Raw genomic sequence first — 54,974 nt, forward strand, 5'->3', positions numbered from 1 at the left:
CGAGGTGTCGTCCTTCATCGAGCGGGCCAGGTCCTTGATCTGCTGCTTTCGCTCGAGGATGTCCTCGATCTTCTTCGGGATCGCGGCCAGGTCCGCCAGGATGTCCTTGATCTGGCCGCTGAACAGCTTCTTGTTCAGCTGGGCCAGGTACAGGCCGAGCAGGTAGGCGGCGGTGATCTGCGCCAGGAACGCCTTGGTGGACGCCACGGCGATCTCCGGGCCCGCGTGCGTGTAGAGCACGGCGTCGGACTCGCGCGGGATCGTGGAGCCGTTGGTGTTGCAGATGGCGACCGTGCGGGCGCCCTGCTCCTTGGCGTAGCGGACCGCCATGAGGGTGTCCATGGTCTCGCCGGACTGGGAGATGGAGACGACCAGGGTGGTGGGGTCGATGATCGGGTCACGGTACCGGAACTCGTGGGAGAGCTCGACCTCGACCGGGATGCGGCACCAGTGCTCGATGGCGTACTTGGCGACCATGCCCGCGTAGGCGGAGGTGCCGCACGCCAGGACGATGATCTTGTTGACGGCCATGAGCTCCTCGGGCTCGATGCGCAGCTCGTCCAGGATGAGCTGGCCGGCCGCGTCGGTGCGGCCCAGCAGGGTGTCCGCGACGGCCTGGGGCTGGTCGTGGATCTCCTTCTCCATGAAGGTCTCGAAGCCGCCCTTCTCGGCCGCCGAGGCGTCCCAGTCGACGGTGAACTCCTTGCCCTGCGCCGGGTTGCCCTGGAAGTCGGTGACCTCGACGGCGTCCGCGGTGATGGTCACGACCTGGTCCTGATCGAGCTCGATCGCCTGCTTGGTGAAGTCGATGAAGCCGGAGACGTCCGAGCCGAGGAAGTTCTCGCCCTCGCCCACACCCACCACGAGCGGGGAGTTGCGGCGGGAGGCGACCACCCGGTCCGGGGAGTCCACGTGCACGGCCAGCAGGGTGAAGGCGCCCTCGAAGCGGCGGGAGGCCAGCTGCATGGACGCGGTGAGGTCCCCGGCGCCCTCGTTGCGGTAGATGTCCCCGAGCACGGCGGCGGCCACCTCGGTGTCGGTCTCGGAGAGGAACTCGACGCCCTTGGCGAGCATCTCCTCCTTGAGCTCCGCGTAGTTCTCGATGATGCCGTTGTGGATCAGGGCGAGGCGGCCCTCGTCCGCCAGCTGCGGGTGGGCGTTCTGGTCGCTCGGGCCGCCGTGGGTGGCCCAACGGGTGTGGCCGATGCCCAGGCGGCTGGCCGGCACCGGGTGCTCCTCCAGCTCCTCAGCGAGGTTGGCCAGCTTGCCGGCCTTCTTGCGGTGGTACAGCTCACCGTCGGCGACGAGGGCCACGCCGGCCGAGTCGTAGCCGCGGTATTCCAGGCGACGCAGGCCCTCCATCAGGACGTCGAGAGCCGAGTGCTCACGCTCCGTCGAGGCGCTGCCGATGTATCCGACGATTCCACACATGGTCGGAACTCTACCGTGACTGCACCGTCCGTCACCCCTCCGCCGGGCGCGTCTGCATGCCGGGTGCCCAGGGTCACATGCGGTGCCGCGCACCCCGTCGCGGACGACGGGCCGTGACCGCACCGGCTCCGTGGCAGGATGGACAGGTGGACACCGACAACACCGACGACCATCCGGCGCCGCGCTCGTCGCGCCCGCAGGAGCATCACAGCTCCCCGTTCGTGGAGTTGGAACGTCAGACCTGGGCCCGCCTGGCCTCCGAGATGGCGCAGCCGTTCGACCAGGACGACGTCGAGCGCCTGCGCGGCCTCGGCGACGCCCTCTCCCTGAAGGAGGTCGCGGAGGTCTACCTCCCGCTGTCCCGCCTGCTGAGCATCAGGGTGGAGGCCGCCGCCTCCCTGCGCCGCGCCACGGACGAGTTCCTCGGCGAACACACCCGCCGCACCCCTTTCGTGATCGGTGTGGCCGGCTCGGTGGCCGTCGGCAAGTCCACCACCGCCCGCGTGCTGAAGGAGATGCTGCGCCGGTGGCCGAACACCCCGCGGGTGCAGCTGATCACCACGGACGGGTTCCTCTACCCCAACGCGGTGCTCCAAGAGCGGGGCCTCATGACGCGGAAGGGCTTTCCCGAGTCCTACGACCGCCGGGCACTGCTGCGCTTCGTGTCCGAGGTGAAGTCCGGCACCGAAGAGGTCACCGCGCCGGTGTACTCCCACTTCTCCTATGACATCGTCCCCGATCGCGTGGAGGTCGTCCGTCGGCCGGACGTGCTGATCGTGGAGGGGCTGAACGTCCTGGCGCCGCCGCGGGTGCGCGCCGACGGCACGACCGGCCTGTCCGTGTCCGACTTCTTCGACTTCTCCGTGTACGTGGACGCCCGCTCGGACTGGATCCGTGGCTGGTACCTCTCCCGGTTCCGGGACCTGCGCAAGGGCGCCTTCACGGACCCGCGCAGCTACTTCCACCGCTACGCGCAGATCCCGGAGGAGGAGGCGATGGCCATCGCGGAGAACCTCTGGGACACCATCAACGGCCCGAATCTGCAGCAGAACGTGCTGCCCACGCGCGGCCGCGCCGGGCTGGTGCTGACCAAGAACCGGGACCACCAGGTCTCCCGAGTGCTCCTGAGGAAGGTCTGAGCATGCCGCGGATGAGGACCACGACGGCGGCGCTCGTGCTGGCCGTGCTGCTCGCCGGGTGCTCCGGCCCGGAGGGCGCCCCGGCGCCCTCGTCGCCACCCTCGTCCCGCCCGGCCTCCCCCAGCGCTGCCGGCGACTCCTCGCCGGCCCCGTCCCCCGAGTCGTCCTCGCCCGCGACGACGGCCCCCTCCGCTGCCGCATCGTCGCGCTCCTCCGGGTCGCCGACGCCTGCCCCGTCCTCGTCTGCAGCGCAGCGGTCGGAGCCCTCGGAGCCCTCGAAGCCGAGCCGCGCGGCACGGGACGTGGACAGCGCGGACTCGCCGACCGTCGTCGTGAACAAGGCCCGACCGCTCGATCCCGTGGACTACGCGCCGGGCTCCCTGGAATCCGTGGACGGGGTGCCGCTGCGCCCCGAGGCCGCAGCGGCGCTCGAGGACCTGCGGGCCGAGGCCGCAGCGGCCGGCCATCACCTCACCGTCCTCAGCGGCTACCGCTCCTACGGCAGGCAGCAGCAGGTCTACGCCGGCTGGGTCAGCCACCACGGCAGCGCCGAGGCCGCGGACCGGATCTCCGCGCGCCCGGGTCACTCCGAGCACCAGACCGGCCTCGCCGTGGACCTCGGCGACGCCGCCACACCCGACTGCGATCTCGACGCCTGCTTCGGCACGACGCCCGCAGGCCGCTGGGTCGCCGTCCACGCCCACGAACACGGCTTCGTCGTCCGCTATCCGGAGGGCGCGGAGCAGGTCACCGGCTTCTCCGCCGAACCCTGGCACCTGCGCTGGCTCGGGGCGGAGGCCGCCGCGCAGGTGCACGCCGGCGGCGTCGTGGAGACCGTCTTCGGCCTGCCGGACGCCCCCGGCTACCCCGGGTGACGGCCACGGCCACCGTCCTGATTCGTCCCGGCCGGCCCCGGGGAGATGCCGAACCCCGAGATCGGTGTGACGAACGTCAACACCCCCTGGGGCAACTGTGTCCAGAACCACCTGTTTCCGCCTCCCTGCGAGGTCTAGGGGCGGCCTATGATTCTTCTCATGCTTCAGGGTTTCAAGGACTTCATCATGAAGGGCAACGTCATCGACCTTGCCGTGGCCGTCGTCATGGGCGGTGCCTTCGGCGCCGTCGTGAACGCTCTCGTCGAGGCGGTCCTCATGCCGCTCATCGCCGCGCTCTTCAGCTCCCCGAACTTCGACGACTTCGCCGTTCTCGACATCAACGGTGTGGCCGTCAAGTTCGGTGTGCTGCTCACCGCGATCGTCAACTTCCTGCTCATCGCCGCCGCCATCTACTTCGTCGTCGTCATGCCGATGAACAAGATGATCGAGCGCCGCAACCGCAGGCTGGGCATCGACCCGGAGGTCGAGGAGCTGACCCCGGACCAGGCCCTGCTGACCGAGATCCGCGACCTGCTGTCCACCCAGCGCGGCGGATCCATCAACGGCGAGCCGCGTTCCTGACGCGCATCCTTCCCCCAGACCGCGGGGCCCGGCCGATCCGCACGGATCGGCCGGGCCCCTTTCTTCTCCGCTGTGACGGTGCGGAGCCTCCGACGCGCCGACGGCCGGTCATCTCCACACGGGAGGTGACCGGCCGTCGTCGGGGTCGTCCGACCCTCAGGGACCGTCAGGGCGCCGAGTCCGGGTCCTTGCCGCGCGGCTGGTCGCCGCGGTCCAGGCAGGGCGCCCAGGAGATCCGCGGCGTCTCCCCGCACTGGGGCAGCTTCGTCACGGCGAAGGCCGCGACGAGCAGGGCGGCCACCAGCAGGGTGAGGCTGACCAGCAGAGCCCAGCGGTGCGGCGGCCCGTCCGGGACCACCGGCACCTGATCGTCGCGGAGCTGCTCCGAAGCCACGTCAGTGGTGCAGGGCGAGCTCGCGCTTGACGACCTCGGCCAGCTCCTCCGCCTCGCGGCGCGCGACGTCTTCGTCCGGGGCCTCCACCATCACGCGGACGACCGGCTCGGTGCCGGAGGGACGGAGCAGGACGCGGCCCTCGGAGCCGAGGCGCGCCATGGCGGTGGAGACGGCCGCCTGAACCTCCGGGTCCTCGGCCGTGCGGGACTTGTCCACGCCGGAGACGTTGATGAGCACCTGCGGCAGGTGCTCCATGACCGTGGCGAGCTCGGACAGGCGCTTGCCGGTGCCCGCCACTCGGGCCGCGATCTGCAGGCCGGTCAGGACGCCGTCGCCGGTCGTGGCGTAGTCGGAGAAGATCACGTGGCCGGACTGCTCGCCGCCCAGGGAGTACGCGCCGTGCTTCATGCCCGCCAGCACGTAGCGGTCTCCCACACGGGTCTCCACAACGCGCACGCCGGCCTCACGCATGGCCAGCTTCAGGCCGAGGTTGGACATGACGGTGACCACCAGGGTGTCGTCCTTGAGGGCACCGCGGTCCTTGAGCGCGAGCGCCATCATGCCCATGATCTGGTCGCCGTCGACGACCTCGCCGTTCTCGTCCACGGCCAGGCAGCGGTCTGCGTCGCCGTCGTGGGCGATGCCGAGGTCCGCGCCGTGCTCCTTCACGGCGGCCTGCAGGGATTCCAGGTGGGTGGAGCCGCAGCCGTCGTTGATGTTCACACCGTCCGGGTCTGCGCCGATCACGATCACCTCGGCACCGGCGCCCTTGAAGGCCTCCGGCGAACAGCCCGAGGCGGCACCGTGGGCGCAGTCGAGGACGACCTTCAGGCCCTCGAGGCGGTTCGGCAGCGACGTGAGCAGGTGGAGGACGTAGCGGTCCTCCGCGTCGGAGAAGCGGCGCACGCGGCCGACCTCGGCGCCGGTGGGACGGAGGGGCTCCTCCTGCTCCAGCCGCTGCTGGATGGCGTCCTCCTCCTCGTCCGAGAGCTTCTCGCCGCCACGGGCCAGGAACTTGATGCCGTTGTCCGGGGCGGGGTTGTGGGAGGCGGAGATCATCACGCCGAAGTCCGCGTCCAGGTCCGCCACGAGGAAGGCCGCGGCCGGGGTCGGCAGCACGCCGGCGTCCCAGACGTCCACGCCCGAGGAAGCCAGGCCGGCGACGACGGCGGCGTTGATGAACTCACCGCTGATGCGGGGGTCGCGGGCCACGACGGCGGTGGGGCGCCGCCCGCCCTCGAAGGCGTCGCCGCCGAGCACGGGGGCTGCGGCCTGAGCCAGGCGCATGGACAGTTCCACAGTGAGGGTCTCGTTGGCCAGGCCACGGACGCCGTCGGTTCCGAACAATCTAGTCATGATGCACGTCAGTCTACGTCCCCCGTGCCCGCGCGGAAGGCCTGCGCGGCGCACCAGAACCTCCCGCCGCCCGCCTCCGGACCCGGCACCAGGACGTCGCGCACCTCACGACCCGGGTCCGCCTGGAACCACGGCGCGGCCGGAGCGGACGCGGTACCATGGGCGGTTGAACCATGCCGTCGGCGGCGGTGGGCTTGACCTTCCGTCCGCTTGCGGCCCGTCCCGATCCCCTTTCGGAAGGCACCGACACATGGCGGAGGACCGCGAGAGCACCACCGAGCGCCCCTGGCGACGGAGGACGGTGCTCGGCACCACCGGACTCGCCCTGGCCGGCACACTCGCCGCGTGCACCGACGGCGACACCGGCGGTGAGACCGGTGGCGAGGCACGGCCTGCCGGTGAGTCCGTCATGACGGACCCCACCGAGGAGCGTCGGAAGCTGCCGCAGCCGACCATCATCTCGACGGCGGAGTGGGGCGCCACCCAGCCGCGCTCCCACCTTCAGACCATCAACGAGCACCCCTCGTACCTGGTCATCCACCACACGACCACCCCGAACGTCACCGACGGCTCCCGCGAGGCCGCGATCGACCTCGCCCAACGCGTGCAGAACGGCCACGTGGGCCAGGGGTGGGGCGACTCCGGCCAGCACTTCACGATGTCCCGCGGCGGCCACATCCTCGAGGCCCGCCACGGCTCGAAGAACGCCCTCGAGACCGGCGAGACCTTCATGCTCGGCATCCACGCCCTGGGCTTCAACGCCTATGCGCTCGGCATCGAGTGCGAGGGCATCTACATGGTGAACCCGCCGCCGCAGAGCCTGTACGAGGGCCTCGTCCACCTGTGCGCGTTCATCTGCCAGCAGTACGACCTGCCCCCGAAGCGCATCATCGGTCACCGCGACCTGGTGAAGACCAGCTGCTGCGGCGATGCCTTCTACGCGAAGCTGCCGATCCTGCGCGACGACGTCCGCCGGTCTCTCGAGGCCGGCGAGTACCACGTGTCCGAAGGCTTCGGCGCGGACAATCTCCTGGACGACACCCACGTCGACCAGGACTACCTCGACAGCCTCTGAGCCTGCCCCGGCAGGACGCACGACGACGCCCCTCCCCCGCCGCCGCGGAAGGAGGGGCGCCGTCGTCGCTGCGCAACGCCTCCGGGACGTTCCGCCGGCGTTCAGCTCAGCGCACGCGCGGGAACGCGCCGTGACCGGTGTCCTCGTTCACCTCGGACAGCTCGGTGGCCGAGGCGCAGATCAGCGGATCCGGAGTCCGCACGATCGACTCGTCCTTGTTCGGGTACGGGAGGGTGTTGAGCACGTGGCGGATGGCCTCGAGGCGGGCCCGCTTCTTGTCGTTCGACTTCACGACCGTCCACGGCGCGTCGGCCGTGTGGGTGTAGAAGAACATGGCCTCCTTCGCCATGGTGTAGTCGTCCCACTTGTCCAGGGAGGCCAGGTCGGTCGGGGACAGCTTCCAGCGGCGGACCGGGTCGGTCTCACGGGTGGCGAAGCGGTTCAACTGCTCGTTGCGGGACACGGAGAACCAGAACTTGATGATGTGGATGCCGGAGTTCACCAGCATCCGCTCCAGTTCCGGGGTCTCCCGCATGAACTCCAGGTACTGCTGAGCGGTGCAGTAGCCCATCACCCGCTCCACTCCGGCGCGGTTGTACCAGGAGCGGTCCATCATGACGATCTCGCCGCCTGAGGGCAGGTGCTGGATGTAGCGCTGGAAGTACCACTGCGAGGCCTCCTCCTCCGTGGGCTTCTCCAGCGCCACCGTGCGCGCACCGCGCGGGTTGAGGTGCTCGTTGAAGCGCTTGATGGCACCGCCCTTGCCGGCGGCGTCGCGGCCCTCGAAGATGATCAGGACCTTCTGGCCGGTCTCCTTGACCCACAGCTGCATCTTCAGCAGCTCGATCTGGAGCTGACGCTTGCGCCTCTCATAGGTCTTGCGGTCGAGCTTCTTGTCATAGGGGTAGCCCTCGCGCCACGCGTTCTTGTCCAGCTGCGGCAGGGCGGCGCTCGGGTCGAGCTTGCGCCCGAGCTCGGCGAGCTCGTCGAGCTCGGCGGCGTAGTCCTCGGTGACGGCGAAGGCCTTCCGGTCCTGCCCGGACTCCATCTGGTGGCCGCCGGCGACGACGTCCTTGTTCTCGGCATCGCCCTTCTCGGACGACTTCGGGGTGGGCGTGCTGTTCTCGGCCACGGGCGGCTCCTCGGTGCTCCGGTCGGCAGGGCTCGCGTCGACTCTACGCACTGGCCTGTGCGGACGGCCCGGACGCGCTCATCCCGTCACGGCGCCTCTGCCGCGACGGCCGTCATTTTACTCTTCCTCGCCTGGACATGTGGGGTTTCTGTGTCCTCCACCACCAACCGGCTAGCATGGCACGACCGTCCTCCCCCGTGCCCACGCGGAGGTCGACGGCCATCGCACCCGACATGAGGAGACCCATGGTCACGCACCGTCAACGTCCATCCCCCCGGCGACGTCCTGCCGCGCCCCTCGTCCTGCTCGGCGTCCTCCTCGCCCTGTTCCTCTCGGCCTGCACCGCCGGCGGGGACACCGACTCCGGCGGAGCCGCGGACGGCCCCACCTACACGATCGGCACCGACTCCACTTTCGCACCCTTCGAGTTCCGAGGGCCGGACGGCGAGCTGACCGGCATCGACGTCGACCTCATGGAGGCGATCGCCGAGAAGCAGGGCTTCCAGGTCGAATGGGAGTCCATCGGGTTCAACGCCGCGCTGCAGGCACTGTCCTCCGACCAGGTCGACGGCGTGATCGCCGGCATGGGCATCACCGATGAGCGTGCACAGGTCTACGACTTCTCCGACCCCTACTTCACGTCCGAGCTGCAGCTCGCCGTGCCGGAGGGCAACGACGAGATCACGTCGTGGGAGGACCTCGAAGGCAAGACCGTCGCGGTGAAGACCGGATCCCTCTCCGAGGACGAGGCCAAGAAGAAGCAGGAGGAGATCGACTTCGAGCTCACCTCCCTGGACCAGAGCACCACGATGGTGCAGACCGTGAAGACCGGAAACGCGGACGCCCTCATGGACGACCGTCCCGTGCTGGCGTACGGGGTCACCCAGGGCTCCGGCCTGAAGCTGGTCGCCGAGCCCATCAACACGGGCAACTACGGATTCGCCGTCAACAAGGGGATGAACGAGCAGCTCCTCGCCGACTTCAACGCCGGTCTGGCCGAGCTGAAGGAGTCCGGCGAGTACGACGAGATCGTCGCCGAATATCTCGGCGACGCGGCCGGCGACGGCACCCCTGAGCCGCCGTCGTTCTTCGAGATGCTCACGCAGATCATGCCTGCCCTGCTCAAGGGCCTCCAGAACACCCTGCTGGTCACGGGCATCGCCTTCCTCGCCGCCATGGCCCTCGGCCTGCTCTTCGGCTTCATGAAGGTCTCCGGCAACGTCCTGCTGCGCGGCATCGCCAACATCTTCATCAACGTCTTCCGAGGCACGCCGCTGCTGGTGTGGGCCTTCTTCTTCTACTTCGGGCTCCCCGGCATCATCGGCGTCCCCGTGAACATCTGGGTCGCCGGCGTGCTGACACTCGCACTCAACGGAGCCGCCTACATCGCCGAGATCGTCCGCGGAGGAATCCAGTCCGTGGACGCGGGCCAGGCCGAGGCGGCACGCTCCCTCGGCCTGGGATACGGCAAGACCATGCGCCGCGTGGTCCTCCCCCAGGCGTTCACCATCATGACGCCGTCCCTGATCAACCAGCTGATCATCATGCTGAAGGACTCCTCGCTGCTGCTGGCCATCGGCTTCGCCGAGCTGCTGTACCAGGCCCAGCAGGTGTACGCGTCCAACTTCCGTGTGACCGAGGTGCTGTTCATCGTGGCCGCGATCTACTTCGTGGCCATCTGGCTCCTCACACAGCTGGCGAACTTCGTGGAGAGGAAGATCAACAAGTGAAGGCTCCCGTGAACGACACCCGACCCCGCCCGGAGGCAGAGTCCGCCGCCCCCAAGATCGTGGTGGAGGACCTGCACAAGCACTTCGGCGACAACGAGGTCCTCAAGGGCATCGACGCGACCGTGGCGGAGGGAGAGGTCGTCTGTGTGATCGGCCCCTCGGGCTCCGGCAAGTCGACGTTCCTGCGCTGCCTGAACCGGCTGGAGGACCTCACCTCCGGGCGCGTGCTGATCGGGGACGACGACCTCTCGGACGCCTCCGTGGACATCGACGAGGTCCGTCGACGCATCGGCATGGTGTTCCAGCACTTCAACCTCTTCCCCCACCTCAGCGTCGAGGAGAACATCACGCTGGCCCCCGTCGAGCTCGGGCTGGCGACGAAGCAGGAGGCTCGCGCCACCGCTCAGCGGCTCCTGGAGCGCGTCGGGCTCGGGGACAAGGCCCAGGCACGCCCTCGATCACTCTCGGGCGGGCAGAAGCAGCGCGTCGCGATCGCCCGCGCACTGGCCATGAGCCCGGAGGTCATGCTCTTCGACGAGGCGACCTCCGCCCTCGACCCGGAGATGGTGGGCGAAGTGCTGCAGGTCATCCGTGACCTGGCCGACGAGGGCATGACGATGGTGCTGGTGACGCACGAGATGGGCTTCGCCCGCGAGGTCGCCGATCGCGTCATGTTCATGGCGGACGGACGGATCATGGAGCAGGACGTGCCCGAGCGCATCTTCGATGCGCCGCAGACCCCACGGCTCCAGGAGTTCCTCTCCAAGGTGCTCTGAAGGCACCCTGCGGCGGACGGCGGCGGCCCCCATCGGGGGTCGCCGCCGCAGGCCCCGGACACGGCCGTGGCCGGCCACCCCAGACGGGGTGACCGGCCACGGTCTGCTGTGCCGGCGAAGCGGCCGGTCCGTCGCGGAGAGCCGGACCTGCCCCTCGCGGCGGCGAGGATCAGCGCTTCGAGTACTGCGGGGCCTTGCGGGCCTTCTTCAGGCCGGCCTTCTTGCGCTCGATGATGCGGGCGTCGCGGGTCAGGAAGCCGGCCTTCTTCAGGGCCGGGCGGTTGTGCTCGCGATCGATCTCGTTCAGCGCACGGGAGATGCCCAGGCGCAGCGCACCGGCCTGGCCGGAGGGGCCGCCGCCGTGGATGCGGGCGATGACGTCGTAGGCGCCCTCGAGCTCCAGCAGGGTGAAGGGGTCGTTGACCTCCTGCTGGTGCAGCTTGTTCGGGAAGTAGCTGTCCAGGGTGCGGCCGTTGATGGTCCACTGGCCGGAGCCCGGGACGACGCGGACGCGGGCCACGGCCTCCTTGCGGCGGCCCACGGCGGAGCCGGCGACGGTGAGGGCCGGGCGCTCGGTGGCGGCCGGGGCGTCGGAGGTCTGAGCGGACTCGGAGGTGTAGCTGGTCAGCTCCGCGCCCTCGTTCTCATTGATGGTCATGGGGTCTCCTTGAAGAGGTCTCGAAGGGCGGGCGCCGATTACTGGGCGACCTGGCCGATCTCGAAGGTCTTGGGCTGCTGGGCGGCGTGCGGATGCTCGGCACCGCGGTACACCTTCAGCTTGGACAGCTGCTGGGCGGCCAGGGAGTTCTTGGGGAGCATGCCCTTGACGGCCTTCTCCACGGCGCGCACCGGGTTCTTCTCCAGGAGCTCCTCGTAGGAGACGGACTTGAGGCCGCCCGGGTAGCCGGAGTGGCGGTAGGCGCGCTTCTTCTCGAGCTTGGCGCCGGTCAGGGCCACCTTCTCGGCGTTGATGATGATGACGTGATCGCCCATGTCCATGTGGGGGGCGAACGTCGGCTTGTGCTTGCCGCGCAGCAGGATCGCGGTCTGGGAGGCCAGGCGGCCGAGCACCACATCGGTGGCGTCGATGACGTGCCACTGACGGTCGGCGTCACCGGGCTTGGGAGTGTACGTACGCACGTTGTCTGCCTTCATGGTCGGTAGTTCGGTCACAGCCGTGCCGGGCCGGGCGTGAGTCAGGCCTGACGCGACTGTCAGTTCTCCGCGCGCGCCGGGCGCCAGGTGAGGACTGGCGAGCATCCGGGCCCTGAACATCCGATGGGCGCCGGCGAGATCACGGCCATGCAACTGAGCCTCTCGCGGCGCGCCTGAATCCGGATGCGGACATGCGCAACGACATCACATCATATCGGTTCGTCACCCCGATTGCCACCGGGGACGCTGTCGCCCTCCGCACGCGCCCTCAGGCGTCCCTGTCGATCTGCGCGGCGTCACGCCGGGCCCGGGTGCCCTCCGCCCGGGAGGCGAGGGAGCCGTCGTCGGGGTATTCGACGTGGTCCAGGACCAGGGCATGCGGCGGGGCGAGACGGGACAGGGAGTCGCGGACCTGCGCCTGAAGACGCTCGGCCATCCACCCCGGCTCCTGACGCCCCTCCCCCACGGCCACGGCCGCGGCGACGAGGGCGCGCACCATGTGGTGACAGAAGGCGTCCGCGCGCAGGCGGCACTCGAGCACCCCGTCCGAGCCGCGCTCCACGGTGAAGGCCTGCAGCTCGCGGATGGTGGTCCCCTCCGGCCTCGGCCTGCAGTAGCTCAGGAAGTCGTGGAGCCCGACGACGGAACGCGCCTCCGCCTGCATCCTCGCCTCGTCCAGGGGCTCGCGATGCCAGTAGGTGTCCCTGCGGCGGAGGGGATCGCGGGTGTCCGGCCGGTCGCTGATGCGATAGCGATAGGAGCGCCACAGGGCCGAGAAGCGGGCGTCGAAGCCCTCGGGGGCGCGGACGGCCGAGCGGATGACGAGCGCGTCCGATGCGCGGCGGAGCACGCCGTGCAGGCGCCGGACGAGGGTCTCCCCCGGCTCCAGGCCTGCGCGGCCGCGGACCAGGCCCTCCCACTCGGTCTCGGTGAGGTCGAGGTGGACGACCTGGTGGGCCGCATGGACGCCCGCGTCCGTGCGACCGGCCACGACGGTGCGCACCGGTCGGCGCAGGATGGTCTCCAACGCATCCTCGAGGGTGCCCTGCACGGTGCTCAGACCAGGCTGGGCGGCCCAGCCGCGGAAGTCGGTGCCGTCGTAGGCGAGGTCCAGGCGCACACGGACCAGACGCGGCTCCTCGCCGGTGGCCGACGCGGCGGCGGTGACGGCGGTCATCACACCAGCCCCGAGGTCAGCAGGAAGATCGCGCCGCCGTGGGCGATGGTCGAGCCGAGCACGCCGTGGCGGATCGCGATCGCAGCGCAGACGAGCCCCTCGACGAGGGTGAAGGCCAGGATCGGCCAGCCGACCTCGGTCACGGTGGAGGCTAGGAAGACGTGGCCGGCGGCGAAGAACGCCGCCGAGGCCAGGGCCGCGCGCGCCACGGTGGTGTGGTGCTCCAGCTCGGACTGCAGCAGACCGCGGAACAGGACCTCCACGAGCAGGCCGGCGCAGAAGGCGAACACCAGCAGCGGGACGAGGATGCCGGCCGCCACGGCACCGCCACGGACGTCGAGCGGGACGTCGCCGAGCCCGAGCGCCGCCGAGAGGGCGGGCACCGAGCCGTAGAGGACCGCGAAGGGAAGGACGATCACAGCGGCACCGAGGAGTCCGACCGGGCCGGAGAGCCAGGCGCGGTCCGCCGTCCACCGCATCCCACGGGAGCGCTGCCGGAAGGCCGCCACCAGGCCGGCGACCGCCGCCAGAGCGAGCACGGACAGGCTGATCAGCTGGATCGGGTCCGAGGTGAAGCGCAGCCACAGGACGGGCCGCTCCCCCGCCGTGCCGAACGTGAACAGACCGTGCCCCACCATGGCGTCCCGCAGCAGCACGACGCCGAGGATCGCCACGAGGACACGGGCGGCGACCATGCGCCCGGGCACGAGCGCCAGGGCTGCGACCACCAGCAGCAGGCCCGGGGCCACGTCGATCAGGTAGGCCGCCAGGCTGTCGAGAGAGGGGTCGCCGAACACTCTGGCAGTGTACCGAGCAGAGACGGCGGGACCGGCGACGCACCGAGCGGAGACGGCGGGCACGGCGAAGGGGCCGCCCCCTCCACAGCGGAGGGAACGACCCCTGGCACGGTGCCGGCGTCAGCGCACCGGCGCGAAGATCACTCGGAGACCTTCTGGGCGGCCTCGCCGCCGGCCGGGGCGTAGCCCGCGGCCTTGGCGTCCTCGACGGAGGCGAACCAGACCTCGGCGGTGGTCTGGTCGTACCAGCGAGAGCCGGGCACGTGGTACTTCATGGAGCCCGCATTGCCCTTGATGTCGGCACCCTCCGGCGCCGAGCCGTCCTCGTTGGCCGGGATCGGGCCGTTGCCGGTCGCGGCGGCCTCCTCGGCCGGGGCGGTCTCCTCGGCCGGGGCCTCGGCGGCGGCCTGGGCCTCGTCCACCTGCGGCTCCGCCGGGGCGGCATCCGCCGGGGCGGCGGCGGTGGCCTGCTCGGCCTCCTTCACGACGGCCTGCTTGGCGGACACCGGGTCCATGACCAGCTCGATGACGGCCATCGGGGCGTTGTCGCCGTTGCGGTTGCCGATCTTGGTGATGCGGGTGTAGCCGCCGTCGCGCTCGGCCATGGCCGGGGCGATCACGGTGAACAGCTCGTGCACCACGGTCTTGTTCGTACGGTTCTTCGCGGCGATGATGCCCTGGACCTTGCGACGGGCCGGCAGGTCACCCTTCTTGGCGAAGGTGATGAGGCGCTCGGCGAACGGGCGCAGACGCTTGGCGCGGGTGAGCGTCGTGGTGATCGACTTGTGCTCGAACAGCTGGGCAGACATGTTGGCCAGCATGATGCGCTCGTGGGCCGGGCTGCCGCCCAGGCGCGGACCCTTGGTGGGGGTAGGCATGGTGTTTCTCCTCAGGTGATCCCCGACCCCTCACGGGATCGGCGGACAGGTTTGGTGGTGCGTCGAGCTCAGTACTCGGAGAACGGATCGTCGTCCATCTGCTCGGCGTGGGCCTGCGGGTCGTAGCCGGCGGGCGAGTCCTTGAGGGACAGGCCGAGCTCGTAGAGCTTCTCCTTGACCTCGTCGATGGACTTCGCGCCGAAGTTCCGGATGTCCATCAGGTCGGCCTCGGAGCGGGCCACGAGCTCACCCACGGAGTGGATGCCCTCGCGCTTGAGGCAGTTGTAGGAGCGCACGGTGAGCTCCAGCTCCTCGATCGGCTGTGCCAGGTCCGCGGAGACGGCGGCGTCGGCCGGGGCCTCGCCCAGGTCGATGCCCTCGGCCTCGACGTTGAGCTCGTGGGCCAGGCCGAACAGCTCGACCAGCGTGGAGCCTGCGGAGGCCACGGCGTCACGCGGAAGCATGGACTCCTTGGTCTCCACGTCCAGGATCAGACGGTCGAAGTCCGTGCGCTGCTCCACACGGGTGGCCTCCACCTTGAAGGTGACCTTCAGCACCGGCGAGTAGATCGAGTCGATCGGCATGCGACCGATCTCGGAGTCGGCCAGCTTGTTCTGGGCCGCGGTCACGTAGCCGCGACCGCGCTCGATGGTCAGCTCCATCTCGAACTTGCCCTTCGCGTTCAGCGTCGCGATGTGCAGGTCCGGGTTGTGGATCTCCACGCCGGCCGGCGCGGTGATGTCAGCGGCGGTGACGACGCCCGCACCCTGCTTGCGCAGGTAGGCGACGACCGGCTCGTCGTTCTCCGAGGAGACCGAGAGCTTCTTGATGTTGAGGATGACCTCGGTGACATCCTCCTTGGCACCGCTGATGGTGCTGAACTCGTGCAGCACACCGTCCACGCGGATGCTGGTCACGGCAGCACCGGGGATGGAGGACAGCAGAGTGCGGCGCAGGGAGTTGCCGAGGGTGTAGCCGAAGCCGGGCTCCAGCGGCTCGATGACGAACCGGGAACGACGATCGGAGACAACCTCTTCGGTCAGCGTGGGGCGCTGTGCAATGAGCACGGACATTTCCTTTCGGCGGGCGTCCGCCATATGACGCACGCAGGGGGTGGAAACGAGTTCTATGGGTGGGCAGGTCCGAGGACCTGTCCCCGCGCCCCTCAGGCGAGGGCCACGGGGACTCGACAGGTGTCAGACGCGACGGCGCTTGGCCGGGCGGGCGCCGTTGTGCGCCATCGGGGTGACGTCCTGGATGGAGCCCACCTCGAGGCCTGCGGCCTGCAGGGAGCGGATCGCGGTCTCACGACCGGAGCCCGGTCCCTTCACGAACACATCGACCTTGCGCATGCCGTGCTCCTGCGCACGCTTGGCGGCCTGCTCGGCGGCCATCTGCGCGGCGTAGGGGGTGGACTTGCGGGAGCCCTTGAAGCCGACCTCGCCGGAGGAGGCCCAGGCGATCACGGCGCCGGTGGTGTCGGTGATGGACACGATGGTGTTGTTGAACGTGCTCTTGATGTGGGCCTGGCCCACAGTGATGTTCTTGTTTGCCTTGCGACGCGGCTTGCGAACCGCTGCGCGAGTCTTCGGGGGCATGGATATCTCCTACGGGAAAGCTGGGGTGGATCTACCTGCAGCGCCTCGGCCCGTCCTGTGCGGCGGGGACCGTGGCGCCGGGGATCACTTCTTCTTGCCGGCGACCGTCTTCTTCGGACCCTTGCGGGTACGGGCGTTGGTCTTGGTGCGCTGGCCGCGCACGGGCAGGCCGCGACGGTGACGCAGGCCCTCGTAGGAGCCGATCTCGACCTTGCGGCGGATGTCGGCGGCGACCTCGCGGCGGAGGTCGCCCTCGACCTTGTAGGTGCCCTCGATGTGGTCGCGCAGCTTCACCAGCTGCTCGTCCGAGAGGTCCTTCACGCGGATGTTCGGGTCGACGCCCGTTGCCGCCAGGGTCTCCTCGGCGCGGGTCCTGCCCACACCGTAGATGTACGTGAGTGCGATGATCACGCGCTTCTCGCGCGGGATGTCAACGCCTGCAAGACGAGCCATATGGCCGCCCTCCTGTTCCTTCTGCAGCAGGGGTCTGCACCAGTGACGTCCCGCCCACGTGGCCTGGCGGCCTGCGCGGCCCGGTGCACGGCACCGGGGAAGTGTTCCGGTGTGGGTCCGTGCCGGCGGCCCCGCCGCGAGCGGTCTCCGGCCCCTGCGACCGGAGGTTGCGTCCGTGCCCCGCCCGCAGGCGGTGGACGCTGTCCTGATGTCTCGGCCCTGATGGCCGATGTGAATATGGGTGATGTGCACTCAGGCGGCGCCGCCCCGGACCGGGGCGGACGCTCAGCCCTGGCGCTGCTTGTGGCGCGGGTTCGAGCAGATCACCAGCACGCGGCCCTTACGGCGCACGACCTGGCAGTTGTCGCAAATCCGCTTCACGCTCGGCTGAACCTTCACGGTTCCTCCTCTTGCGCTCGCTTGTCGGACGGTTTACTTGTAGCGGTACACGATGCGACCCCGGTTGAGGTCGTACGGGCTAAGCTCGACCACGACCCGGTCCTCGGGGAGGATGCGGATGTAGTGCTGACGCATCTTGCCGGAGATCGTCGCGAGCACGATGTGCTCGTTCTGCAGGCGGACCCGGAACATTGCATTCGGCAATGCCTCGGTCACCGTGCCCTCGACCTCGATGACACCTTCCTTCTTAGCCATGTCCTCCACAATCGTTGGGCCCCGCCTCGCCAGGGCACAGGCCCTCGCGCGATGGGACAGGAATGGGTTCGACCCACCTCCACCTGGACAGGCAGAGGCACAGTCAGCGCCCCAGCTTACCCCATCTCCGGATTGATTCCAACCGCCGACGGCGTCGCGGAGCAATGCGCAGGTCGCCTCGTGCGCTCCCCGGTGAACCGGTGACGACGGTCGCTCGCCGGCCGAAGGCGCGGGGCCGTCGTCGGGGTCTGGATCAGGACCTCCCCGCAGGCCGAGCGCCGGCCGCGGGCGCCGGGATCACTCCCCCGGCGGCACCGGGGTGACGCCGAAGCGCGCGAGCTCGGAGGCACCACCGTCCGGCGCGGTGAGCACCCACACTCCCCCGCGATGCCGGCAGACGCTGTGCTCCCACTGGCTGGCCCGCCCGCCGTCCGTGGTGACGACCGTCCAGTCGTCCTCCAGAGTGACGGTCTCGATGCCGCCGCGCACGAGCATCGGCTCGATCGCCAAGGCCATGCCCGGCTGCACCTTGGGGCCGCGGTGCCCGGTGCGGTAGTTGAAGACGTCCGGCGGCATGTGCATCTTCGAGCCGATGCCGTGGCCGACGTAGTCCTCGAGGATGCCCAGCGGGGGCCCCGGCTGCCGGGTGACGAAGTCGTCGATCGCGTCGCCGACCTCGCCCACGTTGCTCGCCGTCGCCAGGGCGGCGATGCCCACCCACAGGGCCTCACGGGTGATCTCGGACAGCCGCTCGTCCTCCGGATCCGCCGTGCCGGCCTCCGAGGAGCCGAGGATCACCGTGCGCGCGGAGTCGGCGTGCCAGCCGTCCACGATCGCGCCGCCGTCGATCTTCACCACGTCGCCGGACTGCAGCACGCGCTCGCCCGGGATCCCGTGGACGACCTCCTCGTTCACCGACGTGCAGATCGTCGCCGGGAACCCGTGGTAGCCGAGGAAGTTGGACGTGGCGCCGTGCTCGTCCAGCACGGCACGGAACACCTGGTCCAGCTCTGCGGTGGTCACCCCGGGGGCCGCCGCGCCGACGGCGGCGTCGAGGGCGCGCGAGAGGACCACCCCCGCGCGCTGCATGGTCTGCAGCTCGGAGGTGGTCTTCAGCTCGAGGGAACGACGGGCGAACACCCGATCAGGCCTCCTCGGAGCCCTGGTCCACCACCGGCAGGGTGCCGGTGGCCGCACGCACGGAGTAGACGGCCTGCAGCAGGCGCTCGGTGACGTCGTCCACCTGGCCGGTGCCGTCCACGCGGGTGACGATGCCGCGGTCCTGGTAGCTCTCGATGACCGCCGCGGTCTCCTGGTGGTACAGGTCGAGACGGTGGGTGATGACGTCCTCGGTGTCGTCGGCGCGGCCCTCGATCTCAGCGCGCTTGAGCAGGCGAGCGACGAGCTCCTCGTCCGGGACGGTCAGCTCGACCACGACGGAGAGGGCGTGGCCCGAGTCCTTGAGCATGGAGTCCAGCGCCTCCACCTGCCCGGCGGTGCGCGGGTAGCCGTCCAGCAGGAAGCCGGAGGACGCGTCCGGCTGCGCGATGCGGTCGGCGACCATGCGGTTGGTCACCTCGTCCGGGACGAAGTCGCCGTTGTCGATGTACCGCTTGGCCTCCACGCCGAGCGGGGTCATCTCCTTCACGTTGTGGCGGAAGATGTCACCCGTGGAGATCGCCACGATCCCCAGCTTGTCGGCAATCCGGGCGGCCTGGGTGCCCTTGCCGGAGCCGGGAGGGCCCATGATCAGCATGCGAGTCATTTCTTGTTCCTCACTGTCGGGATCGGTGGAGGGGGTCGTGGGTCCGGTTCAGCGCAGCAGGCCCTCGTAGTGACGCTGCTCCATCTGGGCGTTGATCTGCTTCACGGTCTGCAGGCCGACGCCCACCATGATCAGGATCGAGGTGCCGCCGAACGGGAAGTTCTGGTTGGCGTTGATCAGCACGAAGGCGATCAGCGGGATCATCGCGACCACGCCCAGGTACAGGGCTCCCGGGAAGGTGATGCGGCTGATCACGTACTCAAGGTACCGCTCCGTGGGGCGGCCCGCACGGACGCCCGGGATGAAGCCGCCATAGCGCTTCATGTTGTCCGAGATCTCCTTCGGGTTGAAGGTGATGGACACGTAGAAGTACGTGAAGCCCACGATCATCAGCAGGTACAGGGCCATGTAGACCGGGTGGTCGCCACCGGTGAAGTACTCGGCCAGGAACGTCACCCAGGCCGGCGGGTTCGAGCCGTCCTGCGGGGTGTTGAACTGGACCAGGATGCCTGGGAGCGTCAGCACGGAGGACGCGAAGATCACGGGGATCACTCCGGCCATGTTCACCTTGATCGGGATGAACGTCGAGTGGCCGGAGAGGGTGCGGGAGCCGATCTGCCGCTTGGCGTACTGGACCGGGACGCGACGCTGGGACTCCTCCACGAAGACGACCGCGAGCATGGTCAGCAGACCGATGACCATGACGATCAGGAACGTGCGGACGCCCTGGGTCTGCCACACCTGGCCGATGCCGGACGGGAAGCCGGCGGCGATGGAGGCGAAGATCAGCAGGGACATGCCGTTGCCGACGCCGCGCTCCGTAATCTGCTCGCCCATCCACATCACCAGGACGGTGCCCGTGGTGAGGACCAGCACGACCATGAGGACCGTGACGATGGAGTCGTCCACGAGCAGCGGCAGCTGGCAGCTCAGCAGCGCGCCGGTGCGGGCCAGCGACGCCATGGTGGTCGACTGCAACAGGGCCAGCGCCAGGGTCAGGTAGCGCGTGTACTGGGTCAGCTTCGCCTGGCCCTGCGGGCCTTCCTGGTGGAGCTGCTCGAAGCGCGGGATCACCACGCGCAGCAGCTGCACGATGATCGACGCGGTGATGTAGGGCATGATGCCCAGCGCGAAGATGGAGACCTGCAGCAGCGCGCCGCCGGAGAACATGTTCACGAACGAGTACAGGCCACCGGAGGCGTTGCCCGCTGCCAGACACATCTGCACGTTGCCGTAGTCCACACCCGGCGACGGGATGAAGGCACCCAGTCGGTAGATGGCGATGATGCCGAGCGTGAACCAGATCTTGCGCTGCAGGTCTGGCGTCCGGAAGATCCGGCCGATGGCCTTGAACACGCGTCCTCCTGTGTGCGGTCGGTGTGGTGGTCCCCGCCTCTCGACGCGACGGGCTGTGGCACCGCCCACGCGGACCACCAGGGCAGTCTACACGGCGATGCAAGAGGCCCCCGGCCCCCAGGCGGACCTGGGGATCGGGGGCCTCTGTGCGACCGCGGGGGTCAGAGGGTCTCGGTGGACCCGCCCGCGGCAGCGATCTTCTCCACGGCCGAGGCGGAGAAGGCGTGGGCCTTCACCTGCACGGCGACGGAGATCTCACCGGAGCCGAGCACCTTGACGGGCTGGTTCTTGCGGACCAGACCCTTCTCGACGAGGGCCTCGACCGAGACCTCGCCGCCCTCCGGGAAGGCGGTGTTCAGCTTGTCCAGGTTCACGACCTGGTACTCGGTGCGGAACGGGTTCTTGAAGCCGCGCAGCTTCGGCAGACGCATCTGCAGCGGAAGCTGGCCGCCCTCGAAGCCCGGACGCACCTGGTAACGGGCCTTGGTGCCCTTGGTGCCACGGCCGGCGGTCTTGCCCTTGGAGGCCTCACCGCGGCCCACGCGGGTCTTCGCGGTCTTGGCGCCCGGGGCCGGACGCAGGTCGTGGATCCGGATGGCGTCGTTCTCAGCCATTGCTGACCTCCTCCACGGACACCAGGTGCGGCACGGTGTTCACCATGCCGACGGTCGCCGCGTCGGCCTTGCGGGTGACCTGGTGGCCGATCCGCTTCAGGCCCAGCGAGCGCAGGGTGTCGCGCTGGTTCTGCTTCACGCCCGAGACGCCGCGGGTCTGGGTGATGACCAGGGTGGCGTCCGAGGGCTGGATGTTCTTACGAGTGGGCTCAAACATGGCTCAGGCACCTGCCTTCTCGGTGCTCTTCTGGGCGCGGTCGGCCTCCATGGTGCGCAGCATGGCGTGGGGGGCGATCTCGTCCAGGGCCTTGCCGCGGCGGGCGGCCACGGCCTGGGGCTCCTCGAGCTTCTTGAGGGCGTCCACGGTGCCGCGAACGATGTTGATGACGTTCACGGAGCCCATGGACTTGGACAGCACGTCATGGATGCCGGCGCACTCCAGCACGGCGCGCACCGGGCCGCCGGCGATCACGCCGGTACCCGGGGAGGCCGGACGGAGCAGCACGACGCCGGCGGCGTCCTCACCCTGCACGAGGTGCGGGATGGTGGAGCCGACGCGCGGGACACGGAAGAACGACTTCTTGGCCTCCTCCACGCCCTTCTGGATCGCGGCGGGGACCTCCTTCGCCTTGCCGTAGCCCACACCGACCATGCCGTTGCCGTCGCCGACGACGACCAGGGCGGTGAAGCTGAAGCGACGGCCGCCCTTGACGACCTTCGCCACGCGGTTGATGGCGACGACGCGCTCGAGGAACGCGTCCTTGTCCTCGTCCTGGGCGCCACGACGGTTGCGGTCGTCGCGACGGCCGCCGCGGCGATCGTCACGGCCGCCGCGGCCGTTGTCACGACCACCACGACCGCCGGAACGCTCGGTGGACTGGCTGGCCGAGCCGGCAGCGGTCTCGGCGACAGCGGTCTCGGTGTTCTCGGTCACCTGGGTGTCCTTCTGGTTGTTGGTCTCGGTCACAGCTGCAGCCCACCCTCTCGGGCACCGTCGGCGACGGCGGCCACACGGCCGTGGTACTTGTTGCCACCGCGGTCGAACACGACGGTCTCGATCCCCGCAGCCTTCGCACGCTCGGCGACGAGCTCGCCCACGCGCTTGGCCTTGGCGGTCTTGTCGCCCTCGAATGCACGCAGGTCCGCCTCCATGGTGGAGGCCGAGGCCAGAGTGCGGCTCTGGGTGTCGTCGACGACCTGCACGAACATGTGGCGTGCAGAGCGGTTCACGACCAGGCGCGGACGGGCGGTGGTGCCGGAGATCCGCTTGCGGACACGGAGGTGGCGGCGGGTACGGGCGTTGAACTTGCCCTTGCCCTTCACCTTCAGAGTAGACATCACTTACCTGCCTTTCCGGCCTTGCGGCGGATCTGCTCGCCCGCGTAGCGGACGCCCTTGCCCTTGTACGGGTCCGGGCGGCGCAGCTTGCGGATGTTGGCGGCGGTCTCGCCGACCTTCTGCTTGTCGATACCGGAGACGGTGACCTTGTTGCCCTCGACGGCGAAGGAGATGCCCTCCGGGCACTTCACCGGAACCGGGTGGGAGTAGCCCAGGGCGAACTCCAGGTCCTGGCCCTTGGCCAGCACGCGGTAGCCGGTGCCGATGACCTCGAGCTGCTTGGAGAAGCCCTCCGTCACGCCCAGGATCATGTTGTTGATCAGGGTGCGGGACAGGCCGTGCAGGGAACGGGACTCACGCTCGTCGTCCGGACGGGCCACGGTGACCTGTCCGTCCTCGAGGGTGGCCGTGATCGGGGAGGGCAGGGTGTGCTCCAGCTGGCCCTTCGGGCCCTTCACGGTGACGCGGGCGCCGTCGATGGTCACATCGACGCCGCTGGGAACGGTGATCGGCAGACGTCCGATTCGCGACATGTCAATACAGCCTTTCTTCGGTCTCGTCCGTCACCAGACGTAGGCGACGACTTCGCCGCCGACGCCCTTCTTGGCGGCCTGCCGGTCGGTCAGCAGACCGGAGGAGGTGGACAGGATGGCGATGCCCAGACCACCCAGCACGTGCGGGAGGTTGGTGGACTTCGCGTACACGCGCAGACCCGGCTTGGAGATGCGGCGCAGGCCGGCGATGGCACGCTCGCGCTGCGGTCCGAACTTCAGGTCGATGATCAGCTTCTTGCCGACCTCGGCCTCCTCCTCGCGCCAGTCGGCGATGTAGCCCTCGGCCTTGAGGATGTCGGCCACGCGGGTCTTCAGCTTGGACGACGGCATGGACACGGTGTCGTGGTAGGCCGAGTTCGCATTGCGCAGACGCGTCAGCATGTCTGCGACGGGATCGGTCATGGTCATGTGGGCTTCACGCCCTTTCTCGCCGCGGTTTCCCGCTCCGGTTCACCGGCACGGGACCTGTGGCGTAGAGGTCTTACTTTTCGGTCTTGAACGGGAAGCCCAGCGCCTTCAGCAGCGCGCGGCCCTCGTCGTCGTTCTTGGCAGAGGTCACCACGGTGATGTCCATGCCGCGCACGCGGTCGATCTTGTCCTGATCGATCTCGTGGAACACGGTCTGCTCGGACAGGCCGAAGGTGTAGTTGCCGTTGCCGTCGAACTGGCGGTCGGACAGACCCCGGAAGTCACGGATGCGCGGGAGCGCGAAGGTGACGAGGCGGTCCAGGAACTCCCACATGCGGTCGCCACGGAGGGTGGCGTGCGTGCCGATCGGCATGCCCTCACGCAGCTTGAACTGCGCGATGGACTTGCGGGCCTTGGTGATCATCGGCTTCTGACCGGTGATCAGGGTCAGGTCGGCCACGGCGCCGTCGATGATCTTCGAGTCCTTGGCGGCCTCGCCGACACCCATGTTGACGACGACCTTGACGACGCCCGGCACCTGCATGACGTTGCCGTAGGAGAACTCCTCCTGCAGGGCGGCGCGGATCTGATCGCGGTACTTGGTCTTCAGACGCGGGGTGACCTTGGTGGTCTGCTGAACCTCGGTCATCACAGCTCCTTCCCCGAGGCCTTGGCGAAGCGGACCTTCACGGTCGTGCTCACGCCGTCCTTCTCGACGGTCTCGAAGCGGTAGCCCACGCGGGTCGGCTTCTTGGTCTCCGGGTCCACCACGGCCACGTTCGAGATGTGGATCGGGGCCTCGACGACCTGCAGGCCGCCCTCGGTGGAGCCGTTGTTGTTCTGGCCGGCACGCAGGTGCTTGGTCACGCGGTTGACGCCCTCGACCAGCACGCGGTCGGTGGACGGGAACACGCGCAGGACCTTGCCCTGCATGCCCTTGTCCTTGCCGGCGATGACCTGGACCAGGTCATCCTTCTTGATCTTCGCCATGGGTCAGATCACCTCCGGAGCGAGCGACACGATCTTCATGAAGCGCTTGTCGCGCAGCTCACGGCCCACGGGGCCGAAGATACGAGTGCCGCGCGGCTCGTTCTCGTTCTTGAGGATGACGGCCGCGTTCTCGTCGAAGCGGATGTACGAGCCGTCCGGACGGCGAGACTGCTTGCGAGCCCGCACGACCACAGCCTTGACGACATCGCCCTTCTTGACGTTGCCGCCGGGGATGGCGTCCTTCACGGTGGCGACGATGGTGTCGCCGATGCCTGCGTAGCGGCGTCCCGAGCCACCGAGAACACGGATGGTCAGGATCTCCTTCGCACCGGTGTTGTCGGCGACCTTCAGCCGCGACTCCTGCTGAATCACTTATCTCTCCTAGCGTCGCGCCGGTTCTCACCCCCGGTGGGTGAGCCTTGCGGAACGGTCAAGCGGTGATCCCGGCGTGCTTACCCCTGCCCCTCTCGCGTTCGGGCCCACACCTCTCCCCCACCGCATCTTCAGACAGCGGCGCGGTTCGGGGCAGGCTGCGGAACGCAGGGCAAGGCCGAGGCGGTTCCGGGATCGGCGTGCGACTCCCTCGGCACGCAGGATGGATGGTCCTGCCAACAAAGGGCGCACGAACATAGAAGTCTACAGCAAAGGCCCGCCCCTGCCAACGGCAGCGGACGGGCCTTCGCCTGTCATTCGGCTCACGCCGAACGCGTCACTTGGCGCGCTCGACGATCTCCGCGAGACGGAAATGCTTCGACGCCGACAGCGGTCGGGTCTCAGCGAGGCGAACGCGGTCGCCGACACCGGCGGCGTTCTCCTCATCGTGCGCCTTCACACGCTTGGTGGTGCGCATGACCTTGCCGTACAGCGCGTGCTTCTTGCGGTCCTCGACCTCGACCACGATGGTCTTGTCCATCTTGTCCGAGACGACGATGCCGCGGACGGACTTGCGGTAGCCGCGCTCCTCGGAGGCGGCGGCGGTCTGCTCGCTCACTTGGCAGCCTCCTCGTTCTTCTCGTCAGCCTTGCCCGGCGCGACGACGTCCTCGCGGATGCCGAGCTCGCGCTCACGCAGGATGGTGTAGATGCGGGCGATGTCACGCTTGACGGCCTTCAGTCGGCTGGAGTTGTCCAGCTGACCGGTGGCGGCCTGGAAGCGCAGGTTGAACAGCTCCTCCTTGGAGGACTTCAGGGCCTCCTGGAGACGGCCGTTGTCCATGCCGTCCAGGGACTCGACGTTCAGATCCTTGGTTCCGATGGCCATGGGATCACTCACCACCCTCTCGACGGATGATTCGGGCCTTCAGCGGCAGCTTGTGGATCGCGAGGCGCAGCGCCTCACGGGCGACGTCCTCGGACACACCGGACAGCTCGAACAGCACGCGGCCCGGCTTCACGTTGGCCACCCACCACTCGGGCGAGCCCTTGCCGGAGCCCATACGGGTCTCGGCGGGCTTCTTGGTCAGCGGACGGTCCGGGTAGATGTTGATCCACACCTTGCCGCCACGCTTGATGTAACGGGTCATGGCGATACGCGCGGCCTCGATCTGACGGTTCGTCACATAGGCCGGCGTGAGCGCCTGGATGCCCCACTCACCGAAGGTCACGGCGGTGCCGCCCTTGGCGGTGCCGGTGCGCTTGGGGTGGTGCTGCTTGCGGTGCTTGACGCGACGGGGAATCAGCATCAGGCGTTTCCTCCTTCAGCGGGAGCGGCGGCCGGCGCGGTGTTCTCGCGGCGCGGAGCACGCTCAGCACGATCGTTGCGACGGCGACGCTCGCCACCGCGACGGTCGCCGCGGCCACGGCCGGACGGCTGAGCGGCCTCCTTGGCGGCCAGCTCCTTCGCGGTGAGATCGCCCTTGTAGATCCAGACCTTCACGCCGATGCGACCGAAGGTGGTCCGGGCCTCGAACTTGCCGTAGTCCACGTTCGCCCGGAGGGTGTGCAGCGGCACGCGGCCCTCGCGGTAGAACTCGGAACGGCTCATCTCGGCGCCGCCGAGGCGGCCGGAGCACTGGATCTTGATGCCCTTGGCGCCGGCACGCATGGCCGACTGGATGGCCTTCTTCATCGCGCGGCGGAAGGCCACGCGGGAAGACAGCTGCTCCGCCACGCCCTGGGCGACCAGCTGGGCATCGGTCTCGGGGTTCTTGACCTCGAGGATGTTCAGCTGGATCTGCTTGCCGGTGAGCTTCTCGAGCTCCCCGCGGATGCGGTCGGCCTCAGCGCCGCGACGACCGATCACGATGCCCGGACGAGCGGTGTGGATGTCCACCCGCACGCGGTCACGGGTGCGCTCGATCTCCACCTTGGAGATGCCGGCGCGCTCCATGCCGTTGGTCATCAGCTCGCGGATCTTGACGTCCTCCTTGAGGAAGTCCTTGTAGCGCTGACCGTCCTTGTGGGAGTCAGCGAACCAGTGCGAGACGTGGTCGGTGGTGACGCCGAGACGGAAACCGTTCGGGTTGATCTTGTTGCCCATTTACTCAGTTCCCACCCTTCTCGTCCTTGGTGGCGACCACCACGGTCACGTGGCTGGTGCGCTTGTCGATGCGGTAGGCGCGGCCCTGGGCACGCGGCTGGAACCGCTTCATGGTCGGGCCCTCGTCCACGTAGGCCTCGCTGATGTACAGCGAGTCCTCGTCGAACGCGAGGCCCTCACGGTCGGCCTTCACACGGGCGTTGGCCACGGCGGAGGCGACGATCTTGTAGACCGGCTCCGAAGCGCCCTGACGGGCGAACTTCAGGATGGCCAGGGCCTCCACGGTGTCCTTGCCACGGACCAGGTCGACGACGCGCCGGGCCTTCATCGGCGTCACGCGCAGGTGGCGCGCCATTGCCTTGGCTTCCATTGCTTCTCTCTTTCGAATCTCTCGAAGGTCAAGCTCCACGAACCGTCAGGCTCAGCGGCGCTTGCCCTTCTTGTCGTCCTTCACGTGACCGCGGAACGTCCGCGTGGGGGCGAACTCTCCGAGCTTGTGGCCCACCATGGACTCGGTGACGAACACCGGGATGTGCTTGCGGCCGTCGTGCACCGCGATGGTGTGGCCGAGCATGTCCGGGATGATCATCGACCGGCGAGACCAGGTCTTGATGACGTTCTTGGTGCCCTTCTCGTTCTCCGCCAGAACCTTCAGGTAGAGGTGCTGATCGACGAAGGGGCCCTTCTTCAGGCTGCGAGGCATGTCTTCTCAGCTCCCTTATCGCTTGTTCTTGCCGGAACGGCGACGACGCACGATGTACTTGTCGCTTTCCTTGTTGGGACGGCGGGTGCGGCCCTCGGGCTTGCCGTTCGGGTTGACCGGGTGACGGCCGCCGGAGGTCTTGCCCTCGCCACCGCCGTGCGGGTGGTCGACCGGGTTCATCACGACACCGCGGACGGTCGGGCGAACGCCCTTCCAGCGCATGCGGCCGGCCTTGCCCCAGTTGATGTTGGACTGCTCGGCGTTGCCCACCTCGCCGACGGTGGCGCGGCAGCGCACGTCGACGTTGCGGATCTCACCGGAGGGCAGGCGCAGCTGGGCGTACTTGCCCTCACGGGCGACCAGCTGGATCGCGGCGCCGGCCGAGCGGGCCAGCTTCGCGCCGCCGCCCGGACGCAGCTCCACGGCGTGGATCATGGTGCCCAGCGGGATGTTGCGCAGCGGGAGGTTGTTGCCCGCCTTGATGTCGGCGTTCGGGCCGGCCTCGACCACGGCGCCCTGACGCAGGTTGGCCGGGGCCAGGATGTAGCGCTTGGTGCCGTCGGCGTAGTGCAGCAGCGCGATGCGCGCGGTGCGGTTCGGGTCGTACTCGATGTGAGCGACCTTCGCCGGCACACCGTCCTTGTCGTGACGACGGAAGTCGATCAGACGGTACTGCCGCTTGTGGCCACCGCCCTTGTGACGGGTGGTGATGCGGCCGGTGTTGTTGCGTCCACCGGTCTTATGCAGCGGACGGAGAAGGGACTTCTCCGGCGTGGACCGGGTGATCTCTGCGAAGTCGGCCACCGACGAGCCACGCTGGCCCGGGGTGGTCGGCTTGTACTTACGGATAGCCATGTACCTGTTCCTCGATTAAGTGGTCTCCGCAACGCCTCAGGAGGCGAGCGGACCTCCGAAGATGTCGATCGTTCCGTCCTTCAGCGTGACGATGGCACGCTTGGTGGACTTGCGCTGGCCCCAGCCGAAGCGGGTCCGACGGCGCTTGCCCGGACGGTTCAGGGTGTTCACCGAGGCGACGGACACGTCGAAGATGCGCTCGACGGCCTGCTTGATCTCGGTCTTGTTGGAGCGCGGGTCCACGAGGAAGGTGTACTTGCCCTCGTCGATCAGACCGTAGCTCTTCTCCGACACGACGGGAGCGATGATCACGTCGCGGGGATCCTTGTTGATGGAGCCGCTCACTGGGCATCCTCCTTCTTGGCACCGGTGGCGCGCGCCACGAACGCCTCGTAGGCGGCCTGCGTGAACACGACGTCGTCGGAGACGAGCACGTCGTAGGTGTTCAGCTGGTCGGCGTACAGGGTGTGCACGGCGGGCAGGTTGCGGACGGACAGGGCGGCGACGTCGTCGGCGCGGTCGATGACGACCAGCATGTTCTTGCGGCCGGTGTTCAGCGACTCCAGGCCGGCCTTCGCCGCCTTGGTGGACGGGGTCTCGCCGGTGACGAGGGCCTCGATCACATGGATGCGACCGTGGCGGGCCCGGTCGGACAGGGCGCCGCGCAGAGCGGCGGCCTTCATCTTCTTCGGAGTCCGCTGCGAGTAGTCACGCGGGGTCGGGCCGTGGACGATGCCACCGCCGGTCATGTGCGGAGCGCGGATGGAGCCCTGGCGTGCACGGCCGGTGCCCTTCTGCTTGAACGGCTTGCGACCGGCGCCCGACACCTCACCGCGGTCCTTCGCCTTGTGGGTGCCCTGGCGGGCGGCGGCGAGCTGGGCCACGACGACCTGGTGCATCAGCGGGACGTTCGCCTGCACGTCGAAGATCTCGGCGGGCAGGTCGACCTTGACGGTCTTCACAGAGTTGGCCATGGGTCTCAGGCTCCCTTCGCGGCGCTGCGCACGAGCACGACCTGGCCCTTGGGGCCGGGGACAGCGCCCTTGATCAGCAGCAGGTTGTTGTCCACGTCGATGCCGTGGAGCGTGAGGTTGTGGGTGGTCTGGCGGACAGCGCCCAGGCGGCCCGGCATGCGCATGCCCTTGAAGACACGGCCCGGAGTGGCGGCGCCGCCGACGGAGCCCGGCTTGCGGTGGTTCTTGTGCTGACCGTGGGAGGCGCCCACACCGGCGAAGCCGTGGCGCTTCATGGCGCCGGCGAAGCCCTTGCCCTTGGTGGTGCCCACGACGTCCACCTTCTGGCCGGCCTCGAAGACCTCGACGGACAGGTCCTGGCCGAGCTCGTACTCGGCGGCGTCGGCGGTGCGCAGCTCCACCAGGTGGCGGCGCGGAGTCACGCCTGCCTTCTCGAAGTGACCGGCCAGCGGCTTGGTCACGCGGCGGGGGTCGATCTGGCCGTAGGCGATCTGGACGGCGGTGTAGCCGTCGGTCTCCTCGTTGCGCAGCTGGGTGACCACGTTGGACTCGGACTGGACCACGGTGACGGGGATGAGCTTGCCGTTCTCGTCCCAGACCTGGGTCATGCCGAGCTTCGTGCCCAGCAGGCCCTTGACGTTACGGGTGTTGGTCATAGTCTCTCAGCACCTCCCTCTCAGAGCTTGATCTCGATGTTGACGTCCGCGGGCAGGTCCAGTCGCATGAGCGAGTCGACGGCCTTCGGAGTCGGGTCGATGATGTCGATCAGCCGCTTGTGGGTGCGCATCTCGAAGTGCTCACGGCTGTCCTTGTACTTGTGCGGAGAACGGATAACGCAGTACACGTTCTTCTCCGTCGGCAGCGGCACGGGGCCGACCACCGTTGCGCCTGCGCGCGTGACCGTGTCAACGATCTTGCGGGCCGAGACGTCGATGACCTCGTGGTCGTACGACTTCAGCCGGATGCGGATCTTCTGTCCCGCCATGGCGTCACGCCTCTCTCGTCGAGTAGCTGTTCCTGTCCCTGTGCGCAGGACACGTCCGTCCTGCATCTTGTCCTCGACCCGTCCGGGGTGAATCCGGCTGAGCCGGGTTCCTCGCCCTCGTCGGGCTCCGGTCCACGCGGTCGGGCGTGTCGCTCTCTCCGGGAGAGCAGACGCGCCGGCGTCGGACTGGAGGGATTGTGCATCTGGGCTCCGCAGCCGGCCACGAGACACATGGGCGGCGGCGCCTGGAGCGCTTGAGCAACTTATCCAGTATGACAGAGAACGGCACCGTCCGCCAACCGGCGCATCGGTGCCGTCCTGTGATCCTGGACGCGCCGGCCCAGAACGCCGGTGCGGGCAGTCAGTTCCCCCATTCGGTGGGCGGGCCCGCCATCAGCAGCGCCACGAACACCACCGCCACCACGACGAGGGCGATCAGCACGCTCACGACCGGCCTGGCGAGCACCGCGCGCAGCAGCCGGTCCGCAGCGGAGTCCCGCCCGGGCTCGTCGAGCACACGCCAGCGGTCCGCCGGCTCGCCCCGCCGTCCCATCGCGCGTTCGAAAGGCACGGTCATGAAGGGAATGACCGCCGATCCCAGCGCCACCAGTCCTCGCCCGGCAGACCAGCGCGAATCGATCCAGACGGCGACCACCACCACCACATAGCAGAGGAAGACGAAGCCGTGGACACCGCCGCCCACAGGCATGAGCGCCTCGGTGACGCCGGTGTACTTGAGGGCCATCGCCAGGATCAGCAGCGCCCAGGTGACCATCTCCGCCGCGGCGGTGATCCCGAACAGTCGACGTGGAGCGGCGGCGGTCACCGCTCGATCTCCCCTCCGCGGTTCGCACGACGGATGCGCCGGGCGCGCTCGATCTCCGGCTTGAAGTGTCGGTAGAGGCCGAGGCCGACGGCCACGACCGCCGCGAGGACCAGCAGGGTGATGAGGAGTTCCATGCCCACCAGCGTACCGGTGCCCGTCGCCGCCCCGAGCACACGAGAAGGCCCCCCGCCTCCGAAGAGGCGAGGGGCCGTCGTCGCTGTGATCGGCTCAGGGAGCCGACCGGCTGCGATCAGACGATCACTTGGTGATCTTGGTCACGCGGCCGGAGCCCACGGTGCGGCCACCCTCACGGATGGCGAAGCCGAGGCCCTCCTCCATGGCGATCGGCTGGATGAGCTCGACCGACATCTCGGTGGTGTCGCCCGGCATGACCATCTCGGTGCCCTCCGGCAGGGTGATGACGCCGGTGACATCGGTGGTGCGGAAGTAGAACTGCGGGCGGTAGTTCGAGTAGAACGGGTTGTGGCGGCCGCCCTCATCCTTGGACAGGATGTAGACGTTGGCCTCGAAGTTGGTGTGCGGGGTGATCGAGCCCGGGGCCACGACGACCTGGCCGCGCTCGACGTCGTCACGCTTCAGGCCGCGCAGCAGCAGACCGCAGTTCTCGCCGGCCCAGGCCTCGTCGAGCTGCTTGTGGAACATCTCGATGCCGGTGACGGTGGTCTTCTGCAGGTCGCGGATGCCCACGATCTCGACCTCGGAGTTGATGGCGAGGGTGCCGCGCTCGGCACGGCCGGTCACCACGGTGCCGCGGCCGGTGATGGTGAAGACGTCCTCGATCGGCATCAGGAACGGCTTGTCGCGGTCGCGGACCGGATCCGGGATGTACTCGTCGACGGCGGCCATCAGGTCCTGCACGGACTTGACCCACTTCTCGTCGCCCTCGAGGGCCTTGAGAGCGGAGACGCGCACGACCGGAGCCTCGTCGCCGTCGAACTCCTGGGAGGACAGCAGCTCGCGGACCTCCATCTCGACGAGCTCGAGGAGCTCCTCGTCCTCGACCATGTCGGACTTGTTCAGGGCCACGAGCAGGGCCGGCACACCGACCTGGCGGGCCAGGAGGACGTGCTCACGGGTCTGGGCCATCGGGCCGTCGGTGGCGGCGACCACGAGGATGGCACCGTCCATCTGGGCAGCGCCGGTGATCATGTTCTTGATGTAGTCGGCGTGGCCCGGGGCGTCCACGTGGGCGTAGTGACGCTTCTCGGTCTGGTACTCCACGTGGGAGATGTTGATGGTGATGCCGCGCTGGCGCTCCTCCGGAGCGGAGTCGATGGTGGCGAAGTCACGGGCCTCGTTCAGGTCCGGGTACTGGTCGTACAGAACCTTCGAGATCGCCGCGGTCAGGGTGGTCTTGCCGTGGTCGACGTGGCCGATGGTGCCGATGTTGACGTGCGGCTTCGTGCGCTCGAACTTTGCCTTTGCCACAGTTCCTCCTAGAACGTGTTCATCATCGCGAAGACTTGAAGATTTCATGCAGCGTCGCAGGGCGTGCTGACAACTCTCCCGAGTCTACGCGTCGATGTGGTGTTGGGAAAATCCCGGCGGATGTGAGGACCAGTCCGGTTCCAGGCCAGCAGTGCCGCCTGAAGCGGACCGGACCTGACCCGTCCTGTGCGGGAGCCGCGCCGCCGGGGTGGTGCGGCTCCCGTGCTTCCCCGCGGCCGCAGCGCGTGCGGCCGCGGGGAGCAAGTCGGTTTCCGACGTGTGACCTGGGGTCACTCGCCCTGGGACTTCTCGATGATCTCGTCGGCGACGGCCTTCGGGACCTCGGAGTAGGAGTGGAAGGTCATCGAGAAGACCGCGCGACCCTGGGTGCGGGAGCGCAGATCGCCGATGTAGCCGAACATCTCCGACAGCGGCACGAGGGCCTTGACGACCTTCACGCCGGTGGCGTCCTCCATGGACTGGATCTGGCCACGGCGGGAGTTCAGGTCGCCGATGACGTCGCCCATGAACTCCTCCGGAGTGCGGACCTCAACGGCCATCAGCGGCTCGAGGAGGACCGGGTTCGCCTTGCGCACGCCCTCCTTGAAGGCCTGCGAGCCGGCGATCTTGAACGCCATCTCCGAGGAGTCGACGTCGTGGTAGGCGCCGTCGAGGAGGGTCGCCTTCACGCCGACCATCGGGTAGCCGGCCAGCACGCCGAACTGCATGGCGTCCTGGATGCCCGCGTCCACCGACGGGATGTACTCGCGCGGCACACGGCCGCCGGTCACGGCGTTCTCGAACTCGTAGACCTCGCCGTCGGCGGTGTCCAGGGGCTCGAACTTGAGCTGGACCTTCGCGAACTGGCCGGAGCCGCCGGTCTGCTTCTTGTGGGTGTAGTCGACCTTCTCGACGGTGCGCTTGATGGTCTCGCGGTACGCGACCTGCGGCTTGCCCACGTTGGCCTCGACCTTGAACTCGCGCTTCATGCGGTCCACGAACACGTCGAGGTGCAGCTCGCCCATGCCGCCGATCTCGGTCTGGCCGGTCTCCTCGTTGAGGTTGACGCGGAAGGTCGGATCCTCGGCGACGAGCTTCTGGATGGCGGCGGAGAGCTTCTCCTGGTCGCCCTTCGACTTCGGCTCGATGGCCACGGCGATCACCGGCTCCGGGAACGACATGGACTCGAGGATGATCGGGTGGTCCGGGTTGCAGAGGGTGTCGCCGGTGGTGGTGTCCTTCAGGCCGATCACCGCGTAGATGTGGCCGGCGACGACCTCCTCCACCGGGTTCTCCTTGTTGGCGTGCATCTGGAAGAGCTTGCCGATGCGCTCCTTCTTGCCCTTGGTGGCGTTGAGGATCTGCGCACCGGTCGCCAGACGGCCGGAGTACACGCGGATGAAGGTGAGGGTGCCGAAGAACGGGTGCGAGGCGATCTTGAAGGCCAGGGCCGAGAACGGCTCCTCCTTGGACGGCTCGCGGGTGAGCTCCTCGTCCTCGTCGTTGACGGCGTGGCCCTTCACGGCACCGGCGTCGAGCGGGTTCGGCAGGTAGGCGACCACGGCGTCGAGCATCGGCTGCACGCCACGGTTCTTGAACGCGGAGCCGCAGAACACCGGGTAGGCCTCGGCGTTCACGGTGAGCTTGCGCACGCCGGCGACGATCTCCTCTTCGGTGAGCTCCTCGCCCTCGAGGTACTTCTCCATGAGCTCCTCGTCGGCCTCGGCGACGGCCTCGAGCAGCTGGTTGCGGTACTCCTCGGCCTTCTCCTGCAGGTCGGCCGGGATCTCCTCGGTCACGTACTCGGCGCCCATGGTCACGTCGCCCTTGGCGTCGCCCGGCCACACGAAGGCCTTCATGGAGATCAGGTCGACCACGCCGACGAAGTCGTTCTCGGCGCCGATCGGCAGCTGCATCACGAGCGGCTTGGCGCCGAGGCGGGAGACGATGGTGTCCACGGTGAAGTAGAAGTCGGCACCCAGCTTGTCCATCTTGTTGACGAAGCAGATGCGCGGCACTTCGTACTTGTCGGCCTGGCGCCACACGGTCTCGGACTGCGGCTCCACGCCCTCCTTGGCGTCGAACACGGCGACGGCGCCGTCGAGCACGCGCAGGGAGCGCTCCACCTCGACGGTGAAGTCCACGTGGCCGGGGGTGTCGATGATGTTGATCTGGGTGTTCTTCCAGAAGCAGGTCACCGCGGCGGAGGTGATGGTGATGCCGCGCTCCTTCTCCTGCTCCATCCAGTCGGTGGTCGACGCACCGTCGTGGGTCTCGCCGAGCTTGTGGTTCACACCCGTGTAGAAGAGGATGCGCTCGGTGGTGGTGGTCTTGCCGGCATCGATGTGCGCCATGATGCCGATGTTGCGGACCTTGTTCAGGTCGGTCAGCACGTCCTGTGCCACGGTGTCTCCCTTGTGTCGGGTGGGGTGGGGGCTCGTCAGAGTGGTACGGAGAAGGCCGCGGGGATCACTCCCCGGCGGCGGAGGGCCCGGAGCGCGGAGGACACCTCCCCGCCCCGGGCCGACGACGTCACCAGCGGTAGTGGGCGAAGGCCTTGTTGGCCTCGGCCATCTTGTGGCTGTCCTCACGGCGCTTCACGGCGCCGCCGAGGCCGTTCGACGCATCGAGGATCTCATTCATCAGCCGCTCGGTCATGGTCTTCTCGCGGCGGGCCTTGGAGAAGCCGACCAGCCAGCGGAGGGCCAGGGCGGTGGAGCGGCCAGGCTTGACCTCGACCGGGACCTGGTACGTGGCACCGCCGACGCGGCGGGAGCGCACCTCCAGGGCCGGCTTGATGTTGTCCATGGCCTTCTTCAGGGTGGCCACCGGATCGTTGCCGGTCTTCTGACGGGTGCCCTCGAGGGCACCGTAGACGATGCGCTCGGCGGTGGACTTCTTGCCGTCGACCAGCACCTTGTTGATCAGCTGGGTGACCAGCGGGGAGCCGTAGACGGGATCGACGACGAGGGGGCGCTTCGGCGCGGGACCCTTACGAGGCATTACTTCTTCTCCTTCTTGGCGCCGTAACGGGAGCGGGCCTGACCGCGGTTCTTGACGCCCTGGGTGTCGAGCGCGCCGCGCACGATCTTGTAGCGCACGCCGGGCAGGTCCTTCACACGACCGCCGCGGACGAGCACGATCGAGTGCTCCTGCAGGTTGTGACCCTCGCCCGGGATGTACGCGGTGACCTCGATGCCGCCGCTGAGGCGGACACGGGCGACCTTGCGCAGCGCCGAGTTCGGCTTCTTCGGGGTCGTGGTGTACACGCGGGTGCACACGCCACGACGCATGGGGTTGCCCTGCAGCGCAGGGGCCTTCGTATTGACGATCTTCGGTGAGCGGCCCTTGCGGACCAGCTGCTGAATCGTAGGCACTCTTCAGCCTTCCTGTGTTTCGGTGATCGCTGACGTGATCTGCCGAGCCGGCAGGCCAGAGGGCCTCGGGTTCGGCGGCTGCTCGTTCCTCGTTCTGCCTCTCCTGTGGGGCTCCATGAGCAAACGTCCGCAGGCGTGCAAAAGTGTGGCATTCGTTGCGCAACTTCCCCGCAACCCGGACCGCGTCCATACTGCCACACGAAAAACAATCGGATCGAGAATACCATGCGCGCCCACACGCGCCAACACGGGGTGCGAGAGGACACATCGGCCGGGCCGCGATCCCGGGCGCTCCCCGCGCCCCCGCCGTAGACTGGCCGCGTGACACCCGAACCTGATGCAGCACAGACGACCCCGTCCGCCCCGTCCGGTCCTTTGACCGTGCGCGGCATCGACGAGGCTCAGCACACCGCCTTCCTCGCCCGCCACCCGGAGGCCTCCTTCCTCCAGAACCCGCGCTGGGCCAACGTGAAGACGGACTGGCGCGGCCAGTCCGTGGGCATCTTCCGCGGCACCGAGCTCGTGGGCGCGGCCCTCGTGCTCGCCCGCCCCCTGCCGGTGCCGGCCCGCGTGCCCGTGCTGGGCAAGGCCTTCCTCGCCTACATCGCCGAGGGACCGGTCCTCGACGAGGGCGTACGCCTCGTGGACGCGCTCACCCCGCTGGTGCAGCTGCTGAAGTCCCAGGGCGCCTTCCTGGTCCGCGTGGGCCCGCCCGGCGTGGTCCGCACCTGGGAGGCGGACACCGTCCGCAAGTCCCTCACGGACCCGCAGTACACGGTGCTCACCGACCTGCCCTGCGAGGTCACTCCCGGCGCCCTCGAGCTGCAGGACGAGCTCCGTGCCGCCGGCTGGCAGGCCCCCGAGGTCCTCGAGGGCTTCTCCGCGGGCCAGCCGATGTTCCAGGCCCGCATCCCGCTGAAGGACCTGGACGTGGACGGCGTGCTCACCCGCATGTCCGGCTCCTCCCGCAAGCGCACCCGCCGCTCCACCCGCAACGACCTGGACGTCGTCACCGCCGGCGTCGAGCGCCTCGGCGAGTGGGAGGCCCTGCAGGACGAGACCGCCGAGCGCGACAAGTTCACCGGCCGACCCAAGGAGTACTTCCAGCGCGTGATCGAGCAGCTGGGCGGCTCTGAGATCGCCGACGTCACCTACTACATCGCCGAGTACGAAGGGGAGCCGGTCGCCGCGGCCTTCCACTTCCGCCAGGGCCACATCTGCTACCGCCCCTACTCCGCCTCCTCCCAGAAGGAGCGCAAGCGGGACGCCCCCCGCCTGTTGCAGCTCACCCAGATCGAGGCCGGCATCGCCGACGGCTGCCACTGGCTGGACCTGGGCGGCGTGCCCGGCTCCGTGGACCACGAGAACCGGATCACCGGCCTCACCGAGTTCAAGACGACGCAGGGCGCCAACATCGTGCAGACCCACGGAGAGTGGGACTTCCCGGTCAACAGGCTCCTCGCCAAGGCGTTCACCCTGTACATGTCGCGTCGCTGACGCGTCCGCTCCCGGGAGCCCACGGCCCGGCGCCCTCCGCACGGAGGGGCCGGGCCGTCGTCGTTCCCTATGCCGTCCCGGCGCGGCACGACGACGGCACCCGCCTCCGCCCGCCGGTCCGCCCCGTCCCCGGCGGGCACGGCGGAGGGCCCGCCCCTCCCCCGCCTTGCGGGAGCGGGACGGGCCCTCAGCTCAGCCGACCGGACCGACGGGTCCGGACCGGGTCAGGCGCGGAAGTCGCCGCCGCGGCCGTAGTCGTCCAGGGTCATGGCGTGGAAGTCGCCGCCCATGGACTGGTCCAGGCCCGGGTAGTCGAAGTCCGCGAAGCCGGAGGGCGAGGTGAACAGGTTCGCCTTCGCCTCCTCGGTCGGCTCCACCACGGTCTGGGTGTAGCGGTCCAGGCCGGTGCCGGCCGGGATCAGCTTGCCGATGATCACGTTCTCCTTCAGGCCCAGCAGCGGGTCCTCCTTGCCCTCCATGGCGGCCTGCGTGAGCACGCGGGTCGTCTCCTGGAAGGACGCGGCGGACAGCCACGAGTCGGTCGCCAGCGAGGCCTTGGTGATGCCCATGAGCTCGTCACGGCCGGAGGCCGGCTGACGGCCCTCGGACACGGCGGCGCGGTTGGCGGCCACGAAGCGGACGCGGTCGGTCAGCTCGCCCGGCAGCAGGTCGGTCTCACCGGACTCGATCACAGTGATGCGACGCAGCATCTGGCGGACGATGACCTCCACGTGCTTGTCGTGGATGCCCACACCCTGGGACTGGTACACGTTCTGCACCTCGTCCACGAGGAAGCGCTGGGCAGCTCGGGGGCCGAGCACGCGCAGCACCTGCTTCGGGTCCACCGCACCGGCCACCAGCTGGGTGCCCACGGCCACGTGCTCGCCGTCCTCCACCAGCAGGCGCGCACGGCGCAGCACCGGGTAGGCGATCTCCTCGGAGCCGTCGTCCGGAGTCAGGATCAGGCGGATCGAGGTCTCGTCGTCCTCGACGGTCACACGGCCGGCGACCTCGGAGATCGGGGCCATGCCCTTCGGCGTGCGGGCCTCGAACAGCTCCTGGATACGCGGCAGACCCTGCGTGATGTCGTCCGCGGACGCCACACCGCCGGTGTGGAAGGTACGCATGGTCAGCTGGGTGCCCGGCTCACCGATCGACTGGGCGGCGATGATGCCCACCGCCTCGCCGATGTCCACCATCTGGCCGGTGGCCATGGAGCGGCCGTAGCACTTCGCGCAGGTGCCCACGGCGGACTCGCAGGTGAGCACGGAGCGCACCTTGATCTCGGTCACGCCGGCGGCCACGAGCTCGCCGATCAGGACGTCGCCCACGTCGGCGCCGCCCTTCGCCACCACCGTGCCGTCGACCTCCACATCGGTCGCCAGGGTGCGGGCGAACGCCGAGTTCTCCACCGTCTCGTGCTGCCGCAGCTCGCCGTTGGCGTCGGCCACGGCGATGGTCACAGCCAGGCCGCGCTCGGTGCCGCAGTCCTCCTCGCGGACGATGACGTCCTGGGAGACGTCCACGAGACGTCGGGTCAGGTACCCCGAGTTCGCGGTCTTCAGCGCGGTGTCCGCGAGGCCCTTGCGGGCGCCGTGGGTCGCGATGAAGTACTCGAGCACGGACAGGCCCTCGCGGTAGGAGGACTTGATCGGACGCGGGATGATCTCGCCCTGCGGGTTCGCCACCAGGCCGCGGATGCCCGCGATCTGGCGCACCTGGAGCCAGTTGCCTCGTGCACCGGAGGTCACCATGCGGTTGATGGTGTTCAGCGTCGGCAGGCCGGCACGCATGGCCTCGGCGACCTCGTCGGTCGCCTTGTTCCAGATGTCGATCAGCTCGGAGCGACGCTCGTCGTCCGCGATGAGGCCCTTGTCGTACTGGGCCTGCACACGGCGGGCCTGCTCCTCGTAGCCCTCCATGATGGCGGCCTTGTCCATGTCCGAGGTGATGTCGGAGATGGCCACGGTGACTCCCGACCAGGTGCCCCAGTAGAAGCCGGCGTCCTTGAGGTTGTCCAGCGTCTGGGCGGTGACGGCCATCGGGTAGCGCTCGGCCAGGTCGTTGACCAGCTTGCCGAGGGTGCCCTTGGTGGCCTGGGTGTCCAGCCACGGGTAGTCGGCCGGCAGCAGGTCGTTGAAGATGACCTTGCCCAGGGTCGTCTCGATCAGGGCGGGCTCACCCTCGTTCCACTCCTCGGGAGCGGACACGGCGGCCGAGGGCACGAAGCCCTCCACCGCGATCCTGGCCGGGGCGTTCAGGTGCAGCTCGCCGGCGTCGAAGGCCATGATGGCCTCGGCGACCGAGGAGAACTCGCGGCCGGCGCCGACCTCGTCCTCGCGGACGGTGGTCAGGTGGTTCAGGCCGATGATCATGTCCTGTGCGGGGACGGCCACGGCGCGGCCGTCCGACGGCTTCAGGATGTTGTGGCTCGAGAGCATGAGCAGTCGGGCCTCGGCCTGGGCCTCCGGCGACAGCGGCAGGTGGACCGCCATCTGGTCGCCGTCGAAGTCCGCGTTGAACGCCGAGCAGACCAGCGGGTGCAGCTGGAGGGCCTTGCCCTCGACGAGCTGCGGTTCGAAGGCCTGGATGCCCAGACGGTGCAGGGTGGGTGCGCGGTTCAGCAGCACCGGGTGCTCGGTGATGACCTCTTCGAGCACGTCCCACACCTGGGGGCGGAAACGCTCCACCATGCGCTTGGCGGACTTGATGTTCTGCGCGTGGTTCAGGTCCACGAGGCGCTTCATCACGAACGGCTTGAACAGCTCCAGCGCCATCTGCTTCGGCAGGCCGCACTGGTGCAGCTTCAGCTGCGGGCCGACCACGATGACCGAACGGCCCGAGTAGTCGACGCGCTTGCCGAGCAGGTTCTGGCGGAAGCGGCCCTGCTTGCCCTTGAGCATGTCGGACAGCGACTTCAGCGGGCGGTTGCCCGGACCGGTGACCGGGCGGCCGCGACGGCCGTTGTCGAACAGGGAGTCCACGGACTCCTGGAGCATGCGCTTCTCGTTGTTCACGATGATCTCGGGGGCACCGAGGTCGAGCAGGCGCTTCAGGCGGTTGTTGCGGTTGATCACGCGACGGTAGAGGTCGTTGAGGTCGGAGGTCGCGAAGCGGCCGCCGTCCAGCTGGACCATCGGGCGCAGCTCCGGCGGGATCACCGGGACCGCGTCGAGGACCATGCCCTCCGGGGAGTTGTCCGTGGTCAGGAACGCGTTGACGACCTTCAGACGCTTCAGGGCGCGGGTCTTGCGCTGGCCCTTGCCGGTCTTGATGGTCTCGCGCAGCATCTCGGCCTCGGCCTCGAGGTCGAAGGTCTCCAGGCGCTTCTGGATGGCCTCCGCGCCCATGGCACCGGTGAAGTACTGGCCGTACTTGTCGCGCATGGCGCGGTAGAGACCCTCATCGCCCTCGAGGTCGGCGACCTTGAGGTTCTTGAAGCGGTCCCAGACCTGCTCCTTGCGGTCCAGCTCCGCGTCCGCACGCTTGCGGATCTGCGCCATGGTCTTGTCCGCGGCGTCGCGGGCCTTCTTCTTCTCCGCGGCCTTGGCGCCCTCGGACTCCAGCTTGGCCAGGTCCTTCTCCAGGTCACCGGCGATCGCGGCGATGTCCGCGTCGCGCTGCTCGGCCAGGACACGGGTCTCCTGGTCGTGCTCGGCCTGCAGGTTCGGCAGGTCCTTGTGGCGGGCCTCCTCGTCCACAGAGGTGATCATGTAGGCCGCGAAGTAGATGACCTTCTCGAGGTCCTTCGGGGCCAGGTCCAGCAGGTAGCCCAGGCGCGAGGGCACGCCCTTGAAGTACCAGATGTGGGTCACGGGGGCGGCGAGCTCGATGTGGCCCATGCGGTCGCGGCGCACCTTGGAGCGGGTCACCTCGACGCCGCAGCGCTCGCAGACGATGCCCTTGAAGCGCACGCGCTTGTACTTGCCGCAGGCGCACTCCCAGTCACGGGTCGGGCCGAAGATGCGCTCGCAGAAGAGCCCGTCCTTCTCCGGCTTGAGGGTGCGGTAGTTGATGGTCTCCGGCTTCTTCACCTCGCCGTAGGACCAGCGGCGGATGTCCTCCGCCGTGGCCAGGCCGATGCGCATCAGGCCGAAAGAGTTGTCAGTGGACATGCTGTGAACGGTCATGTTCCGGTGAACTCCTCAGTTCAGTGGTTCTCAGGTGACGTCTTGTGGGTGCGGGAGCGAGGGGCTCAGACTTCCTCGACCGAGCTCGGCTCGGCGTGGGACAGGTCGATGCCCAGCTCCTCGGCGGCCCGGAAGCTCTCGTCATCCGAGTCACGCATCTCGACGGTCTGCCCGTCCGCGGAGAGGACCTCCACGTTGAGGCACAGGGACTGCATCTCCTTGATGAGGACCTTGAAGGACTCCGGAACGCCCGGCTCCGGGATGTTCTCGCCCTTCACGATGGCCTCGTACACCTTCACACGCCCGTGGATGTCGTCGGACTTGATGGTCAGCAGCTCCTGGAGGGTGAACGCGGCGCCGTACGCCTCGAGCGCCCACACCTCCATCTCGCCGAAGCGCTGGCCACCGAACTGGGCCTTTCCGCCGAGCGGCTGCTGGGTGATCATCGAGTACGGGCCGGTGGAGCGCGCGTGGATCTTGTCGTCCACGAGGTGGTGCAGCTTCAGCATGTACATGTAGCCGACGGAGATCGGGTCCGGGAACGGCTCGCCGGTGCGGCCGTCGAACAGCCGGGCCTTGCCGTCGGTGCCCATCAGGCGCTCGCCGTCGGGGGTCACGTTGACATGGCCCAGCAGGCCCTCGATCTCGTAGGCCTCGGCACCGTCGAACACCGGGGTGGCGACGTTGACCGGTCCGGACTGCCGCGGGAAGTTCGGCAGGTCCTTGATCCACTCGGGCTCACCCTGGATGTCCCAGCCGCGGGAGGCGGCCCAGCCCAGGTGCAGCTCCATGACCTGGCCGAGGTTCATTCGGCCCGGCACGCCCAGCGGGTTCAGGATGACGTCCACCGGGGTGCCGTCGGCGAGGAACGGCATGTCCTCGACCGGCAGGATCTTGGAGATGACGCCCTTGTTGCCGTGACGGCCGGCCATCTTGTCTCCGTCGGTGATCTTGCGCTTCTGCGCGACGTAGACGCGGACCAGCTGGTTCACGCCCGGAGGCAGGTCGTCGTCCTCGTCGCGGTCGAAGATGCGCACGCCGATGACGGTGCCGGACTCGCCGTGGGGCACCTTCAGCGAGGTGTCGCGCACCTCGCGGGACTTCTCGCCGAAGATGGCGCGCAGCAGGCGCTCCTCCGGGGTCAGCTCGGTCTCGCCCTTCGGGGTGACACGGCCGACGAGGATGTCGCCGGCCTCCACCTCGGCGCCGATGTGGATGATGCCGCGCTCGTCGAGCTGGGACAGCACCTCGTCGGACACGTTCGGGATGTCCCGGGTGATCTCCTCGGCGCCCAGCTTGGTGTCACGGGCGTCGACCTCGTACTCCTCGATGTGGATCGAGGTCAGCACGTCGTCGGAGACCATGCGCTGGGACAGGATGATGGCGTCCTCGTAGTTGAGGCCCTCCCACGGCATGAACGCCACGAGCAGGTTCTTGCCCAGGGCGAGCTCGCCGTTGTCGGTGGCGGGGCCGTCGGCGATGATGCTCAGCGGCTCCACGCGGTCGCCCTCGGACACACGCACGCGCTGGTTGTACGCGTTGCCCTGGTTCGAGCGGGCGAACTTCATGATCGGGTAGTGCGTGGTGGTGCCGTCGTCGTTCATGACGGTCACCAGGTCGGCGGCCACCTCGGTCACGACGCCGGCCGCGGTGGCCGTCACGGAGTCGCCGGCGTCCACGGCCACGTACTTCTCCATGCCGGTGCCCACGTACGGGGCCTCGGACTGCAGCAGCGGCACGGCCTGGCGCTGCATGTTGGCGCCCATGAGCGCGCGGTTGGCGTCGTCGTGCTCGAGGAAGGGGATCAGGGCGGTCGCGGCCGACACCATCTGGCGCGGGGAGACGTCCATGTAGTCGATGTCGTCCACAGCGGACAGCACCGGCTCGCCGCCGCCGCCGCGCTGACGGCAGAGGACCAGGTCCTCGATGAAGCGGCCGTCCTCGCCCACCGGCGCGTTCGCCTGCGCGATCTGGCAGCCGAGCTCGTCGTCCGCGGTCAGGTAGTCGACCTTGTCGGTGACCCTGCCGTCCTCGACGCGACGGTACGGGGTCTCGATGAAGCCGAAGGAGTTGATGCGACCGAAGGTCGCGAGCGAGCCGATGAGGCCGATGTTCGGCCCCTCAGGGGTCTCGATCGGGCACATGCGGCCGTAGTGCGACGGGTGGACGTCGCGGACCTCCATGCCGGCACGGTCGCGCGAGAGGCCGCCCGGGCCGAGCGCGGACAGGCGACGCTTGTGCGTCAGGCCCGCCAGCGGGTTGTTCTGGTCCATGAACTGGGACAGCTGGGAGGTGCCGAAGAACTCCTTGATCGACGCCACGACCGGGCGGATGTTGATCAGGGTCTGCGGGGTGATCGCCTCGACGTCCTGGGTGGTCATGCGCTCACGCACGACGCGCTCCATCCGGGACAGGCCGGTGCGGATCTGGTTCTCGATCAGCTCGCCCACGGCGCGGATGCGGCGGTTGCCGAAGTGGTCGATGTCGTCGATCTCGACGCGCACGTCCACGTCCTCGCCGTCGTGGGTGCCCTTGATGGTGGACTCGCCGGCGTGCAGGGCGCAGATGAAGTGCACCATCTGGGCCACGTCGTCCTCGGTCAGCACAGTGGAGTGCGGATCGGACAGCGGCACGTCCACGCCCAGCTTGCGGTTGAGCTTGTAGCGGCCCACCTTCGCCAGGTCGTAGCGCTTCGGGGTGAAGTACAGGTTGTTCAGCAGGGTCTGGGCGGCATCCACGGCGGCCGGCTCTCCCGGGCGCAGCTTGCGGTAGATGTCGAGCAGGGCCTCGTCCTGGTCCGCGGTGCCGTCCTTCTCCAGGGTGGCGCGGATGGAGTCGTACTGGCCGAACTCCTCGAGGATGCGGGACTCGGTCCAGCCCATGGCCTTGAGCAGCACGGTCACCGGCTGCTTGCGCTTGCGGTCCAGGCGGACGCCCACCTGGTCGCGCTTGTCCACCTCGAGCTCGAACCAGGCGCCGCGCGAGGGAATGATCTTGGCGGAGAAGATCTCCTTGTCCGAGGTCTTGTCCGGGGTGCGCTCGAAGTAGGCGCCCGGGGAGCGGACCAGCTGGGACACGACGACGCGCTCGGTGCCGTTGATGATGAAGGTGCCGTTCTTGGTCATGAGCGGGAAGTCGCCCATGAAGACGGTCTGCTGCTTGATCTCGCCGGTCGTGTTGTTCATGAACTCGGCCTTGACGTACAGCGGCGCGGCGTAGGTGGCGTCGCGCTCCTTGCACTCCTCCTCCGGCATCTTCGCGTCCGCGAACTCCGGCTCGGAGAACGACAGGGACATGGTCTCCTGGAAGTCCTCGATCGGGGAGATCTCCTCGAAGATGTCCGTGAGGCCGGAGGTCACCGGCACGGAGTGGTCGCCGGCGGCCTGGGCCTGCTCGGCGCGCGCGGCCCAGCGCTCGTTGCCGACGAGGCGGTCGAAGGAGTCGGTCTGCAGCGCCAGCAGATCGGGCACGTCCAGCGGCTCGGCGATCTTGGCGAAGGAGATGCGACCGGCGGAGGCGCCGGAACGCGGGGAGACGGAAGCGGTTTCGTTGGAGGTGCTCGAGGCGACCACGTAGGATCCTTCCACAGGCTTTCGGGGGTCCGTGTTCGGCTCTCCCAGAACGGCCCAGATGCCGTGTGCGGGCCCACCGCCATATGAAGGCCACGCTCGTCCGCGCCGTCGGCCCTGAATCGACGGTCTGTCGTCAGGGCGCGCGGAAGCAGGGAGATGCAAAGATCTAGAGTATCGCCCCATACCACGGTTGTCCACCGGGCCCGCGTCACCTCGGCTCCGCGTGGCGGGCAGGGAGCCTGCCCGCCTCCCCCGCGGCCCTTCCCGACGACGGATGCTCGCCTTCCCCGGGGTCGTCGCCGACCGCCCCCGGACACGACGCGACCCCCGCTCCGCAAGGGCGGAACGGGGGTCGGGTGCGAAGCTCAGATGCGGCGCGAGGCCGCGATCATCACTTGAGGGTGACGGTGGCGCCGGCGCCCTCGAGCTGCTCCTTGGCCTTGTCGGCGGTCTCCTTGTTGACGCCCTCGAGGACCGGCTTCGGGGCGCCGTCCACCAGGTCCTTGGCCTCCTTCAGGCCGAGGGAGGTGAGGGCGCGCACCTCCTTGATGACGCCGATCTTCTTGTCGCCGGCGGCCTCGAGGATGACGTCGAACTCGTCCTTCTCCTCGGCGGCGGCGGCCTCGCCGCCGGCAGCGGCACCGCCGGCGGCGGCAACGGCGACCGGGGCGGCAGCGGTGACGTCGAACTTCTCCTCGAACGCCTTGATGAACTCGGAGAGCTCGATGAGGGTCAGCTCCTCGAAGGCGGCGAGCAGCTCGTCGGTGGTCAGCTTGGCCATGATGGCTCCTTTACGTGTTTGCTACGTGAAGTAGGTGTGGATGAGGGCCGCGCGGCCCATCGGGTGGGTAGGACGCTCAGGCGTCCTGCTTGGCGCGCAGCGCCTCGACCGTGCGGACGGACTTCGACAGCGGGGCCTGGAACAGGGCGGCGGCCTTGTTCATGGAGCCCTTCATGGCGCCGGCGAACTTGGACAGCAGCACCTCGCGGGACTCGAGGTCCGCGATCTTCTTGATGCCGGCCTCGTCCAGAGGCTGGCCGTCCATGTAGCCGCCCTTGAGCACGAGCTTGTCGTTGTCCTTGGCGAAGTCACGCAGAGCCTTCGCGACGTTGACCGGGTCACCGGTCACGAAGGCGATCGCGGTCGGACCGGTCAGGTGGGACTCGAGCCCCTCCACGCCGGCCTCCTTGGCCGCGATCTCAGTGAGCGTGTTCTTCGCCACGGCGTAGGTCGCGTCCTGACGGAGGGCGTCGCGAAGCTGCTTGAGCTCGCCCACCGTCAGGCCACGGTACTCCGTCAGCACAGCGGCGCTGGACTCACGGAACAGGTCCGCGAGCTCGGCCACCGCCGTCTTCTTTGCAGACGTCGCCATGGCACTCCTCTCAATGGGATCTTCATTCGGAACCGCGCGATCCCCACAAAGAGAAACGCCCCGTGCAGGTGCACGGGGCGCGGCGGGACGGCGGGCTCCACGAAGGAGTCCATGTGTCAGCGCGTGCCTCACGTTTCACCTGCGCAGGTCGCCTCCGCTCGGAGGACCTTCGGCGGCTCTCCTGCCCGAGGGCATGGAGCACCGCAACCGGCGGTCTTCGGTTCGACCATCGTATCCCATGCGCGCCCCGCGCGCCAAACCGCCCTGCGCGCGCCGCGCGCCCCGCGCGCCAAACCACCTGCGCGCGCCTCACACGTCGAGCCAGAAGAATCGGCCCCTTCCCCGCGCGGCGAAGCAGCCGTTCCTTCTGGTTCGGCGCACAGGGTCCCGACCATGGTTCGGCGCACAGGGTCCCGACCATGGTTCGGCGTACAGGGTCCCGTGCGTGGTTCGGCGCACAGGGCCCCCGGACACGGCAACGGCCGGCCGCCTCCGCAGGAAGGCGACCGGCCGTCGTCGTGGACGGTCAGGCGACCGTGTGATCAGGCGAGGATCAGCCCTCGGCCTCGGCCTTGGTGGCGCTCGGGTCCATCGGGACGCCCGGGCCGAAGGTGGTGGCCACGGTCGCCTTGGTGATGTAGCGGCCCTTGGAGGAGGCCGGCTTCAGACGGAGGATCTCCTCCAGGGCTGCGGCGTAGTTCTCGGTCAGCGCCTTCGCGTCGAACGAGGTCTTGCCGATGATGAAGTGCAGGTTCGAGTGCTTGTCGACGCGGAAGTCGATCTTGCCGCCCTTGATGTCGGTCACGGCCTTGGCCACGTCCGGGGTCACGGTGCCGGTCTTCGGGTTCGGCATCAGGTTGCGCGGACCCAGGACCTTGCCGAGACGGCCGACCTTGCCCATGAGCTCCGGGGAGGCCACGGCGGCGTCGAAGTCGACCCAGCCGCCCTGGACCTTGGCGATGAGGTCGTCGTCGCCGACGAAGTCGGCGCCGGCCGCACGGGCGGCCTCGGCGCGCTCACCGGTGGCGAACACGACCACGCGGGCGGTCTTGCCGGTGCCGTTCGGCAGCGACACCGAGCCGCGCACCATCTGGTCGGCCTTGCGCGGGTCGACCGAGAGGCGCATGGCGACCTCGACGGTGGCGTCGGTCTTCGACGGGTTGGTCTCCTTGGCCAGGGCGATCGCCTCGGCCGGGGAGTACAGGCGATCCTCGATCGCGGCCTTGGCGGCCTTGTATGCCTTGCTGCGCTGTGCCATCTGCGTTTTCTCCTTGTGCAGTTGTGGTCTGCGGACCGCGCTCGGTCCTGCCACGTGGAAAGAGTGGGGTGGACGCCCGTCAGGACGTCCCGTGGAGGTGTCAGCCCTCGACGGTGATGCCCATGGAGCGGGCGGTGCCGGCGATGATCTTCGCGGCGGCCTGGACGTCGTTGGCGTTCAGGTCCGCCATCTTGGTCTGCGCGATCTCCTCGCACTGGGCCTGGGTCAGCTTGCCCACCTTGTCGGTGTGCGGGGTGCCGGAGCCCTTGGAGACGCCCGCGGCCTTCTTGATCAGCTCGGCGGCCGGCGGGGTCTTGGTGATGAAGGTGAAGGAGCGGTCCTCGTAGACCGTGATCTCCACCGGGACCACGTTGCCGCGCTGCGACTCGGTGGCGGCGTTGTAGGCCTTGCAGAACTCCATGATGTTCACGCCGTGCTGGCCGAGGGCCGGGCCGATCGGCGGGGCCGGGTTGGCAGCTCCGGCCTGGATCTGGAGCTTGATCAGGCCGGCGACCTTCTTCTTGGGAGCCATGTGTCGGATCCTTCTCTCACTGGTGGACCCGCAGCACAGGAGCGTACTGCGGGCGGTGGCCGCCGTGGCGCGGCGGCCGGTGCCCTGACGCCACCGGCAGGCGGCCGGCGGCGAGGGGACGACTGTGTTGCCTGCCCGTCAGAGGATCTTGGTGACCTGGCTGAAGGACAGGGTGACCGGGGTCTCGCGCTCGAAGATGGAGACGAGGACCACCAGCTGCTGGGCCTCCGGCTTGATCTCGGAGATCGTGGCCGGGAGGGTCTCGAACGGACCGTCGTTGACGGTGACCGACTCGCCGACCTCGAAGTCGACGTGGATGGCCTGGGCCTCAGCGCCGGACTCCCCAGCGGCGGCGGGGGCCGGGCGGCCCTCCTTCTCCGCGGCCTTGGCGGCCTCCTGGATGACCGACGGGGCCAGCATGTCGAAGACCTCGTCGAGGGACAGCGGCTGCGGGTGGTACGCGTCGTTGCCCACGAAGCCGGTGACGCCCGGGGTGTGGCGGACGACGCCCCACGAGGCGTCGGTCAGGTCCATGCGGACGAGCACGTAGCCCGGAATGCGCACACGGGAGACGATCTTCCGCGTGGTGTTCTTGATCTCCACGACCTCCTCCATGGGGACCTCGATCTCGTAGATCAGGTCCTCCATGTCCTGGGTCTGGATGCGGGTCTCGAGGTTGGTCTTGACGCGCTTCTCGTAGCCCGCGTAGGTGTGCACCACGTACCAGTCGCCGGGCTGGCGGCGCAGACGGGTGCGGAGCTCCTCGGCCGGGTCGACCTCGGGCTCGTCCTCCTCGGCGGGGGCCTGCTGGGCCTCCGGCTCCTGGGCCGGCGCGGCGGTCTCCTCGGCAGCGGGCGCCTCGGTCTCGGCGGTCTCCGCGGTCACGTCCGCGGTGATCTCCTCAGCCTGGGCGGGCGCCTCGGAGGCGGCGGCGTCCTCGGTGGCCTGGGGATCGAGTTCCTGCTCGGACACGGGTTCCTGCTTTCTGCTCACGGGGTACAGAGGCTGCGGACGGTGGAACGCAGCGGCGGCCTCTCCGACTCGGCCGCTCCCTCGGGTCAGAAGCCGCCGAAGGTGAAGCGTGCCGCCGTGCCGAAGAGCCAGTCCAGCCCCATGACCAGGAGGATCATGATCGCCACGAAGGCGAGCACGACGCCGGTCATGCGCAGAAGCTCCTCGCGGGTGGGGGTGACCACCTTGCGGAGCTCATCCATCACCTGGCGCAGGAAGAGGCCGATGCGAGCGAAGAGGCCACGCTTCTTGCGGGCGTCTGCGGGGCGGCTGCCGCCGCCGCTCACTGCCGTCTCAGACACGTGGCCTCACTCAGTCGGATCGCCGTTACGTTCTTGCCGTCATCTCGAGCAGCCGGAACGGCTGCGTCGATGCGCAGGGCAGACAGGACTCGAACCTGCAACCTGCGGTTTTGGAGACCGCTGCGCTACCAATTGCGCCACTACCCTAGGGACCGATCCGGGTTCTCCGGCCGCTCACCGGAGGACCGCGTCGCGGTGCCGAGTGAACAGCGTACGCCATAGAGGCTCTGGAAGTCGAACCAGCCGGCCCTCCGGACTAGTCTGGAGGCGGGTCGCGCGCCGGACGCGGGACCCGCCCGGCCGCCCGCACTCCCGAGAGTCAAGAGGAAACCATGGCACCCGCACCCGCCCGCCGCGTCTCAGAGCGCATCGGCTCCATCGCCCCGTCCGCCACCCTGGCCGTCGATGCCCGCGCGAAGGAGCTCAAGGCCGCCGGCCGCCCCGTGATCGGCTTCGGCGCCGGCGAGCCGGACTTCCCGACCCCGGGCTACATCGTCGAGGCCGCCGTGGCCGCCGCGCAGGACCCGAAGAACCACCGCTACACCGCAGCCGCGGGCCTGCCCGAGCTGCGTGAGGCCGTGGCCGCCAAGACCGCCCGCGACTCGGGCGTGGCCCTGGACTCCCAGCACGTGCTGATCACCAACGGCGGCAAGCAGGCCGTGTACAACACCTTCGCCTCCCTGCTGGACCCGGGAGACGAGGTCATCGTCCCCACCCCGTTCTGGACCACCTATCCGGAGGCCGTCCGCCTGGCCGGCGGCGTCCCCGTGGAGGTCTTCGCCGGCCCGGAGCAGGGCTACAAGGTCACCGTGGACCAGCTCGAGGAGGCCGTCACCGCCAAGACCAAGGTCCTGCTCTTCGTCTCCCCGTCCAACCCGACCGGCGCCGTCTACTCCCCCGAGGAGACCGAGGCCGTGGGCCGCTGGGCGCTGGATCGCGGCCTGTGGGTCGTCACGGACGAGATCTACGAGCACCTCACCTACGACGGCGTGCCGTTCACCTCGATCGTGAAGGCCGTCCCGGAGCTCGCCGAGCAGGCCGTGATCCTCAACGGCGTGGCCAAGACCTACGCGATGACCGGCTGGCGCGTCGGCTGGATGGCCGGCCCGCTGGACGTCATCAAGGCCGCCACCAACCTGCAGTCCCACGCGACGTCGAACGTCTCCAACGTCTCGCAGCGTGCCGCCCTGGCCGCCGTCTCCGGCCCACTGGACGCCGTCGATGAGATGAAGGTCGCCTTCGACCGCCGCCGCAAGGCCATGGTGCAGGCCATGAACGCCGTCCCGGGCTTCGAGTGCCCGACCCCGGAGGGCGCCTTCTACGCCTACGTGGACGTCCGCGGCGCCCTCGGCCGCGAGATCCGCGGCGTCACCCCCGCGACCTCCGCCGAGCTGGCCGCCCTGATCCTCAACGAGGCCGAGGTGGCCGTGGTCCCGGGCGAGGCGTTCGGTCCCTCCGGCTACCTGCGCCTGTCCTACGCGCTGGGCGACGACGACCTCGCCGAGGGTGCCGAACGCATCCGCGCCCTGCTCTCCGAGTGAGCCCCGCGCCCGGTCAGGGCGCATGCAGGAGGCGGCCGGCCGTCGTCGTGGAGGAGATCCCCTCGACGACGACGGCCGGTCGCCTTCCGTCTGCCCGGCCCCTCCCGGACCGGACCGGCTCACGCGTAGCCGCGGCGGGCGGCCCAGCGGGTGAGCTCGTGGCGGTTGGACAGCTGCAGCTTGCGGAGCACGGAGGAGACGTGGGACTCCACCGTGCGGTCCGAGATGAACAGCTCCGCGCCCGCCTCCCGATATGTGAAGCCCCGGGCGATCAGGCGCATGACGTCGCGCTCGCGGGCGGAGAGCCGGTCCAGCTCCTCGTCCTGCGCGTCCCGGTCCGTCGGGACCGGGGAGGCGTCCGGGGCACCGGAGGGGCGGACCGCCGTCGTGTCCGGGGCCGCCGTACCCCGGAAGGCGTCCAGGACGAAGCCGGCCAGGCGCGGGGAGAACACGGCGTCCCCCTCGGCCACGCGGACGGCGGCGTCCACCACGTCGGCGCCGGAGGCGGACCTGGTGATGTAGCCGCGGGCGCCGGCGCGGATGACGGCCACGACGTCCTCGGCGGCGTCGGACACGGACAGGGCGAGCAGACGCCGCTCCGGGTCCCGTTCGAGGACGCGGCGGGCGACCTCCGCTCCCCCGCCGCCGGCGCCGCCGGGCAGGTGCACGTCCAGCAGCACCACGTCCGGGGCCGTCTCCAGCACGACGGCCACGGCCTGGTCGACGTCCCCGGCCTCGCCGACGATCTCGACGCGGGCCGGGTCCAGGTCCGCGCGCAGGCCGGCCCGGAAGATGGCGTGATCGTCCACGATCACGGCGGTCACCGGTTCACTCATGCGCCCTCCTCTCGCGGGTCGGTGCCTCTGACGCCGCCCTCCGGACGGGCGACGGCCGGGGCGTCGAGGTGCAGGTGGACCTCGGTGCCGCCGGCAGAGGAGCGTATGCGCACCGTTCCCCGGCCCGTTCCATCCTGCCCCGCAGGGACTCGCGGACGCCGTGGCGGTCAGCTGGCAGCTGATCCGGGTCGAAGCCGGGGCCACGGTCCCGGACGAACACGTCCACGCCCTCGATCGCCCCCTGGTCGTCCTCGAGGACCTCGGCGTACACCTGGGCGTCCCCGGCGTGGCGGGCGGCGTTGGCCATGGCCTCGCGGGAGGCCGCCACGAGCGGGTCCAGCCACTCGCCCTCAGTCTCGCCCACGGCGACGACCTCGATGCGGCGGCCGTGGGCGTCCTCGACCTCCCCGGCCACCCGGCGCAGCGCCTCGGAGAGCGCGTCCGGCGCCTGGGAGGGGTCGTCGAAGAGGTAGGAGCGCAGCTCGCGCTCCTGGGCCCGGGCCACGCGGGCGACCGTCTCCGGGTCGGAGGCGCGGCGCTGGATCAGGGCCAGGGACTGCAGCACGGAGTCGTGCAGGTGGGCGGCGATCTCCGCACGCTCGGTCTGCACGGCGAGCGCGGTGCGCTCCCGCTCCCGGCGGGCGACCAGGCCGAGCACGAAGGGCGCCGCCACGAGGGCCAGGCCGGCGAGCAGGGCGACAGCCAGCAGCAGCCCGAGCCACAGCGTGCCCGGGCCTGCCGTGTCCACGGCGAGCGCCAGGACGGAGACGAGCACCAGGGCGGTGCCGAGGGCGATGCGCAGCCAGGTGCCGCGGCTGCGACCCGGGGATGCGGCGGTGTCCGCCTGCATCCAGGCCACGCCGAGGCCGATCACCAGGATGCCGACCGGGGCCGCGGTCTGCCAGTCCACGTCGGCCCCCAAGGCCTGCACCACCACCAGGACGGCCACGCAGACGACGGCGGCGCCGAGGACCGCGGGCCAGCCGACCTCGCGGACGCGGGCGAGGCCGGTCTCGAGGCGGCGGCGCAGCTCGGGGTCGTCGTCCGCCGTCCCGTCCGCTCGCTCCTGCGGGAGGAACAGCCAGAGCCAGGTGTACAGGGCCAGGCCCACGCCGCCGGTCAGGGCCAGGACCACCATGCCCAGGCGCACCCAGGCCACGGGCAGCTCGAGGTGCCGGGCCAGGCCTGCGCAGACACCGGCCACGGGGTGGTCGCCGTGGTGCCGCAGCAGCGGCGGGCGCACACGCGGCGCGGGGCCGCCCTGCGGCGGGGTGGGGTGCTGCATGCCCCCATCCTGCCCGCTGGGCCCCGGAGCGCACATCCGGGACGGGTTCCGGGATTCCCCGGATGTGTCCGACCCCGCCCCGCGGGAGGATGGAGCCATGTCCTCCCACCAGCACTTCCACGCCGATCCGACCGCAGACCCGTCCGCCGCAGGCGCGGGCGCCGACACCGGCCCCGCCGACGGCCTGGCCGCCCTGCCCTCCTGGCTGCGCGGCCCGGTGCGCTCCTGGGGCGTGAGCCGGTCCGAGGAGTCCTGGGTCTCCGGCGCCCTCGGCGGCGTCGCGGCCCGGTACGGTCTGGACCCGCTGCTGGTGCGCGGCGTCTTCGCGGCCGTCTGCCTGCTCTCGGCCGGCCTGGCGCTGCTGGCGTATGCCGTGGCGTGGACGGTGCTGCCGGGACCGGACGGACGTGTGCTCTGGGCACAGCTGCGCCGCGGCGACTTCTCCGGCTCGGGCGTGGGCGTGGCCGTGGTGGGCGGCGTCGGCCTGGTGTCCCTGGTCTCCGGTGCCGGCCTCACGGCCACGCTCGTCTTCAGCGGTGGCCTGGCGGGGCTGACGGTCCTGGCCGGCACGGCGCTGCTCGTCTGGTGGCTCCTCACCCGCGGCCGGGAGCCGAAGGCGCTCGGCGCGTCCGAACGTCAGCGCTTCACCGGCCGCGACGGCCGTCCCTCGGCAGGGTTCCGGGCGGCGGACGCCGCAGGCGCGCCGTCCTCCCCCAGCTGGTACATGGACGCCCGCCGCCGGTCTGGGCAGGAGGAGTCCGCCCCGGACGAGGCCGGCTTCCGCTCCTCGTGGATCGACCCGGAGACCGGCCAGTGGCGGGACCGCCCGCACTCCCGCGATCTGCGCGCCGCCGAACGCGTCGCCGAGATGGAGCGCCAGGCCGCCGCGGAGCGTGCCTCCGCCGGCCGCGGCGCAGCGGCCGCCCGTGCCGAGCGTCCGGCGCTGGGCGCGATCGCCCAGACCGTGACGCTCGTGGCCGCCGGCGTCGTCTGCCTGGCCGCGCTGGTCGGCTCCGTGGTGTTCGGCTTCTCCGGCGTCGGCACGGTGCTCGGGCCGGCCGGTGCCACGATCGTCGGCGGCGCCGCCGCCCTCGTGGTCCTCGCCCCGGTGCTGCTGCTCGCCGCCCTGCGCGGACGCCGCGGCGGCCTCGTGTCCGCCGCCAGCGTCTTCGCCGTCGGCATGGTCGTCATCGGCGTCGTCGCCAACCTGAGCATCGTCCTGCCCTGACCGGTCCGCCGGCCACCCGGTGCCAGCGCTCTCATCTCCGGCACCGCCGGTGGACCGCTGACAGCACCCGGCACGGCGTCGATAGTCTGGAGCCGCAGGCCGCGGATCCCCTCCGCAGGGGGCGCCGCCGGACCTGCGGCTTCCGTCATGTCCCCCTTCCTGCCGTCGAAAGGACTCCTCCATGCGCGTCGGACTGCTCACCTCCGGTGGCGACTGCCCTGGCCTGAACGCCGTCATCCGTGCCGCTGTGCTCAACGGCATCAAGACCTACGACTTCGAGATGGTCGGCATCCGCAACGGCTGGGCCGGCCTGATCGACAAGGACGTGGTGGAGCTGCCCCGCCAGGCGGTCCGGGGCCTGTCCGGCACCGGCGGCACCATCATCGGCACCTCCCGCACCCACCCGTACGACACGGCCGGCGGCGGTCCGGAGAACATGAAGCGGAACCTGGAGGAGATGGGCATCGACGCGGTCGTGGCCATCGGCGGCGAGGGCACCCTGGCAGGCGCCAACCGCCTGGCGAAGGACGGCCT

General features: G+C 69.3%; 63 protein-coding genes and 1 tRNA gene (1 of these 64 running past the window's edge). 10 read left to right on the plus strand and 54 right to left on the minus strand.

Annotated elements, in window-relative coordinates:
- The coding region (glmS, locus tag MLY01S_RS00770; RefSeq protein WP_067188359.1) for a glutamine--fructose-6-phosphate transaminase (isomerizing) at positions 1 to 1,431 on the minus strand (1,431 nt) is incomplete at its 3' end.
- A gap of 146 nt (positions 1,432 to 1,577) precedes the next feature.
- On the opposite strand from glmS, the gene coaA reads away from it, so the two are divergent.
- From coaA to mscL, 3 genes are all read left to right on the plus strand, one after another.
- Entirely contained in the window at positions 1,578 to 2,570 is a 993-nt protein-coding gene (gene coaA, locus MLY01S_RS00775; protein WP_067188362.1) for a type I pantothenate kinase, read from the plus strand.
- Positions 2,571 to 2,581: 11 nt separating this feature from the next.
- Positions 2,582 to 3,445 (plus strand): M15 family metallopeptidase, encoded by an 864-nt coding sequence (locus MLY01S_RS00780; protein WP_082739502.1) that lies wholly within the window; start codon positions 2,582 to 2,584, stop codon positions 3,443 to 3,445.
- 159 nt (positions 3,446 to 3,604) lie between these two features.
- Positions 3,605 to 4,027, plus strand: a complete 423-nt coding sequence (gene mscL / locus MLY01S_RS00785) for a large conductance mechanosensitive channel protein MscL (protein WP_067188365.1) — start codon at positions 3,605 to 3,607, stop codon at positions 4,025 to 4,027.
- Between the two features lie 166 nt (positions 4,028 to 4,193).
- Here the strand turns inward: mscL and MLY01S_RS00790 are convergent, their stop codons facing one another.
- Both MLY01S_RS00790 and glmM read right to left on the minus strand, forming a co-directional pair.
- The gene (locus tag MLY01S_RS00790) at positions 4,194 to 4,421 is read right to left on the minus strand and encodes a hypothetical protein (RefSeq protein WP_067188367.1); all 228 of its coding nucleotides are present in this window, start codon (positions 4,419 to 4,421) and stop codon (positions 4,194 to 4,196) included.
- A 1-nt stretch (position 4,422) separates the two neighbouring features.
- Positions 4,423 to 5,778, minus strand: a complete 1,356-nt coding sequence (gene glmM, locus MLY01S_RS00795; protein ID WP_082739489.1) for a phosphoglucosamine mutase — start codon at positions 5,776 to 5,778, stop codon at positions 4,423 to 4,425.
- A 250-nt stretch (positions 5,779 to 6,028) separates the two neighbouring features.
- On the opposite strand from glmM, the gene MLY01S_RS00800 reads away from it, so the two are divergent.
- On the plus strand, positions 6,029 to 6,853 hold the full coding sequence (locus MLY01S_RS00800) for a peptidoglycan recognition protein family protein (protein ID WP_067188373.1): 825 nt from the start codon (positions 6,029 to 6,031) through the stop codon (positions 6,851 to 6,853).
- 106 nt (positions 6,854 to 6,959) lie between these two features.
- Here the strand turns inward: MLY01S_RS00800 and ppk2 are convergent, their stop codons facing one another.
- Positions 6,960 to 7,901 (minus strand): polyphosphate kinase 2, encoded by a 942-nt coding sequence (gene ppk2 / locus MLY01S_RS00805; protein WP_087133616.1) that lies wholly within the window; start codon positions 7,899 to 7,901, stop codon positions 6,960 to 6,962.
- 329 nt (positions 7,902 to 8,230) lie between these two features.
- On the opposite strand from ppk2, the gene MLY01S_RS00810 reads away from it, so the two are divergent.
- Both MLY01S_RS00810 and MLY01S_RS00815 read left to right on the plus strand, forming a co-directional pair.
- Complete coding sequence (locus tag MLY01S_RS00810) at positions 8,231 to 9,715, plus strand: amino acid ABC transporter substrate-binding protein/permease (RefSeq protein WP_067188380.1); 1,485 nt, start codon at positions 8,231 to 8,233, stop codon at positions 9,713 to 9,715.
- Positions 9,712 to 10,491 carry an amino acid ABC transporter ATP-binding protein gene (locus MLY01S_RS00815; protein ID WP_280642902.1) on the plus strand — a complete coding sequence of 260 codons (780 nt, stop codon included), beginning with the start codon at positions 9,712 to 9,714 and terminating at the stop codon, positions 10,489 to 10,491. The genes MLY01S_RS00810 and MLY01S_RS00815 overlap by 4 nt, the downstream gene beginning before the upstream one ends.
- 169 nt (positions 10,492 to 10,660) lie before the next feature.
- Here MLY01S_RS00815 and rpsI read toward each other — a convergent pair whose 3' ends face one another.
- From rpsI to rpsL, 39 genes are all read right to left on the minus strand, one after another.
- A complete protein-coding gene (gene rpsI, locus MLY01S_RS00820; protein WP_067188383.1) occupies positions 10,661 to 11,149 on the minus strand; it encodes a 30S ribosomal protein S9 in 489 nt (162 codons plus the stop codon).
- 38 nt (positions 11,150 to 11,187) lie between these two features.
- Entirely contained in the window at positions 11,188 to 11,631 is a 444-nt protein-coding gene (gene rplM, locus MLY01S_RS00825) for a 50S ribosomal protein L13 (protein WP_067188578.1), read from the minus strand.
- Between the two features lie 283 nt (positions 11,632 to 11,914).
- Positions 11,915 to 12,823: a tRNA pseudouridine(38-40) synthase TruA gene (gene truA / locus MLY01S_RS00830; RefSeq protein ID WP_067188386.1), complete on the minus strand. Its 909-nt coding sequence runs from the start codon at positions 12,821 to 12,823 to the stop codon at positions 11,915 to 11,917.
- Positions 12,823 to 13,620 carry a CPBP family glutamic-type intramembrane protease gene (locus tag MLY01S_RS00835; protein WP_067188389.1) on the minus strand — a complete coding sequence of 266 codons (798 nt, stop codon included), beginning with the start codon at positions 13,618 to 13,620 and terminating at the stop codon, positions 12,823 to 12,825. The genes truA and MLY01S_RS00835 overlap by 1 nt, the downstream gene beginning before the upstream one ends.
- 140 nt (positions 13,621 to 13,760) lie before the next feature.
- Positions 13,761 to 14,498, minus strand: a complete 738-nt coding sequence (rplQ, locus tag MLY01S_RS00840; protein ID WP_067188392.1) for a 50S ribosomal protein L17, sunset domain variant — start codon at positions 14,496 to 14,498, stop codon at positions 13,761 to 13,763.
- A gap of 68 nt (positions 14,499 to 14,566) precedes the next feature.
- Entirely contained in the window at positions 14,567 to 15,565 is a 999-nt protein-coding gene (locus tag MLY01S_RS00845; protein WP_067188580.1) for a DNA-directed RNA polymerase subunit alpha, read from the minus strand.
- A 129-nt stretch (positions 15,566 to 15,694) separates the two neighbouring features.
- A complete protein-coding gene (rpsK, locus tag MLY01S_RS00850; RefSeq protein WP_067188395.1) occupies positions 15,695 to 16,096 on the minus strand; it encodes a 30S ribosomal protein S11 in 402 nt (133 codons plus the stop codon).
- Positions 16,097 to 16,180: 84 nt separating this feature from the next.
- A complete protein-coding gene (gene rpsM / locus MLY01S_RS00855; RefSeq protein WP_067188400.1) occupies positions 16,181 to 16,549 on the minus strand; it encodes a 30S ribosomal protein S13 in 369 nt (122 codons plus the stop codon).
- Between the two features lie 285 nt (positions 16,550 to 16,834).
- Positions 16,835 to 16,948, minus strand: coding sequence for a 50S ribosomal protein L36 (rpmJ, locus tag MLY01S_RS11960; protein WP_082739490.1), 114 nt, complete (start codon positions 16,946 to 16,948; stop codon positions 16,835 to 16,837).
- Positions 16,949 to 16,981: 33 nt separating this feature from the next.
- The gene (gene infA / locus MLY01S_RS00860; protein WP_067188402.1) at positions 16,982 to 17,203 is read right to left on the minus strand and encodes a translation initiation factor IF-1; all 222 of its coding nucleotides are present in this window, start codon (positions 17,201 to 17,203) and stop codon (positions 16,982 to 16,984) included.
- Positions 17,204 to 17,500: 297 nt separating this feature from the next.
- Positions 17,501 to 18,343 (minus strand): type I methionyl aminopeptidase, encoded by an 843-nt coding sequence (gene map / locus MLY01S_RS00865; RefSeq protein WP_102212885.1) that lies wholly within the window; start codon positions 18,341 to 18,343, stop codon positions 17,501 to 17,503.
- Between the two features lie 4 nt (positions 18,344 to 18,347).
- Positions 18,348 to 18,968: an adenylate kinase gene (locus MLY01S_RS00870; protein ID WP_067188405.1), complete on the minus strand. Its 621-nt coding sequence runs from the start codon at positions 18,966 to 18,968 to the stop codon at positions 18,348 to 18,350.
- Positions 18,969 to 19,016: 48 nt separating this feature from the next.
- Complete coding sequence (gene secY, locus MLY01S_RS00875) at positions 19,017 to 20,324, minus strand: preprotein translocase subunit SecY (RefSeq protein WP_067188407.1); 1,308 nt, start codon at positions 20,322 to 20,324, stop codon at positions 19,017 to 19,019.
- 161 nt (positions 20,325 to 20,485) lie between these two features.
- A complete protein-coding gene (gene rplO / locus MLY01S_RS00880) occupies positions 20,486 to 20,938 on the minus strand; it encodes a 50S ribosomal protein L15 (protein ID WP_067188409.1) in 453 nt (150 codons plus the stop codon).
- The gene (rpmD, locus tag MLY01S_RS00885) at positions 20,931 to 21,155 is read right to left on the minus strand and encodes a 50S ribosomal protein L30 (protein WP_067188411.1); all 225 of its coding nucleotides are present in this window, start codon (positions 21,153 to 21,155) and stop codon (positions 20,931 to 20,933) included. The genes rplO and rpmD overlap by 8 nt, the downstream gene beginning before the upstream one ends.
- A 3-nt stretch (positions 21,156 to 21,158) precedes the next feature.
- On the minus strand, positions 21,159 to 21,905 hold the full coding sequence (gene rpsE, locus MLY01S_RS00890) for a 30S ribosomal protein S5 (RefSeq protein ID WP_082739492.1): 747 nt from the start codon (positions 21,903 to 21,905) through the stop codon (positions 21,159 to 21,161).
- Positions 21,902 to 22,276, minus strand: coding sequence for a 50S ribosomal protein L18 (gene rplR, locus MLY01S_RS00895; RefSeq protein WP_067188413.1), 375 nt, complete (start codon positions 22,274 to 22,276; stop codon positions 21,902 to 21,904). Before rplR ends, rpsE begins: the two co-directional genes overlap by 4 nt.
- Positions 22,276 to 22,809 carry a 50S ribosomal protein L6 gene (rplF, locus tag MLY01S_RS00900; protein WP_067188415.1) on the minus strand — a complete coding sequence of 178 codons (534 nt, stop codon included), beginning with the start codon at positions 22,807 to 22,809 and terminating at the stop codon, positions 22,276 to 22,278. The genes rplR and rplF overlap by 1 nt, the downstream gene beginning before the upstream one ends.
- A gap of 30 nt (positions 22,810 to 22,839) precedes the next feature.
- Positions 22,840 to 23,238, minus strand: coding sequence for a 30S ribosomal protein S8 (gene rpsH / locus MLY01S_RS00905; RefSeq protein ID WP_067188419.1), 399 nt, complete (start codon positions 23,236 to 23,238; stop codon positions 22,840 to 22,842).
- Positions 23,239 to 23,311: 73 nt separating this feature from the next.
- The gene (gene rplE / locus MLY01S_RS00910) at positions 23,312 to 23,887 is read right to left on the minus strand and encodes a 50S ribosomal protein L5 (protein WP_067188425.1); all 576 of its coding nucleotides are present in this window, start codon (positions 23,885 to 23,887) and stop codon (positions 23,312 to 23,314) included.
- Positions 23,887 to 24,228: a 50S ribosomal protein L24 gene (gene rplX, locus MLY01S_RS00915; RefSeq protein ID WP_067188427.1), complete on the minus strand. Its 342-nt coding sequence runs from the start codon at positions 24,226 to 24,228 to the stop codon at positions 23,887 to 23,889. Before rplX ends, rplE begins: the two co-directional genes overlap by 1 nt.
- 3 nt (positions 24,229 to 24,231) lie before the next feature.
- Entirely contained in the window at positions 24,232 to 24,600 is a 369-nt protein-coding gene (gene rplN, locus MLY01S_RS00920) for a 50S ribosomal protein L14 (protein ID WP_067188429.1), read from the minus strand.
- 337 nt (positions 24,601 to 24,937) lie between these two features.
- Positions 24,938 to 25,219 carry a 30S ribosomal protein S17 gene (gene rpsQ, locus MLY01S_RS00925; protein ID WP_067188431.1) on the minus strand — a complete coding sequence of 94 codons (282 nt, stop codon included), beginning with the start codon at positions 25,217 to 25,219 and terminating at the stop codon, positions 24,938 to 24,940.
- The gene (gene rpmC / locus MLY01S_RS00930; RefSeq protein WP_067188433.1) at positions 25,216 to 25,488 is read right to left on the minus strand and encodes a 50S ribosomal protein L29; all 273 of its coding nucleotides are present in this window, start codon (positions 25,486 to 25,488) and stop codon (positions 25,216 to 25,218) included. The genes rpsQ and rpmC overlap by 4 nt, the downstream gene beginning before the upstream one ends.
- Before the next feature lie 4 nt (positions 25,489 to 25,492).
- Positions 25,493 to 25,909, minus strand: a complete 417-nt coding sequence (gene rplP / locus MLY01S_RS00935; protein WP_067188434.1) for a 50S ribosomal protein L16 — start codon at positions 25,907 to 25,909, stop codon at positions 25,493 to 25,495.
- On the minus strand, positions 25,909 to 26,706 hold the full coding sequence (gene rpsC, locus MLY01S_RS00940) for a 30S ribosomal protein S3 (RefSeq protein ID WP_067188435.1): 798 nt from the start codon (positions 26,704 to 26,706) through the stop codon (positions 25,909 to 25,911). Before rpsC ends, rplP begins: the two co-directional genes overlap by 1 nt.
- Before the next feature lie 4 nt (positions 26,707 to 26,710).
- A complete protein-coding gene (gene rplV / locus MLY01S_RS00945; protein WP_067188438.1) occupies positions 26,711 to 27,076 on the minus strand; it encodes a 50S ribosomal protein L22 in 366 nt (121 codons plus the stop codon).
- Between the two features lie 51 nt (positions 27,077 to 27,127).
- Positions 27,128 to 27,409, minus strand: coding sequence for a 30S ribosomal protein S19 (gene rpsS / locus MLY01S_RS00950; RefSeq protein ID WP_067188440.1), 282 nt, complete (start codon positions 27,407 to 27,409; stop codon positions 27,128 to 27,130).
- 15 nt (positions 27,410 to 27,424) lie between these two features.
- Positions 27,425 to 28,264, minus strand: coding sequence for a 50S ribosomal protein L2 (gene rplB / locus MLY01S_RS00955; RefSeq protein ID WP_067188442.1), 840 nt, complete (start codon positions 28,262 to 28,264; stop codon positions 27,425 to 27,427).
- Between the two features lie 36 nt (positions 28,265 to 28,300).
- Positions 28,301 to 28,609: a 50S ribosomal protein L23 gene (gene rplW / locus MLY01S_RS00960; RefSeq protein ID WP_067188443.1), complete on the minus strand. Its 309-nt coding sequence runs from the start codon at positions 28,607 to 28,609 to the stop codon at positions 28,301 to 28,303.
- Positions 28,606 to 29,238, minus strand: a complete 633-nt coding sequence (gene rplD, locus MLY01S_RS00965; protein ID WP_067188445.1) for a 50S ribosomal protein L4 — start codon at positions 29,236 to 29,238, stop codon at positions 28,606 to 28,608. The genes rplW and rplD overlap by 4 nt, the downstream gene beginning before the upstream one ends.
- 5 nt (positions 29,239 to 29,243) lie before the next feature.
- A complete protein-coding gene (rplC, locus tag MLY01S_RS00970; RefSeq protein WP_067188447.1) occupies positions 29,244 to 29,894 on the minus strand; it encodes a 50S ribosomal protein L3 in 651 nt (216 codons plus the stop codon).
- Between the two features lie 20 nt (positions 29,895 to 29,914).
- Positions 29,915 to 30,223, minus strand: coding sequence for a 30S ribosomal protein S10 (rpsJ, locus tag MLY01S_RS00975; protein WP_002857463.1), 309 nt, complete (start codon positions 30,221 to 30,223; stop codon positions 29,915 to 29,917).
- A 361-nt stretch (positions 30,224 to 30,584) separates the two neighbouring features.
- Positions 30,585 to 31,049, minus strand: a complete 465-nt coding sequence (locus tag MLY01S_RS00980) for a DUF3817 domain-containing protein (protein ID WP_067188449.1) — start codon at positions 31,047 to 31,049, stop codon at positions 30,585 to 30,587.
- The gene (locus MLY01S_RS12580; RefSeq protein ID WP_167635501.1) at positions 31,046 to 31,183 is read right to left on the minus strand and encodes a hypothetical protein; all 138 of its coding nucleotides are present in this window, start codon (positions 31,181 to 31,183) and stop codon (positions 31,046 to 31,048) included. Before MLY01S_RS12580 ends, MLY01S_RS00980 begins: the two co-directional genes overlap by 4 nt.
- A 124-nt stretch (positions 31,184 to 31,307) precedes the next feature.
- Positions 31,308 to 32,498, minus strand: coding sequence for an elongation factor Tu (gene tuf, locus MLY01S_RS00985; protein WP_067188451.1), 1,191 nt, complete (start codon positions 32,496 to 32,498; stop codon positions 31,308 to 31,310).
- 290 nt (positions 32,499 to 32,788) lie between these two features.
- Entirely contained in the window at positions 32,789 to 34,903 is a 2,115-nt protein-coding gene (fusA, locus tag MLY01S_RS00990) for an elongation factor G (protein WP_067188455.1), read from the minus strand.
- A gap of 127 nt (positions 34,904 to 35,030) precedes the next feature.
- The gene (rpsG, locus tag MLY01S_RS00995; RefSeq protein ID WP_067188458.1) at positions 35,031 to 35,501 is read right to left on the minus strand and encodes a 30S ribosomal protein S7; all 471 of its coding nucleotides are present in this window, start codon (positions 35,499 to 35,501) and stop codon (positions 35,031 to 35,033) included.
- Positions 35,501 to 35,875 (minus strand): 30S ribosomal protein S12, encoded by a 375-nt coding sequence (gene rpsL / locus MLY01S_RS01000; protein ID WP_067188459.1) that lies wholly within the window; start codon positions 35,873 to 35,875, stop codon positions 35,501 to 35,503. The genes rpsG and rpsL overlap by 1 nt, the downstream gene beginning before the upstream one ends.
- Positions 35,876 to 36,196: 321 nt before the next feature.
- Here rpsL and MLY01S_RS01005 point away from each other — a divergent pair, with 321 nt between their 5' ends.
- Positions 36,197 to 37,372 carry a lipid II:glycine glycyltransferase FemX gene (locus tag MLY01S_RS01005; RefSeq protein WP_245232123.1) on the plus strand — a complete coding sequence of 392 codons (1,176 nt, stop codon included), beginning with the start codon at positions 36,197 to 36,199 and terminating at the stop codon, positions 37,370 to 37,372.
- 224 nt (positions 37,373 to 37,596) lie between these two features.
- On the opposite strand, the gene MLY01S_RS01010 is transcribed toward MLY01S_RS01005, so the two are convergent.
- From MLY01S_RS01010 to MLY01S_RS01050, 9 genes are all read right to left on the minus strand, one after another.
- Positions 37,597 to 41,487, minus strand: a complete 3,891-nt coding sequence (locus tag MLY01S_RS01010) for a DNA-directed RNA polymerase subunit beta' (protein ID WP_067188463.1) — start codon at positions 41,485 to 41,487, stop codon at positions 37,597 to 37,599.
- Between the two features lie 80 nt (positions 41,488 to 41,567).
- Entirely contained in the window at positions 41,568 to 45,074 is a 3,507-nt protein-coding gene (rpoB, locus tag MLY01S_RS01015) for a DNA-directed RNA polymerase subunit beta (protein WP_067188465.1), read from the minus strand.
- A 391-nt stretch (positions 45,075 to 45,465) separates the two neighbouring features.
- On the minus strand, positions 45,466 to 45,855 hold the full coding sequence (gene rplL / locus MLY01S_RS01020) for a 50S ribosomal protein L7/L12 (protein ID WP_067188467.1): 390 nt from the start codon (positions 45,853 to 45,855) through the stop codon (positions 45,466 to 45,468).
- Between the two features lie 76 nt (positions 45,856 to 45,931).
- Positions 45,932 to 46,447 carry a 50S ribosomal protein L10 gene (rplJ, locus tag MLY01S_RS01025; RefSeq protein ID WP_067188469.1) on the minus strand — a complete coding sequence of 172 codons (516 nt, stop codon included), beginning with the start codon at positions 46,445 to 46,447 and terminating at the stop codon, positions 45,932 to 45,934.
- A gap of 553 nt (positions 46,448 to 47,000) precedes the next feature.
- Entirely contained in the window at positions 47,001 to 47,705 is a 705-nt protein-coding gene (gene rplA, locus MLY01S_RS01030; protein WP_067188471.1) for a 50S ribosomal protein L1, read from the minus strand.
- Positions 47,706 to 47,805: 100 nt separating this feature from the next.
- Positions 47,806 to 48,237 carry a 50S ribosomal protein L11 gene (gene rplK / locus MLY01S_RS01035; RefSeq protein WP_067188473.1) on the minus strand — a complete coding sequence of 144 codons (432 nt, stop codon included), beginning with the start codon at positions 48,235 to 48,237 and terminating at the stop codon, positions 47,806 to 47,808.
- Between the two features lie 138 nt (positions 48,238 to 48,375).
- Positions 48,376 to 49,209 (minus strand): transcription termination/antitermination protein NusG, encoded by an 834-nt coding sequence (nusG, locus tag MLY01S_RS01040; RefSeq protein ID WP_067188475.1) that lies wholly within the window; start codon positions 49,207 to 49,209, stop codon positions 48,376 to 48,378.
- Between the two features lie 86 nt (positions 49,210 to 49,295).
- Positions 49,296 to 49,550, minus strand: coding sequence for a preprotein translocase subunit SecE (gene secE / locus MLY01S_RS01045; protein ID WP_067188476.1), 255 nt, complete (start codon positions 49,548 to 49,550; stop codon positions 49,296 to 49,298).
- A 74-nt stretch (positions 49,551 to 49,624) separates the two neighbouring features.
- Positions 49,625 to 49,697 (minus strand) — tRNA-Trp (locus tag MLY01S_RS01050).
- A gap of 185 nt (positions 49,698 to 49,882) precedes the next feature.
- On the opposite strand from MLY01S_RS01050, the gene MLY01S_RS01055 reads away from it, so the two are divergent.
- Positions 49,883 to 51,091, plus strand: a complete 1,209-nt coding sequence (locus MLY01S_RS01055) for a pyridoxal phosphate-dependent aminotransferase (RefSeq protein WP_067188477.1) — start codon at positions 49,883 to 49,885, stop codon at positions 51,089 to 51,091.
- Positions 51,092 to 51,210: 119 nt separating this feature from the next.
- Here MLY01S_RS01055 and MLY01S_RS01060 read toward each other — a convergent pair whose 3' ends face one another.
- A complete protein-coding gene (locus MLY01S_RS01060; RefSeq protein WP_067188478.1) occupies positions 51,211 to 51,927 on the minus strand; it encodes a LuxR C-terminal-related transcriptional regulator in 717 nt (238 codons plus the stop codon).
- Positions 51,920 to 53,212: an ATP-binding protein gene (locus MLY01S_RS01065; protein WP_245232124.1), complete on the minus strand. Its 1,293-nt coding sequence runs from the start codon at positions 53,210 to 53,212 to the stop codon at positions 51,920 to 51,922. Before MLY01S_RS01065 ends, MLY01S_RS01060 begins: the two co-directional genes overlap by 8 nt.
- Before the next feature lie 97 nt (positions 53,213 to 53,309).
- On the opposite strand from MLY01S_RS01065, the gene MLY01S_RS01070 reads away from it, so the two are divergent.
- Entirely contained in the window at positions 53,310 to 54,440 is a 1,131-nt protein-coding gene (locus MLY01S_RS01070; protein WP_067188479.1) for a PspC domain-containing protein, read from the plus strand.
- A gap of 181 nt (positions 54,441 to 54,621) precedes the next feature.
- Positions 54,622 to 54,974, plus strand: partial view of a 6-phosphofructokinase gene (locus tag MLY01S_RS01075; protein ID WP_067188480.1) — the 5' portion only. Its footprint extends 679 nt past the window's final position; the window shows 353 of its 1,032 coding nt (coding positions 1–353); it begins with the start codon at positions 54,622 to 54,624; its stop codon lies off the right edge, out of view.

Origin of the sequence: Micrococcus lylae NBRC 15355, from assembly GCF_001570885.1 — a bacterium.
Lineage (GTDB): Bacteria > Actinomycetota > Actinomycetes > Actinomycetales > Micrococcaceae > Micrococcus > Micrococcus lylae.

What these genes read in the sequence shown, in the direction of transcription:
- MLY01S_RS00780 (WP_082739502.1), top strand. Translation starts at nt 2,582, where the DNA reads ATGAGGACCACGACGGCGGCGCTCGTGCTGGCCGTGCTGCTCGCCGGG.
- mscL (WP_067188365.1), top strand. Translation starts at nt 3,605, where the DNA reads ATGCTTCAGGGTTTCAAGGACTTCATCATGAAGGGCAACGTCATCGAC.
- glmM (WP_082739489.1), bottom strand. Translation starts at nt 5,778, where the DNA reads ATGACTAGATTGTTCGGAACCGACGGCGTCCGTGGCCTGGCCAACGAG.
- MLY01S_RS00800 (WP_067188373.1), top strand. Translation starts at nt 6,029, where the DNA reads ATGGCGGAGGACCGCGAGAGCACCACCGAGCGCCCCTGGCGACGGAGG.
- ppk2 (WP_087133616.1), bottom strand. Translation starts at nt 7,901, where the DNA reads ATGGAGTCCGGGCAGGACCGGAAGGCCTTCGCCGTCACCGAGGACTAC.
- MLY01S_RS00810 (WP_067188380.1), top strand. Translation starts at nt 8,231, where the DNA reads ATGGTCACGCACCGTCAACGTCCATCCCCCCGGCGACGTCCTGCCGCG.
- rpsI (WP_067188383.1), bottom strand. Translation starts at nt 11,149, where the DNA reads ATGACCATCAATGAGAACGAGGGCGCGGAGCTGACCAGCTACACCTCC.
- truA (WP_067188386.1), bottom strand. Translation starts at nt 12,823, where the DNA reads ATGACCGCCGTCACCGCCGCCGCGTCGGCCACCGGCGAGGAGCCGCGT.
- rplQ (WP_067188392.1), bottom strand. Translation starts at nt 14,498, where the DNA reads ATGCCTACCCCCACCAAGGGTCCGCGCCTGGGCGGCAGCCCGGCCCAC.
- rpsK (WP_067188395.1), bottom strand. Translation starts at nt 16,096, where the DNA reads ATGCCCCCGAAGACTCGCGCAGCGGTTCGCAAGCCGCGTCGCAAGGCA.
- rpsM (WP_067188400.1), bottom strand. Translation starts at nt 16,549, where the DNA reads ATGGCTCGTCTTGCAGGCGTTGACATCCCGCGCGAGAAGCGCGTGATC.
- infA (WP_067188402.1), bottom strand. Translation starts at nt 17,203, where the DNA reads ATGGCTAAGAAGGAAGGTGTCATCGAGGTCGAGGGCACGGTGACCGAG.
- MLY01S_RS00870 (WP_067188405.1), bottom strand. Translation starts at nt 18,968, where the DNA reads ATGACTCGCATGCTGATCATGGGCCCTCCCGGCTCCGGCAAGGGCACC.
- rplO (WP_067188409.1), bottom strand. Translation starts at nt 20,938, where the DNA reads ATGGCTGAGAACGACGCCATCCGGATCCACGACCTGCGTCCGGCCCCG.
- rpmD (WP_067188411.1), bottom strand. Translation starts at nt 21,155, where the DNA reads ATGTTTGAGCCCACTCGTAAGAACATCCAGCCCTCGGACGCCACCCTG.
- rplR (WP_067188413.1), bottom strand. Translation starts at nt 22,276, where the DNA reads ATGTCTACTCTGAAGGTGAAGGGCAAGGGCAAGTTCAACGCCCGTACC.
- rplF (WP_067188415.1), bottom strand. Translation starts at nt 22,809, where the DNA reads ATGTCGCGAATCGGACGTCTGCCGATCACCGTTCCCAGCGGCGTCGAT.
- rpsH (WP_067188419.1), bottom strand. Translation starts at nt 23,238, where the DNA reads ATGACCATGACCGATCCCGTCGCAGACATGCTGACGCGTCTGCGCAAT.
- rplE (WP_067188425.1), bottom strand. Translation starts at nt 23,887, where the DNA reads ATGACCGAGGTTCAGCAGACCACCAAGGTCACCCCGCGTCTGAAGACC.
- rplX (WP_067188427.1), bottom strand. Translation starts at nt 24,228, where the DNA reads ATGGCGAAGATCAAGAAGGATGACCTGGTCCAGGTCATCGCCGGCAAG.
- rpmC (WP_067188433.1), bottom strand. Translation starts at nt 25,488, where the DNA reads ATGGCCATCGGAACCAAGGATCTGAACGTCGAGTCCCTGGACGGCATG.
- rplP (WP_067188434.1), bottom strand. Translation starts at nt 25,909, where the DNA reads ATGCTGATTCCCCGTCGCGTCAAGCACCGCAAGCAGCACCACCCCAAG.
- rpsC (WP_067188435.1), bottom strand. Translation starts at nt 26,706, where the DNA reads ATGGGCAACAAGATCAACCCGAACGGTTTCCGTCTCGGCGTCACCACC.
- rplV (WP_067188438.1), bottom strand. Translation starts at nt 27,076, where the DNA reads ATGGAAGCCAAGGCAATGGCGCGCCACCTGCGCGTGACGCCGATGAAG.
- rpsS (WP_067188440.1), bottom strand. Translation starts at nt 27,409, where the DNA reads ATGCCTCGCAGCCTGAAGAAGGGCCCCTTCGTCGATCAGCACCTCTAC.
- rplB (WP_067188442.1), bottom strand. Translation starts at nt 28,264, where the DNA reads ATGGCTATCCGTAAGTACAAGCCGACCACCCCGGGCCAGCGTGGCTCG.
- rplD (WP_067188445.1), bottom strand. Translation starts at nt 29,238, where the DNA reads ATGGCCAACTCTGTGAAGACCGTCAAGGTCGACCTGCCCGCCGAGATC.
- rplC (WP_067188447.1), bottom strand. Translation starts at nt 29,894, where the DNA reads ATGACCAACACCCGTAACGTCAAGGGCCTGCTGGGCACGAAGCTCGGC.
- rpsJ (WP_002857463.1), bottom strand. Translation starts at nt 30,223, where the DNA reads ATGGCGGGACAGAAGATCCGCATCCGGCTGAAGTCGTACGACCACGAG.
- MLY01S_RS12580 (WP_167635501.1), bottom strand. Translation starts at nt 31,183, where the DNA reads ATGGAACTCCTCATCACCCTGCTGGTCCTCGCGGCGGTCGTGGCCGTC.
- rpsG (WP_067188458.1), bottom strand. Translation starts at nt 35,501, where the DNA reads ATGCCTCGTAAGGGTCCCGCGCCGAAGCGCCCCCTCGTCGTCGATCCC.
- MLY01S_RS01010 (WP_067188463.1), bottom strand. Translation starts at nt 41,487, where the DNA reads ATGTCCACTGACAACTCTTTCGGCCTGATGCGCATCGGCCTGGCCACG.
- rplL (WP_067188467.1), bottom strand. Translation starts at nt 45,855, where the DNA reads ATGGCCAAGCTGACCACCGACGAGCTGCTCGCCGCCTTCGAGGAGCTG.
- rplJ (WP_067188469.1), bottom strand. Translation starts at nt 46,447, where the DNA reads ATGGCGACGTCTGCAAAGAAGACGGCGGTGGCCGAGCTCGCGGACCTG.
- rplA (WP_067188471.1), bottom strand. Translation starts at nt 47,705, where the DNA reads ATGGCACAGCGCAGCAAGGCATACAAGGCCGCCAAGGCCGCGATCGAG.
- rplK (WP_067188473.1), bottom strand. Translation starts at nt 48,237, where the DNA reads ATGGCTCCCAAGAAGAAGGTCGCCGGCCTGATCAAGCTCCAGATCCAG.
- MLY01S_RS01055 (WP_067188477.1), top strand. Translation starts at nt 49,883, where the DNA reads ATGGCACCCGCACCCGCCCGCCGCGTCTCAGAGCGCATCGGCTCCATC.
- MLY01S_RS01060 (WP_067188478.1), bottom strand. Translation starts at nt 51,927, where the DNA reads ATGAGTGAACCGGTGACCGCCGTGATCGTGGACGATCACGCCATCTTC.
- MLY01S_RS01065 (WP_245232124.1), bottom strand. Translation starts at nt 53,212, where the DNA reads ATGCAGCACCCCACCCCGCCGCAGGGCGGCCCCGCGCCGCGTGTGCGC.
- MLY01S_RS01070 (WP_067188479.1), top strand. Translation starts at nt 53,310, where the DNA reads ATGTCCTCCCACCAGCACTTCCACGCCGATCCGACCGCAGACCCGTCC.